Origin of the sequence: Roseofilum sp. Guam (assembly GCF_017746735.1) — a bacterium.
Lineage (GTDB): Bacteria > Cyanobacteriota > Cyanobacteriia > Cyanobacteriales > Desertifilaceae > Roseofilum > Roseofilum reptotaenium.
On the sequence record NZ_JAGHZN010000050.1, the window covers coordinates 1 to 57,671 of the forward strand.

The following is a 57,671-nucleotide window of genomic DNA, read 5'->3' on the forward strand; positions in this document are numbered from 1 at the left end:
AGTCATTGCGGAGGATGGTACTGATGGTTTGGCACTTTCAGCTTACTCCATCCTCCGTTCCTTATCCCGAACTCAGGTTTAGTTAGGACAGACTAGGGGCTGGGGACCCCTTGTTAAGTGCAACTTCATCCAGAAAGAGTAGAAATCCTTGTTGGTGACTTAACGCATCACTAAAGGAGTACTTTTTACTCCATCTGCGACTTCTAAAACCATTTGTCTGGCCCATTGATCAGCCTCTAGGATATCATCTAGAGAAGGATGAGAGGTGTTCTGAGATTGGTGGCGATCGCACACTTGTTCAATCACCTTGGGAATCTCTAAAAAGCCAATGTTCTCATCTAAAAATAAAGCCACTGCTTGCTCGTTGGCCGCATTTAACACCGCAGGCATCGATCCCCCAGCTCTACCCGCAGCATAGGCTAATTGCATACAAGGATATTTATCATGATCTGGGTTTCTAAAAGTTAAACTACCTACTTTAACTAAATCTAAGGTTTCCCAATCTGTATAAATTCGCTCTGGCCAAGAGAGGGCATAGAGAAGAGGTAAGCGCATATCTGGCCATCCCAATTGCGCTAAAACCGAAGTATCCTGAACCTCAATTAAGGAATGAATAATACTTTGGGGATGAATCACAATCTCGATATTATCGTAATCCATACCAAACAAGAAATGGGCTTCAATCACTTCTAGCCCCTTGTTCATCAAGGTTGCCGAATCAATGGTAATCTTGCGCCCCATTGACCAATTGGGATGTTTCAGGGCATCACTGACCTTAGCTTGAGCTAACTTTTCTACAGGCCAATCTCGGAATGCTCCCCCAGAAGCGGTTAAAATAATCTTACGCAAGCCTCCTTCAGGAACACCTTGCAAACATTGGAAAATGGCTGAGTGTTCGGAATCTGCGGGGAGTAATTTCACGCCATGTTCTTCTACCAAGGGTAATACAACTGGCCCGCCAGCAATCAGGGTTTCTTTATTGGCTAAGGCAATATCTTTACCTGCTTTAATCGCTGCTAGGGTAGGTAGAAGTCCAGCACAACCGACAATTCCAGTGACTACACTTTCGGAATCACCATAACCAGCGACTTCAACCACCCCAGTTTCTCCAGCGAGTAAAATAGGTTGGGGATCAATAGAGGCGATCGCGGCCTTTAATTCTGGTAGTTTATCAGGATTGCGAATCGCAACAATTTCTGGGCGAAATTGCTCAATCTGTTGGGCAAGTAAGGTGATATTATTACCGGCTGCCAATCCAACAATGCGGAATTGATCGGGATGTTCGGCGACAATATCAAGGGTTTGAGTACCTATCGAACCAGTAGAACCAAGGAGTGTAATTGCTTTCACGGATTTTACTTAACAGAATCGGGGATCACAAAACCCACTATACCAATGATTAATTAATAATTAATCATTAAAACTTGGATAATAGGTCAAGGTCGATCTGTGCATCTGCACTCCTTGAGTAGAACGCCGCACTGAGCCAAGCTGAAGTGTCAAAGGAAGTGTCCCCCATCTCTTCCTCCCAAACCTATTCCAAACGATGCCCACAACTGGAGCAAAACCGATCTTCTGGCTGTATCGCTGCACCGCATTGAGTACAAAAGCGCCGTTGAGGAGTCGTTGAGGAAGAACCAGAAGAGGAGGTTGATCCCATTTTCATTTCCATATTGCCCATTTTCATTTCCATGGGGGCAAAGCTCATTTCCATATTGCCCATTTTCATGGGTTCCATGGGTTTCATCTGTTCCATCGGTTTCATGGGTTGGAAGGTATTGGGCATAGCGTCAACGGTTTGCAAGGCGATCGCCTGTTGCTGTCCAGAAATATTGGTTGAACTGAGCATACCCATTTGAGTACCTTGAACTTGAATGAGGCGATCGCCTCCAGAGGTTTTTATCTTAACCACCACTCCACTTCCCGTGGCAAATACTTCTGGGGCACTGCTCCAACTACCAGTTTCCCAAGAATTACTCGATTGCTGTTGTTGTCCTGGACTACTGGCGATCGCCGTGACTACAGTTTGCATCCCTGGATTATCCAAGTAGATTCGATGTCCTGCACCCAACTCACACATATAAGTCATCTTTGTTCACCTTGAAGCTTTCTCTTAAGATCTAGTTTAACGTCAGTTTTAGATCCGTTAATTATTTCATGATGAATTGATAGAGCGGAGAAAGAGTTGGTTAGGGCTGTTAGGTTATGGTTTGAGGCACTCTAGCAATAGGCACGAATCGCAATAGAAAATATCCTAACTCTCCTTTTCTCTGCTATATTACCAAGGCGAACCGACCAAGGTAAACCCAGACCAAAAATAAGGATGACTTAGAACTTCATTATCCATATTTTTGAGACTATCCGGCAAAGGAATAGGCTGTTCTAAGCTAGGAACAATTAACTGTCCTTCTTTGATTTTTACCAATCCTTGAATCATTTCCTGTTGACTTTTTTGCAAGGCTTGTGCCTTGATTCCTGAGTGTTTGAGATGGGCATAAAATTCACTCATTAATCCCAAAGTTCCTTCATCACTGACATACCATAAACTGCCCAAGGCTGTTTTCACACCTGCTTGAACAGCTAATCCGGTAAACCCTAATTCTGCATCCGGATTCCCTAATGCCGTGCGACAAGCGCTTAAGACCAAAAGTTCAACCAAGGGATTTTTTAAGTTAAGTTGATCGAGCTGATTAAGTTTGAGTTGACTATCCCACAATTGAATATAGGAATTTTCTGGACTCCCTGGGCGAAATTCACCATGGGTTGCCAAGTGAACAATGCTATACTTTTGTTGCTCGCGACTGTCGATCAAATTATTAAGGGTGAATCCTTGATTAAGAAATTCATTCCCTCTCCAAGTATTGACAATGGTGTTAATCTCTATCGGTACAGCCGGTAAGGGAGCCAGTTCAGTAAATTCGGATGCACCCATAGCTAATACCTGAGTGTCCTCAAACTTAGAAAAATCAGTATTTGTCAAAGTTAGATTAGGCATAATTGCCACACTGTACTGTTCGATTAAGAACTGATTGCCATCATAGAGAGCAGCCATGGGCAGCGATCGCAAGCCTGTGGTTAAAACAAACCCTAAATTTTCGATCTGTTGCCGGTTCAATTCCTCTTCTAGTGGGCGAATAATCCAATCATAGAGTTGCTCAGATGAACTTAAATAACTGGTCGTATATCGTCGGCGGGGATTTGTGATTTCTAAAGTTAACTCCCTAACTTTCTTTAATACTTGTTCCTCTGTTGCTCCTGCAATAATTTTGCGAAAGGGTTTACCTTCAGGCGTTATCATCATCAATTCTAGATATTGAGCTTCTGGCTCAGTCTTCTCGGTAATCTCTGTCTTATTCTGAGCATTAATCACCTCTGGCACATAAAATCCTACATAGACAATTGCACTTCTGACTCCTGTGTGCTGCTCCATACGCTCCAAGATCTCTTGACTCTCTCGAACCGCATGATATTGAACTCCTTGCAAATCTAAATTGAAATAATTAACATACTCATCACTCAATTGTTTTTCTCGTTCCTGAATCACCACATTAAATTCTTGTGGAGACATTAAATTTCCCAGATTGACAACCCTTGCTTCTTCTTTCTTTTCCTCTGATTCTTGATCGGCACTTACATAAGAAATGGGTTTGTTGACACTACCATCTATCTGATTTTGAAGACTCAAAGATGAAATTTCTGATGTTTCTACTGAATGGACAGTAGGCGAATGTAAAACAGGATTTAATTGGGAGATATTAGGATCAAGATTAAGAAAGGTTCCAATTTCTGCTTCTGGAGGGCTAGGGAACTTAGATAGTTCAAAGCCAGCCGTAAAATCAAAGACTTCGCCAATTTCAACTTCAGAATCCTCTAAAGAACTTGTATTTTGAGTCTCTGATTCTATGGATTCTGAAGGGTTAGTCTCTACGGTATTAGAGGGGGTTGGTGTTTGTGATTTTGGCGATAGAGTATCGGCATTAGAATTATCCTCTGATGAACCTTGATCGCTAGATGTGGACGTTGGAGTAGGATTTGGTGTTTGACTCGGTTCCGGTGTTGGTGCAGGTATAGGGCTTGGCTCGGGTGTGGGTATCGGATTGGGAATAGGCAAAGGAAGTGGAATGGGAGAGGGACTCGGACTTGGTGTGGGAGAGGGAGTAGGATTGGGAGTGGGAACTGGACTCGGACTCAGTGTGGGAGAGGGAGTAGGATTGGGAGTGGGAACTGGACTCGGACTCGGTGTGGGAGAGGGAGTAGGATTGGGAGTGGGAATTGGACTCGGATTTGGTGTGGGAGAGGGAGTAGGATTGGGAGTGGGAACTGGACTCGGATTTGGTGTGGGAGAGGGAGTAGGATTGGGAGTGGGAATTGGACTTGGACTCGGTGTGGGAGAGGGAGTAGGAAACGGACTCGGTATTGGTTCAACAATCACGCTGCCAGGTGTGCCGTTTTTGGCACTCGCATCTAAGCTTCCATGGGCGATCGCCCCATTTCCCGATATAATCCTCAGTGTAATATCACCCGCATCCCCATTTTGAGTGCTTGAGTTAACATCTCGTGTTGTAATATTTCCTTGTTGCGTTTCAAAGGTAATATTGCCTGATTTCCCATTTTGTGTCCTCGAAACGGTAAGATCGTTAACGGTAATGTTCCCTTGTTGCGTTTCAAAGATAATATTTCCTGCATCTCCATTGTGGGTACTCGCATCAGTAACACCATCAACAGTAATGTCCCCTTGTTGCGTTTCAAAGATAATATTTCCTGACTTCCCATTTTGTGTGCTCGAAATATTCAGACCACTGGTGGTAATATTCCCACTTTCTGCAATAGTTAGCTGAATCTCTCCACCATTTCCACCTCCCTGACTGACCCTTGAGTTTAGTTCTCCTGTTGTTATATTGCCTTGACTTGTACTCAGTTCAATCGTACCCCCATTACCTATTTTAGTGAATGTATTCACAGTTCCCGTCGTAATATTTCCCCCAGAAGCAGTTAAGGAAATATTTCCCCCTCCTTGATTAGAATGAGCATCTAAATTGCCCGTTGTAATATTTCCTGAAGAAGCAGTTAGAGAAATATTCCCCCCGGGTTGATTATTGCTAGTATTCAAGTTGCCGATGCTAATGCTGGCTCCAGAAATGTTTATCTCTCGACCTGGAGCAGTCAAGGTAGCGGAGGAGTCCATAATAAATGAACCTTGGTTATCTGTATCCGCATCAGCAATAAACGTAATTGATCCCCCTTTGACAAAGTTAAGAGAAACCCCACTGGCGATAGTAATATCGTTGGTCGCTTGTAGTTCTATGTTGCCATTTTGTTGCTCTAAGACCCCAGCATTGATCGTAATATCTTCATTGGGAAGGAGGTCAAACTGAATAACGGGTAATTCTGGTTCAATATCATTCGGTTGGGAAGGATCGTTAGAAATAGTGATATTTTTGGGGTCAAGTAGAAGCGTTCCCTGCTCTCCATTCACAGCGCCCAGATCGACGTTTCCTTGAAAGACGAGGGTATCTCCACCAGAAATTTCGACAAATCCGCCATTTCCCAAAATCGGTCCTCCAGTAGCTTCTACTGTGCCATAAAATTGGGTAACTTCATCGGACCAAATAATGATTTCACCACCGTTTCCCTGATTGGTGCTATTGGACTGAATCAGGGTTTGGCTATCAATAAGGGTATGGGTAGCGTTGGGTTGGTCTCCTTGTCCTTGAAATCCTCCCCCAATGTAGATGGTTCCCCCTTGAGAAGGACTCGAAGCGTTGAGATGCGCGTTGATAAGACCGACGTGGTGACCAAAAATGCTCAGGGTGCTGGGGATACTATTGGGGTTGGAGGTGGAAACATCCAGCGTTCCAGAGGCGATCGCCACTCCTGGTATTTCAGGTACAATCATTCCTGAACCTGTTAAAATCACCTGTCCTTGCTGGTTAATGTGCAGTTCAGAAGCGTGATCGATTCCTGAGGTCGAGAGTAAGGTGGCTAAATTGGGAGCAATGAATGGATTAGGATTAGGATTCAGGGGTAAATCTAAGCTCAACAAATGACCGGGTTGAGAAATTCTTACTCGTTGCGCTCCTGGAATAGCAGTAACGGTAAGGTTTCCTCCAGGAGCCGTAAGAGTTCCGGCATTGAGTGCTGTTCCTCCCATCAGGGTTAAGCTCTCACCCGCTGCAACCTCTAAGTTCCCTAAGTTAACAATTACACCAGGATTGGCAGTCTGAAACTCAAAAGTCGTGGGTTGACCTATCAGTGCGTTATAGTCATTCGATCCCAAGACTTGAAACCAATTGGTCTCTCCATTCAGTCCATCAAATCCAAGGGCGGTGGCGGTGCTGGCATGAAAAGCAGCCGGGACGTTGAGACTGGCGTTGGGGCCAAAGACAATACCTGCGGGGTTAACTAGATAGAGGTTCGGATTTCCCCCACTCACTTGTAGTAATCCATTAATAATGGAAGGATCTCCACCGTTAATACGACCGAGGATATTTTGCAGGTTCGGGTTAGCCAGGAAGTTGGCAATTTGTCCTGGAGAGAGTCCAAATTGAGTAAAGCTATGAAATAGATTGGCTCCGTCTGAAGAGACCTGACCGCCGGTAATTTGGTATTGGTTACCGATCGCCTGTACTTGCGTCCGAGTCCCATCAGGAGCCGCTATAATCGGAGCGGGTTGGGCTGCTCCTTTGACAGACCAGAAAACACTGAGCCAAGGACAGAGGCTAAGGACTAGAAGGGTTGAACCTGAAGATAGGCGGGGTAAAAATGCGGCCATGGTAGTTTTCTAATCTTGGAGGATAAAGGGAAAGTTCAGACAAATGGCGCTAGTAGAGGTTATGCCCTAAAATGGTTTACGATCTTTGCTCGGCGATCGCACTTGCCCATTTTAACTCAGCAATTATGGGATCATGGGTAATTTAAGTAATCACCATTCCCATGTCACCGCATCACCGCATCCTTCCCATCTCTACCATTCCCTAGGTACGATCATCACTACTGTCATTGTTCGCAGAAAAGTGTCAGAATTAATAAAACTTTACGAAAATAGGGTAGAACACGATGATTCCGACCGTCATTGAACAATCTGGACGTGGTGAACGGGCCTTTGATATCTATTCCCGACTGTTACGAGAAAGAATTGTATTTCTCGGACAGGCGATCGATGCAGATGTGGCAAACTTAGTTGTAGCCCAGCTCCTATTTTTGGATGCTGAAGATCCAGAGAAAGATATCTATCTCTACATTAACTCACCGGGAGGATCGGTCACGGCGGGTATGGGGATTTTTGACACCATGAATCAAATTCGGCCGGATGTGTCTACCATTTGTGTAGGCTTGGCTGCTAGTATGGGTGCTTTTCTGCTCAGTGCAGGGATGAAAGGCAAGCGTATGAGCTTACCCCATTCTCGGATTATGATTCACCAACCCCTAGGAGGAGCGCAAGGCCAAGCAACGGATATTGAGATCCAAGCCAAGGAAATTCTCTATCATAAGGAACGGTTGAATGAATTATTAGCCAGTCATACCGGCCAACCTTTGGAGCGCATTCAAGAAGATACAGAACGTGATTTCTTTATGTCCTCCAATGAGGCAATGGAATACGGGTTAATCGATCAAGTGATTAATCGCCGTCCTTCTGCTAGTCAACCCATCAGTGTGGTTAATTAGGGAATAGGGAATTAGGGAATGGGCAATAGGCAATAGCTGATCTGCCTATCTCCCCATTCCTCTGCATCTCATCTCTAAAAGAACTCTTCATTAGATGAAGCGGTTTGTTGCAGGTGCTGGAGAAATTCTTTGATTTGACTACAGGTCAACATCAGACGGGAACCTTGACTATCTGGATATTGGTTTTTCAGATAGTCTTTTCCTTGTTGAGCGCTCCACCCGACTTTTTTCAGTTCGACATCGGTTTGGGCATAGGTTTGTAGATATTCTAGAAATTCTTTCATTTCCTGATCGCCCAGAATCATGCGTTTGTTTTTGCCATAGATACGTTTGAGGTATTCACTCTCTCGCTTACTGCTCCATCCAATATGCTTGAGTTCCATATCGATTTTGAGGCTAATGTCAGTGAAGTCAAATTCTTCTTCTGGTTCGGGTAAGGGTTCGGGTTCAAGTGGAGGAGGTAAGGGTTGATCGGTGTAATCTTCTGTATCCTCTGCTAGGGGAGGAATGGGTGACCAGGTTTCCGGTTCGGGTTCGGGTTCAGGCGCTTTGACTTCAAGTTTTGGAGGAGTGGGTTTTGGGGGAGTGGGTTGGGGTGCTGCAATGGGTTCAACTGGAGTGGGTTCCACGACAGTCGGTTTAACTGGAGTCGGTTCCACTAGAGCTGTTTCCACTGGAGACGGTTCCACTAAAGTCGGTTGTACCGCACCCATTGCGGGAGTGGTTCGAGAGGAAGGAGAATGTAAAAGGGCGATCGCCCGTTCTCTGGCTTGATCTTCTGCTTTTTCGATTTGGCGATCGGCTGATAAACCCGTTGCTAAGACTAAGTTACCGCATTGGATTTGCACCCGGACAATATACTGGCGATCGTGAATATGAAGTAGCTCCGAAATAAGGCTTGCCGTAGGATAAGCAGCCCGAAATTGAGTCCACAAGGATGAAGATAAAATTTGCTCAAGCATAGGTAATCAGTTCTGTGCAAAATTAACGGATTTCTGGTATAATCAAAACAGGAAAAAGCTTGTTTTTTCTATCATTCTTTCTCTTAAATTCGTAAGAATAAGCTGATCGAATCAGCGGCAACACTGTTCACGCTGATTTCAGTTCAACCTTGCTTCCCCTGTTTCCCTGAAATAGGGTTTTTGTTGGTCGTTTAATTCAAATTCGAGACTCCATTAATGCTAGACGTTATCTTAGATTTTTCGCACCACTTTGGGTTAGATACCCTGTTTCTAATCATCATTTTAGTGGCGCTAGAAGCCGTACTTTCAGCCGATAATGCTGTCGCCTTGGCTTCAATTTCTAAGGGATTAGAGAGCCAGAAACATCAACAACAAGCCCTCAACTTTGGCTTGGCTGCTGCATTTATTCTGCGGATTATACTTATTTTAACAGCAACTTGGGTGATTCGCTTCTGGCAATTTGAATTTTTAGGGGCCGTGTATCTGCTCTGGTTAGTTTTTAACTATTTTACTTCAGACGAAGAGGAAACCGATCGCCCTCACCACGGGCCAAAATTCCAGTCTCTGTGGCAAGCTGTTCCGATCATTGCGGTGACTGATTTAGCCTTTTCTTTAGACAGTGTCACAACGGCGATCGCTATTACCGATGAAATTGTGTTAGTTTTGATGGGAGGAATTTTAGGGATTGTAGCTCTACGCTTTCTCGCGAACCTATTTATCCGTTGGTTAGATGAGTTTGAAAATCTTGAAGATGCTGGATATATTACCGTCGCCTTTGTGGGCTTAAGACTCCTAGCTAAGGTCATTACTCCCGATATTGTGCCTCCGGAATGGCTGATGATATCTCTAATTCTACTCACCTTTGTGTGGGGCTTTTGGAAGCCCAATATCTTAAAAGCCAATTAAAAGGCCGTAGGGGGGCATTATTGCCTCCACCTACACAACCTTACTTAGCTATTTTTAGCAAAACTGGCCGCGGAACCAGAAAGAGAGGAAGGCATCTGAGACTCACCAAGAGAGGAAGGCATGTTACCACTATGTTTTTGGAGAAACTCATATCCAATTTCCACCTGTGTCGGAATTGCCACACTAATCCCTTCTTCTTTGAACCGTTCCTGAATCATGATCAAAGTCTCTTCCCAAACAGTCCAGTAATCTGCCTTGGTTGCCCAGCAGGCTGCACTAATGGGAATATGATCCTCTTGATACCAATAGACATACGTCCCAATCGGTTTGTCTTGCAGGACTTTAGGATGGGATTTCATGACCTCAACCAATAGCTCTTTAACACGGGGCAGATCCTCATTCACATTGAGGCGAAGCGTATGCTTAACTTTCCGGACATCCGTATGGGTGAGGTTGTAGATATTGTCGTTCCAAACCGTACTATTGGGAACAGCAACCAGTTCACCATTCCAACTTTTGAACGTTGTGTTCGCCAAGCTAATGGAATCAACTATAGCCCACATCCCAGCAACCTTAACTTCATCTCCCACATCGAAGGGTTTATAGAACATCAGCATCAAACCACTGGCCAAGTTACTCAGGTTGCTTTGTAGCGCGAAGGCAAGGATGAAACTTGCACCCCCAATAAGAGCCAGAAGAGGCCCAAGGCTTACTCCTAGGGCAGTTAAGCCGATCAGAACTCCCATCACTATAGTTCCTCGGCGGAAGGTCTTGACGATAAAGCCCTCAAATAACTCAGAGGCAAATGAAGTCCTCACGAACAATGCATCAAGCGCATTTCCACCAAACCAAGACACTACCCCAGAAACAGAGACAATACCCAAAAAGATTCCTAGACTTCTAGCCCAGCGTAAACCCCCTTCTTCCGACTGCGCCCAAGCTAAGAGCCGAACCATTAATCCTTGAGTATCGGTCACATCAATTTCGATACCACTAACAGCAGCAATATATGTACGATAGGATTCTGTATCTCCACCTCGCCGATCTATGGCATCTAAAATCACCTTAAAGCGGTCTGCTAGAGCCGTTTGCTGATTTTGCAGCTCCGTGACTCCAACAATCAACTCCTGCTTCACATCTTCTTCAGCTTCTGCGGCTTGTTCCAACTGAGTTTCTACTTGGCCGAGTTGTCCAATCCTCTCCTCTGTGTCGGTGATGCCATCACTCTCAGCAGCCGTTTCTCCTTCTCCTAGGGGAGCGTCAGTGACTGGATCGATTTCTTCTGAATCCTCAGTTGCCCCTTCGACTTCCCCTTCGAGTAGAGCAGCCGCCTCTTCAAAATCTTCTTGTACGGCTTCTACATCCTCAGTATTGAGGTCATTTTCTAGGAGAGAACCCAATTCTTCTTGCTCTGGCTCAGTGTCCAAAGTTGATTCAACCGTTTCTCGTAATTCTTCATCCTCCTGAATTTGCTGCTCTGCTTCTGCTGCCGCTTCTACGGATTCCTGAGCTTCTTGTAAAGCTGCTTCAGCCTCTTCCGTTTTCTCAATCACGGCGGTACTACCAGCACCTTCTGTGACTTCCGCTTCCTGGGCTTCTTCTAGAGTTTGTTGGGCTTCCTCAAGTTTTTGTACCGCGTCTTCGGTCTCCTGAATCTTGCGGTTCTTGCGCTTAATGGCAATTTCTTGGTTGGAGATTTCCCGTACTTTGGCTTGTAGTAAACCCTGCCAGGCTTCAGCTTCAATTTGTAATTCAGCTAAGGTTAGAGGCTTGACTAAAAGTCTGAGTTCATCAACAGGAATATCTGGATCTTCGGTGGTTTTGGGTGCGGGGGCAGAAGCCGTTGTAGCTTCTTCTTGGGCAACTGCGGCAGAGCGCATGGGTCTGGGTACAACATCGCCCCAACTGGCAAGGGTGCAAACCATGGCAGCTAACACGAGCTGTCGTAGGCGGCGCTTGGGCTTGGACATAATTATGGATCTCCTTCTCCTTGGTCTTAAAACTAGAATTAAAGACTTAATCAGGCTGTAGGGATAGTGTAAACGACAAATTTTGATTTGTCATACCATTTCTCTATAATGATGTGCTTTAACAATTGTCCCAGAACAAGTTACCTCCTAAGGATTGATTAATGGCAATCTTAGAAGAAATGGTATCAGAATTGATCCGGTTCAGTGATTAAATTTTGATGGCATTTCGTAACCAAATACATTGGGGTCAACTTCTCCGAGGGTGAGATCGGCTAATCCATACTCTTGCCAGCGTTGGTCTACTTTAGCCGCTATGTCTGGATCTGAGTCGAGAACTGCGCCCCATTCATGGGTGGTTTCTGGGTATATTTTCGTGGTTGCATCAACACCCATTCTACCTCCTAAGCCAATTTTTTCACTGGCAAAATCGAGGGTGTCAAAGGGTGTTTCTGGAAGGATAAAAACATCTCGTGAAGGGTCAACTTTAGAGGAAATTGCCCAAACCACTTGCCGAGGATCGCGAATATTAATGTCTTTATCGACAACAATGACGAATTTTGTGTAGGTAAATTGGGGTAGAGCGCTCCAAAAGGCGAGGGCTGCACGTTTAGCTTGGCCGGGATAAGCTTTATCGATGGAAATAATGGCAGCTTTGTAACTTAAGGCTTCCATAGGGAGGAAGAAATCAACAATTTCGGAGACTTGTTGGCGCAGAATGGGGGTGTAAATACGGTTAAGGGCGATCGCCATCATGGCTTCCTCCTTGGGAGGACGACCGCTAAAAGTGGTTAAGTATACTGGTTTTTTCCGATGAGTTATGCATTGGAAACGGATTAGGGGCGAGTCTTCCACACCTCCATAGTAACCCATGTGGTCGCCAAACGGACCATCAGGGAGAACTTCACCCGGGGTAATGGTTCCTTCGAGTACAAATTCTGAGTCTGCGGGAACTTCGAGGTCTACAGTTTTACATTTAGCTAAGGGTACTCCAGAACCTCCGTAGAGTCCGGCAAATAACCATTCCGAGAGATCCACGGGAATGGGGGTTGCGGCAGCCATAATGATCAGGGGGTCAACGCCGAGGGCGATCGCCACCTCTAATTTTTTTCCTTGCTCAGAGGATTTTCGCAGGTGACGTGCCCCGCCCCGTACCGATAACCAATGTACAGTCATTGTTTTAGCAGATTGAAGCTGTAACCGATACACACCAACATTGGGAATTCCGGTTTCACAATCTTTGGTAATTACCAATCCCAAAGTAATAATTTTTCCCGCATCTCCAGGATAGGGACGAATTAGGGGTAGGGTATTTAAGTCTAAGTCTTCTTCTGAGATCACGACCTGTTGACAACTCGGAAAAAAATCGCGTCCTGGCTTGGCTTTCACAACATCAAATAAAACCTTGCCAAAATCAATGGCTTGGGAAATCTTTTTGGGCGGTTTGGGTTGTTGCAACATGCCCAATTTTTTCCCTAGATCTTCTAATTCTAGAGGATTATCCATATTCATCGCCCAACAGATACGCTCAACCGTTCCCATTAAATTAATGGCAATGGGAAAGGGCGATCCTTGAACATTTTCAAACAGTAACCCAGGGCCTCCCGCTTGCAACATTCGGTTGGCAATTTCGGCAATTTCTAAATCCGGATCGACAGATGCTTTAATTCGTCGTAGTTGTCCGCGCTCTTCGAGTAGGTTGATAAATCCGCGTAAGTCTCTGGCCATGGGTTGAGTGAAAGGGTTACTTTTCTATTGTAGGGGAATGGGGGAATAGGAGTGGGAAGATAGGGAGATAGGGAACAGATGTAGCATAATAGGGAAAACTGGCGTTTGTGTACCTGAAGATCGTGGATTGGCAACCCGGAAAAGTTATTGACCGCAAGTACAGGATTGAGAAAGTGTTGGGTAGAGGTGGGTTTGGCATTACTTACAAAGCCAAACACCTGACCCTGGGTTCGTTCTGTGTGATTAAAACGCCAAGGACAGAATTTCGTCAGGATAACAACTATAGAGAGTTTGTATACCGGTTTTACAAAGAGGCGAAAACCCTGGCGAGTCTCAAACCCCATCCTCATATTGTGCGAGTATTTGATTTATTTGAAGAGCCGGATGAGGATGACCCCAGGGTGAAAATTCCTTGTTTAATGATGGAGTTTATTGAAGGAAAGAGTTTATTCAATTTAGTCAAAGATGGAGGGGCACTCCCGGAAAATGAGGCAGTGGGGTATATTCAGCAAATCGGTAGTGCCTTAATGCATATCCACAAAACGGGGTTAGTCCATTTCGATGCAACTCCGATGAATATCATGATTCGACCGGATGGAACGGCGGTATTAATTGATTTTGGCATTGCTGGAGATTGTCCCCCTAGTTCGATTTCTTTGCAAACGGGAAATCCAGCATTTGCCCCTTACGAGCAGTTTCTGGGAGAGCGGAACGTGACAGTAGATATCTATACGTTAGCTGCTGGTTTATATTATGCAGTGATGGGAGAATGTCCGACCCCTTCTACAGAGCGACTGAAAAAGGTTCCTTTGATTGAGCCAAAAAGCTATAAATCGATTAGTCCCAGCTTAAATTATGCTATTGTCTGGGGGATGGCTTTGGAAGCAGGAAAACGTCCCCAGTCAATCCAGAAGTGGTTAGGATTGCCCTGTTTTTCCAGAGATATTCCCGATACAGTCAGAATGAGTGAACTTCCTGAGCCGGAGAACAAGGGATGGGACTGGTCATGGTTACCTTGGGTGAATGGTTCTGTGTCTCCTGTGCCTCAATCGACTGTGCATCAGCTCCCTATATCTGCTCCTAAATCGAAAATTAATAAACCTCTTGCTTCCATTCCTGGATTGAATGTATATCAACCGCAAGAAGATGATTTAAGGTCAGAGCGAGGAGTAGACTATACGCTCTTGCAGAGACTGTTGCAGCAGCAGAGATGGAAAGATGCAGATGATGAAACCTACCGCAGGATGCTGGAAGCGGTGAAACGGGAAAAAGAGAGTTACTTTCGTCTTGAAGACTTGAAAAACTTTCCTTGCATTGACTTGAAAACCATTGACCAATTATGGGTGAAATATAGCAGGGGTCGATTTGGCTTTAGCGTGCAAAAGCGGATCTGGCTGGACTTGGGAGGAACGCTAGACGATTATGATTATGATACGTTTATAAAACTTGGCGATCGCGTTGGCTGGCGTAAAAATGGTTCATTGTTAAATTATAGTGATTACATATTCACGACCAATGCACTGCAAGGTCACCTGCCTGCGAGCGCAGTTTGGGGATTGGCGGTTGGGGAAGTACGGGTGGGATCTGGAGGAGTAGGGGTAGTCCTGTGTATCCTCTTTTCTCTTCTCTAGACTCTAGTCCCTCAACAGATTGTTAGGTTTTTAGACCGGTTCATCACCATTCTTGTTGGCTCTATTTTACTATAAGGGTTGCTTTTAATCGCGGATTAGCTTTGATACCCCTACTTCCCTATTCTCCCATTTTTCAACAACCTTCAAGCGGTTTGATTGGGGATTTTCACTTCTTTACCAATAAGATTTAAAAAGCCTGTACCAAAATGCTGAATTTCTAGAAAATTAGCATTCTGGGGGGCAGGTTTGTAGATGCGGAAGGTTTTCATAATACCTAGGGTGGCGGCACTTTCTAGGGGGCCGATAAAGCGGGTATCTCGGTCGAGAAAATGGGGTTGATTGGCCCAATAATCCATTTGTGCGCCATTGAGGAAGTAGCAACCGGAATGGGGATTGAGAGGACGTTTTAAGATAACCGGACATTCCATCACTTTTCCTGTGAGTTGGGGATGTTCTTCTAGGTTTTGAAAAGGCTGAGTGACGTGAGGTTTTAGATCTCCGTCAATGTAGGCCTTGCGGAATGTAGTGCCGATGGCGCTCTCGTAGCGGTTGGGTTGTAGAAGGTTGCGATCGCCAGTAATCCGATTAAACCAAATTAGTTTAACAAAAAACCAGGGGTCAGATAAGATTAAGTCGTCTTCTAGAAAACAGTAATAATCATAACAGCCAAGGTTGTCGCGCAATACAGCTTGACATTCAAAACCGAGAAGCATCGGTTCACATTGGGTAGCATGGTGATGGTAAGACTCCTGAGGGATAGGTAGTTGTTTGAGTAGATGGTATTCCCCAGTAGTACAAATCACGATATCAATATGATTCGTGTATTGTTGATTGCTCGGTACAACGACCCTTTGAGCAATGTCAATCATGCATTGAAATTGGCTATAGAGTTGATGAATGGCTGACAGACTTGAGGTGAGCGCTTGGATGCGCGGTTGGGGGTCAGGACGTTGGGAAGCGTGCCGTTGAGACCCTTGGGGGTTATAAAAATGGGCAATGGTAAATAGAAGACGCATAAATTAGTCTTTCACAGCAATATCAGTATTTTGTCATTGGGAGGGAAGCCAAACAATAGGTTGACGTTTAGCAAGTCAAATCCTAAGGAGTTTGCATGGAATTAAGGAATAGGGAAGAGGAAAAGTGGTTCACCCATGACCCAGACTTGGCACTGTATGATGTCTGGGGACAACTATTGAACAGAAAAAAAGAGGAAGCAGATGGTTGCTAAACGGATTTTACCCTGTCTGGATGTGAGGGCGGGACGAGTGGTGAAGGGGATTAATTTTGTTAACCTTCAGGATGCTGGCGATCCGGTGGAGTTGGCTTCGGTTTATAATGACGCGGGGGCTGATGAGTTGGTGTTTCTCGATATTACGGCAACTCATGAAGACCGCGATATTATTCTGGATGTGGTTTACCGGACGGCCGAGCAGGTGTTTATTCCCCTGACCGTGGGTGGGGGAATTCAATCCTTAGAAATGATTAAAAATTTGTTAAGGGCCGGGGCGGATAAGGTCAGTATTAACTCGTCGGCAGTCCGAGACCCAGATTTGGTAAATCGGGCCAGCGATCGCTTCGGAAATCAGTGTATTGTTGTTGCTATTGATGCTAAACGACGCAGCGATCCTGAGAATCCAGGATGGGATGTGTATGTGCGCGGGGGACGGGAGAATACAGGGCTTGATGCACTCTCCTGGGCTAAAGATGTGGCAGCTCGTGGGGCTGGAGAAATCTTGCTCACGAGTATGGATGCTGATGGCACTCAAGCCGGTTACGATCTAGAGCTAACCCGTACCATTGCTGAATCTGTGGAAATTCCGGTGATTGCTTCGGGTGGCGCGGGAACCTGCGAACATATCCATGAAGCGTTAACGGAAGGAAAGGCTGAGGCAGCCCTTTTAGCCTCTTTACTCCACTATGGCCAACTCTCTGTCGCTCAAATTAAGGAGCATCTGATTGCCCAGGGTTTGAAAATTAGACAACTAGCGAGGTGATATGTATCACATCTTGTTCAGAAAGTACAGATTTCTAGAAGAATTTAAGAATTGAACCGCGACAGTCCTGCAATAAGTTGTTACAATACAGGAATTGTTACATTTCTTAAACGAGCAATGATCATTATTCTCATAATTGTCATTGCCTTAGTAGCCTGGTCTTTGCATCTAATGGAATCGGCGATTCATACGCGGGAATTCTCTTTGATGTTAGCTGGGGTTCTAGTGGCAGGGGCTGCTGTAGCGATGGTAGCGGTTTATTTTCTTATGGGCCATTACTTCGGCTATTTAAATGAAACAGCTCGGCTGGACAATCAGGCTATCGGAGAACCCCGTGAAGTCCTCAGTTGGCTGGTAGAGTTCGATGAAGCTCAACAAACCCGGGTAGGAGGCACAGAGATTAGTAGCTACCCAAATTTGGGCGATCGCTAAATCATTCCCCGATCATACAGTTGGAGAACCATCCAAAAACTATTATGATTAAGATTAACCAGTTGCTCAGTGCTGGTCTCAATTGCCCACTAGATCCCCAATTATGAGTATGAGCCGACGGAAAAAGCCAAAAATGCTCGTCGTAGATGATGAACCAGATAATTTGGACTTGCTTTATCGAACCTTTCGGCGTGAATTTCAGGTGTCGAAAGCTGAAAGTGGAGCAGACGCGCTCAATGTGTTAGCCACAGAAGGGGAAGTGGCAGTGATTATCTCTGACCAGCGAATGCCCCAAATGAAGGGCACAGAGTTCCTGAGTCAGACAGTCGAACAATACCCGAATACCATGCGGATTATTCTGACTGGGTTTACGGATGTAGAAGACCTGGTAGAAGCGATTAATTCCGGCCAGGTTTATAAATATATTACGAAGCCTTGGGACCCTACAGAATTAAAGGGAGTGGTTGATCGAGCGGCTCAAACCTACGATCTGCTCAAACAGCGCACGGAAGAGTTAGAAGCTTGTGAATCTCAAACCCTACTGCTCTCGACTTTAGTCAAGTTAACTGAAGAGCCTCAAGAGTTAGAGACCGCTTTAGGGGCGATCGCCGAAATGTTTGCCCAAGCCTTTGAAACCCAAGGGTGTATCCTGCAAATTATTAAAGATGGTACATTCGCTTCCCCTGTGGGTCGTTATAGCAGTACCGATGAGCTTCTTGACTTAAGTACAGATGCCTTAACTCAAGAGGCCTTATCTTCGGCTAGTCTTCAATATTCAGAACTTGCTGATGGCCCGATTAAGTCCCATCTGGCTATGCCCATCCACTATCAGCAAAAACTCTTAGCTCTGCTTTCCCTACAATGGACGCAAGCGTATAACCTGAGCGAGGAAGAAAAAAACTCTATTCATACCTCTGCCCAACTGGTAGGTTTGCTCATCGCTGCCATGGATTAGAGGATGGGGGAATGGGGGATAGGGAGACACGGGGACACGGAGACTTCTGAATGATTTCCCTATTACCCACTACCTATTGCCTATTGCCTATTACCTATTGCCTATTACCTATTGCTTTTCAATGACTCATGCCTCAGGTTCAGGATATCTTTAATCGTATTGCTCCAGTTTATGACCAGATGAACGATTGGTTCAGTTTAGGGCAACATCGCATTTGGAAACAAATGACAGTTCAGTGGAGTGGAGCAAAACCCGGCTCGGTGGCGATCGATTTATGCTGTGGAAGTGGGGATCTGACGCGGTTATTAGCTCGACAAGTGGGATCTAGCGGTCAAGTGTATGGGGTAGACTTTTGTCAGAATTTGTTGGCGATCGCCCAAAATCACTATACCTGGACTCCCATCGAGTGGGTGGAAGCGGATGTCCTCGATCTTCCCTTCAGCGATCATACCTTTAATTCTGCCACCATGGGCTATGGACTCCGCAACGTCTCCAGTATTCCCCAAGCCTTGCAAGAACTCCATCGTGTCCTCAAACCCGGTGCAACGGCTGCTATCCTGGACTTCCATCGTCCCAACCAACCCCTACTCGAGCAATTTCAACAGTGGTATCTGAATCAAATTGTCGTTCCTTACGCCCAACAACAAGGACTTACAGAAGAATACGCCTACATTATTCCCAGTCTCCAGCGCTTTCCCATTGGCCCCGAACAAGTTGACCTGGCCTACCAAGCTGGATTTACCCATGCTGTTCATTATTCGATCGCAGGCGGTATGATGGGAGTATTGGTCGCTACCAAATCTGTTGATTCCTAGTCTTAGCCTTGCGTTTTCTAGATCTTTGGATATACATCACTCCTCCCATTGCCGGTGGCATTATTGGCTACTTTACCAATGATTTAGCCATTAAAATGCTCTTTCGTCCCTATCGAGCGATTTATATTGGTAAACGGAAACTCCCCTTTACTCCCGGTTTAATTCCCAGTAACCAAGGACGGTTAGCTCAAAGAGTTGCTGATACGATCATGGGGTCTTTACTCACCCCCAGGGAACTCCAAAATTTAGCCCGTCGCTTATTACAAACTGAGCGCACTCAAGCGGCTATTCTCTGGTTACTCCAGTTAGCCCTAAAGCAGCTAGAGGCCGATAAAGAACAAAAAACAATTAAAATTCTCGCTGGCATCCTCAAAGATTTACTGGGTCAATCTCTACCCCGCTTAATTCGGGTATTAGCTCGGCGAGAAGATTTTCTCGAAGACCAGATTAATCATATCTTCGATCAAGTCTTGTTAGATTTTAGTTTAACGGAAGTTCAGGCGCGATCGCTGTGTGAATGGCTCTTTCATGTCGTCTGTCCCCCGAATACCATTCGCCAAGCTCTAATTGACTTTCTCACTGACTACAATATTCAAATCATTGATGAAGGATTTCGAGAAAAAACCAGCGGCACTTACTGGGTCGTTGCCAACCTCCTAGGGCTAAAAAACGCCTTACATCGTCTCCGCAACTACTGTTTAGATGAACGGGAAGAAGCTAACCAAAAAATCAAAGAACTCATAGATGCTTTAGCGATTCAGCGTAAGATCAAACAATGGTTGCAAAGTCTTTCCCTACAAAATTTACCCGTTCTCACCGTGCGACAACTGCGTAAAAATATCCGGCATAGTGTCAGAATTTATTTACAAGAACGAGGATCGGACTTAATTCAAGGCTTAGGTAACTCTATTAACTGGGAAAATATTGCGACTTTAATCTTAACTCGACTGCAAAATTCGAGTATTATGCAATCGTCCTTAGAAATTGTTAGCCAAGAACTAGCGCTGGTTTTAGACCGCTACTTAGAAAAAGATATGGAATTGATTATTGCCCAAGTTATTCCCATTTTAGATATCGATCAGGTGATTATCGACCGTGTTAATGCTACCTCTCCCGCTAATTTAGAAATGGCAATTAATGGAATTGTCCGCAGTGAATTACAAGCCATTGTGAACTTAGGTGGCATATTAGGGGTGATCGTTGGCTGTTTACAAGTCAGTTTCTTATTGTTAAAATAGAATGGAATTTAGCCAGTCTAATATACATTGAAAATCTCTTAAACCATGGTAGACACTAAACATTTTTTTATTTGTGGTTCAGCCCTTACTGGACAACCCGATCATCAAAATCTTCAAGGTGCAAATTTGATTTGTGCCACCCAAACTTTACCGCTCTATCGCCTCTATTCTGTTGACGATTTGCATCCAGGAATTTATGAGGTTTCTGAAGGTGGAATTTCGATTCCGGGAGAAATTTATGAACTTACGATTGAGCAATATAATAATCTGATGGCCAATGAACCGCCTGGATTATATGAAGGTCAAATAAAACTAGAAGATGGCTCAGAAATTTCTGCTATGCTTTACCCTCAAAAACTGATTGAAAGCTATGGTTGGCCAGATATTTCTAAATATGGTGGATGGGCAGCTTATAAACAGCACCTCTTAGATCCGAGTGCCCCTCATCCTTAATAAGATTTGCTGACTTTTTCCCTAGGAGCAAATTTGCTCCTAGAGTATATCCCCTCAAAAAGAAGTAACGTTTGACGATAGGTATTGCGAGAATAACCTGCAATTAGGTAAAATGAGAGACTTGTGATATAAAATTTTCATTATTAATTGAAATGACAGAACCTTCAAAATCCTCTCTTTCGGGTTTGGGGAAAGTATGGAATCAGCACCGGGAAAATGTGGTGATTATCGCGATCGCAGCGATTATAGCTCTATTGGTGCGGACAGCGATCGCCGAACCCCGCTTTATTCCGTCAGATTCTATGTTTCCTACCTTAGCAGTCGGCGATCGCCTGGTGATTGAAAAGGTTTCCTATCATTTCCATCCCCCTGAAACGGGTGATATTGTTGTTTTTGAACCCCCACCCCAACTCCAAGCTCAAGGATATCGCAAAGATCAAGCCTTTATTAAACGAGTTATTGGTCAACCGGGGCAGACTATCGAAGTTTCTGGAGGTAAAGTGTATCTGAATGATCGACCCATTCAAGAAGATTATATTGCTGAACCGCCAGAATATCACTGGGGGCCAGAACAAGTTCCCGAAGGACGATTGTTTGTTATGGGAGACAACCGCAACGATAGTAATGATTCCCATATTTGGAAGTTCTTACCCCAGGAAAATATTATAGGTCGCGCTGTTGTTCGCTTTTGGCCCCTAGATCGTCTAGACATTATTCGTCATTGATTGATTTAGACGCAATAAATCGTAAATAGGGGAGCAAGGCCGTAATTTGCTCTCCAGATAAACTTAGACGACGTTGAAAATCCACCCAATCTTGATAGTCTCCCTGATGCTCTCTCTGGGTAATCATTGCTTCAGCCAGAGGGCGATCGATGCCAGGAATGTGTACAAGTTCCGCGAAAGAAGCTTGATTCACATTTAACTCCAGGCTGCGATCGTAATAACAAAACTGTAAAATTGGCTCAATTGGACGTAATCGTTTCACGGGTAAAGCTAGGGCTGCAGCAATATCTTCTAAACGGTAGAATTGTACTCCTGTTTGAGTGAGAGTAACGAGCGATCGCGCCTGATGAATCGATAAAAGAGGTAACCGTAACCAATCATCTACCGTGGCTTGATTGACATCAATTTTAACCCCCAATTGAGCTGCTAAAGCGATTTCTTCCAAGGATTGAAACCGATAATAGGGATCGAGAAGCCGAGTCCGGGTAGGATTGGATAATATGGCTCGTAATTGATTTTTCAGTATCCGAATGACCCGATTTAACTCAGCCATAAATTGATACATTTAACCTCTGCATATTTAATATACAGCACTTAGCGATTTTAAACGAAAACCAGCATTACCCATTATCGAGGTTCCAATTACCCATTACCCATTACCAGCGTGCATCGCTAGAATTAACATAGCTCTTATCGCCTATCCAGGAGATTCAATTATGTCATGCATGAGCATAAAAGACCTTGAAAAAGTACAGGCTATTCTCGAGGCATCTGGCCAAGATTACCGTTTAGAACTTGAAGATGGAAAAATTATTGTTATGGGGCCTTCAGATATTGTTTCTAGTGAAATAACCGTTCTATTCTCTAGTTTACTCGCAATTTGGGTTTATCCTCGACGTTTAGGACGAGTTTTTGATTCCTCTGGTGGCTTTATCTTACCCAATAGGGACCTCAAAGCACCGGATGTTTCCTTTGTACGTGCTCCACGACTGAAAACAACCCCTCGTTATTTCGGCGATCTGGTTCCCGATTTAGTCGTTGAAATCAAATCTCAAAGCGATCGCATAAAATCACTCGAAGACAAAGTTAAATTATTCCTCAGTCTCGGTAGTTTGGTTGGTCTCCTGATCGATCCCGATCGGCAAACAGTAACCGTTTATCGCGCGAATGCTGAACCGATTGTTTTACAAGATAAACAAGAGCTAACGATTCCCAAACTTTTACCAGGTTGGTCAATAAAAATTAACGAAATTTGGCCGCCTGTATTTACGGATGAAGAGAGCAGCGATTGCCTGTAGAAATCTGTAATGAATGTAATCTTTCGTTCCCTAGCAAAAATACAGTACTAAGATCAACAGAGTGAACCAACATGAGCCAGACGAAGGACAGTAGCATGGGAAAAGTATTCACCAACCTAACCGTTACCAATCGCGCTGATGAGATTTTAGCAGAAGCTGGGGTAATTGCTGAAGATCAAATCCGGTCAATCACTCTAAAAGACGTATTAGTTGACACTGGTGCGACGACCTTATGCTTGCCAGAAGAGGCGATCGCTCAACTCGGACTCAAACTTCTGCGGGAAGTTGACGTGGCAACTGCTATGGGAATCGGTAAAGCTGGGATTTTCCGGGATGCGACCCTATCAATTGGCGATCGCCAAGGAACCTTTGAGTGTTTAGCATTACCAGGAGGTCGAGACCCTCTTTTAGGTGTTATTCCCTTGGAATTGTTAGGTTTAGAAATAGACTTAAATAATCGTACTTTAAAACCTTTACCGATTACTCCAACAGAAACTTATCTAACTATTTTGTAATATAGCGCAAAGCAATAGGCAGTAGGCAGTAGGCAATACAGCGCTTTGCGCTATAAGCCATACCCATTTTTAATTTTTAATTGATATAGCGATCGCCTGCAAGTTTACCTTACAAGCGATCTCCATACCCTAAAGCATCTAAATAGGACAACTTAAGCCCCCGGATTTTTTGCTAAAGCGAGCATTTTCTCGATAATCTACAGGGCAGTCAATCACGGCAGGAACGTCTTGTTCTAAAGCTTCTTTCAGGATAGGCAACAAGTTTTCCGAAGCGTCTACTCGGTATCCTTTTAATCCCATGCTTTCCGCCAATTTAACGAAGTCAGGGTTAGTAAATTTAATGAATGCAGATTCGCCATATTGGTCTTCCTGCTTCCACTCAATTAAGCCATAACCGCCATCATTAAAGATGATAGTCACAAAGGCTGTTCCCACTCGCAGAGCGGTTTCGAGTTCCTGACAGTTCATCATGAATCCCCCATCACCCGTGACGGCAACGACTTTGCGATCGGGATAAACCAGTTTCGCGGCGATCGCCCCTGGAATGGCAATTCCCATAGCGGCAAAACCGTTAGAAATAATACAGGTATTGGGGCGATCACAGTGATAATGGCGAGCCATCCACATTTTGTGAGCGCCCACATCCGAAATAGCAATATCTTCTGGCTCCATCACTTGCCGCAAATCATAGATGATTTTTTGGGGTTTGACTGGGAACCCTGGATCGTTGGCATATTGTTCGTAATCTTCACGAATTTCCGAGCGCAATTGATGAATATAGGGATCGGGTTTTTCTGACCGCTCGCAGCGCCGCAAAATTTCCAAAAGTGAATCTGAAATATCTCCTACCACTTCCACTTCGGGAATATAGCTGCTATCAATTTCGGCTGGTTTTGCCCCAATATGAATGATAGGAATTTTGTTATTGGGATTCCATTTTTTCGGGGAATATTCAATCAAATCGTAGCCAATGGCAATCACTAAATCGGTACGGTCAAAAGCACAACTGATAAAATCTCGTTGTTTTAATCCGGTTGTCCAGAGGGATAAGGGATGAGTATAGGGAATTGCGCCTTTGCCCATAAAGGTATTAGCCACTGGAATATTCAAATGGGTGGCAAACTCTGTTAGGGCTTCGTGGGCATTAGCTCGAATGGCTCCATTGCCCACTAAAATCATGGGGAATTTGGCTTTAGAAATCACTAAAGCGGCTTCATTGAGGCTATGATAAGCCGAATAAAACTTATCTATTTTATCTCGTTTTAAGGGGTCGCCTTCTGCTGGCATGTCAGCAATATTTTCGGGTAAGTCAATATGAACTGCTCCCGGTTTTTCCGTTTGGGCAATTTTGAAGGCTCGGCGCACAATTTCCCTCGTATTGCTGGGGCGCACAATTTGGGTATTCCACTTGGTTACAGCAGTAAACATGGAGACCAGATCGAGATATTGATGGGATTCAATATGCATCCGGTCTGTCCCCACTTGGCCGGTAATGGCGACTAGGGGAGCGCCATCAAGGTTGGCATCAGCAACCCCGGTCATTAGGTTTGTGGCTCCTGGGCCAAGGGTGGACAGGCAAATGCCAGCTTTACCCGTGAGACGGCCATAAACATCGGCCATGAAGGCTGCGCCTTGTTCGTGGCGGGTGGTAATAAATTGAATGGAGGATTTAGTCAGTGCTTTTAGCACTGCCATATTTTCTTCTCCAGGAAGTCCAAAGATGTATTTAACGCCTTCGTTTTCTAAACAACGGATTAGTAATTCTGCGGTATTCATGGGAATGGGGGATAGAGGGATGGGGAGATGGGGGGATAGGGAGATGGGGGGATAGGGAGTAGGAACAACTGTGTTTTACCTATTGCCTATTGCCTATTCCCTTGCCCTTATTTGATCCAAACGGTTTTGAGGTTGACAAATTCTCGGATGCCTTCGACGCTCAGTTCTCGGCCGTAGCCCGATCTCTTGATGCCACCGAAGGGGAGACGGGGGTCAGATTTGACCATGCCATTGATGAAGACAGCTCCAGCTTCTAGGTCGCGAATGAGACGATCGCGCTCTGGTTCATTATTGGTCCAAGCGCTTGCCCCTAGTCCTAGGGACGTGGAGTTAGCCAGGGTAATGGCTTCGTCAATATCTCTGACTCGGAACAGTAAGGCAACAGGGCCGAAAAATTCTTCGGTATCTGCGGGAGTTCCGGGGGGAATGTTGGCTAAAATGGTGGGCGGGTAGTAGTTCCCAGGGCGATCGCTCAAGGGTTGACCGCCAATAAGAACGTCTGCACCTTGACTGACACAGGCTTGCACGAGCTGATCGAGTTCTGTGAGGATGCTGGGAGTCGCTAAGGGGCCGATATCATTCGCCTCGTCCATGGGGTCACCGATCTTCAATTGACGGTATTGTTCTAACAAGGCATTTTGGAAGCGATCGGCGATCGCCTCAAGCAGGATAAACCGTTTAGCCGCAATGCAAGATTGGCCGTTATTTTGCAGTCTAGCCGTCACAGCCGTAGCGACAGCCGCCTCCAGATCGGCGCTCTCTAAAACAATGAAGGGGTCAGTTCCACCGAGTTCCAGGACAGTTTTTTTAATGTGTTTTCCTGCAATGGAGGCTAAACTCGCTCCAGCCCGTTCTGAGCCGGTTAAGGTCGCGGCTTTTACCCGGTTATCGGCAACAATTTGGGCAACTTTATCTGCTCCAACTAGCAAAGTTTGGAATGCTCCTGGAGGAAACCCCCCTTGGGTAAAAATCTCTTCCAGGGCGATCGCACATTGGGGCACATTGGAGGCATGTTTGAGCAGTCCCACATTACCAGCCATTAGTGCGGGAGCCGCAAAGCGGAACACTTGCCAGAAGGGAAAATTCCAAGGCATCACTGCTAGAATGGCTCCCAAGGGATGGTAAGCGACAAAGCTTTGACTCGCATCGGTTTCGGTATAGGTGGGACTGAGGAAATTTTTGGCGTTCTCGGCATAGTAGCGACAAACCAAGGCACATTTTTTCACTTCGGCGATCGCTTGTTTAATGGGTTTTCCCATTTCTATGGTAACAATTTTGCCAAATCTTTCCGCGTCTGCTTCCACAATATCCGCTGTTTGCTTGAGCCAAGTCGCTCTTTGGGAAAAGGAAGTCTGACGATACTCTAAAAAGGCTTGTTGTGCTAAAGCCAATTTCTGCTCTAGTTCAGCATCTGTGAGCGAGGAAAAGGTTTCGCAAGTTTCTCCCGTTGCTGGGTTAACAGTGGCAATGCCCATGCAGGTTCTCCGTCCAGTGTATCATTGGCGAAAAAAGCCCTTTGCCGGATAGGAGACAGATCTTTCTAGCAAAAGACTTTTACTGATTGTCTTCATTTAAATTTTAGATACAATGGAGGGTTACAAGATTTAAACTCTACAATTTGTAGCACTTGTAGAGTGTGCTTACTGCATGGAAGGTTAAGAAATGTGTCGCCGTTAATATAACTGGGAGGACACACGGGAGATCCCGATGCTGCAGTTGTGGAGTGGACAGAAGGATGGGGTTGAGTCTGGGCCGTTTTAATGGTTAATGGGCTATCACGTCTTCTAAATCTTCGAGTAACCCTTGCTGGGCTTCTCCTTCTACAGAAAAATGTTGGCTCAGTAAGTTGAGAACTTGGGCTTCTTCTGGAGTCACAACTCCATCGAGTTTTGCCATTTTTTGACATTGCATCATTAAAGATAAGGCAAAATCGGGGGTGATTTGGGGCAGTAATTCTTCCAGAGGAGGAGGGTTATGGATATTCTGGCGAATGGCTTCTAAGGAAGTAGGAGCAAGATACATGGGTTCTAATTCGGGAAGCAAAGCTTCCCAGGTTTTATCCGGATTTCCCGCCAGAATCATATGGACTAAAATCTGATCCATAATCGTTTCTTGGGTAATGGCGGCTTCGAGATAGTGCTGGCTTTCTTCTTGTAGGGTTTCTAAGGTTGCTTCCATGACTATTGGACTGGATTTAGCTTCGTAAAACCGACAGGCGGCATAGCCCAAAGCATACAGTAGGGCGGCGTTGGCACTGGCACTAATGACTGCACCGGCTAATGGTACAGATTTGAACACGCCTAACCCAGCTTTAACAGCATATTGTCCACCGAACTTAATGGCTTGAGCGCCCCCTAATGCTAGTCCAAAAACGGCTAAAACTTCTCCTTTACGCTCTGGTGCTTCGGGTTCAAAGCCGTAAGCATAGGCAATCTGATACACCATTTCCGCTTGTAAGGCGGTAGTGGCGGCTAAATCAACAGCTAATAAGGCTAAACTTAAACCGGGAATACTCGTGGCGACTCCCGTTGCACCCACTAATAGGGCTTTGTCAATCATCACTTTGTGACTAATTTGATCGGGGGTGTAATCGGGCAATTGTTGCTGAAGTTGCAGAATTGATTCTTTGGTTTTAACGACATCAACCGTGTCGATCGCTTCTAACATCCAATCCGTTTTCAGGGCTTGGGTGAGGGGTTCAATCCAGGGATTTTCTTCCATGCATTTGAGCAGGTTATTCAGACGATCGGGAGTTTGAAGGACACTATTACCCACATTTTCCGCCATCTCTAGGCTGGTTTTGGCGATCGCCCCTCCAGTTTCCCCAGCCGCATGACTCACCTTTCCCGTCACTTCACCCACAGCTTGAGTTACACTATTTCCGGTTGCCATCGCTTTATTGGCGATCGCCCCGGTTGCTTGGATAATCGCACTGCCAGCACTCTCTCCAGCTTTACCCATTGCTCCAGTCACAGTATTGCCCGCATTTCCGGCTAAGGTACTCACTGCTTGCGTAGCTTTTCCCATGGCTTCCGTTGCACCTGTAGCTGCATCGGCTACTTTTCCAAATAGGGAACCCCAACCGAATCTTTTCTCTGGTTCTGAGACTGGCGAGATCTCCGTTTCTGGTGCAGGAACAATGGCTGTTTCTGGAATAAGCTGAAGGGTTTGCTCCCAGATCGGCCTTGTTTCGCTCGTTTTTTTGCCCACGATAGTGACGGGTTGAATGGAGTTAACCCCCAGTTGCAGAAAAAACTTCTCTAAAATCTCCACTAACTTAGCTTGAGGCGGCCCATTTAAGGATTCTACACTTACCCATAAGCCTTAGGGTTCACTTATTACCAGCGCGGTAAACCCCTTGGGATTGAGATTACGGTTGAGGATTTCGGCGATCGCTCCTACTTTCCCCTGTTGCGCTGCTGCTAAAGGCTCCGTTTCCTCCTCTGTCGGCAACTTTAACACCTGTTGCCATTCTGGAAGTTCTTCCTCCGCCTCCTTCCCATAGACCTTAATTTGGCTCACCGAGCAGATCTCTAGTTTTTTAAAGAATTTGGTCAAAACCTTGACGAAAACAGCTTGAGGCGGGACTGGAGTGCCTTCCAGGACTAAATTCAATGTCTCACCCTTGCAGGTGACTTTTGTATTAATGCCTTTCGGTTGCAATTGCCGATTGAGGATTAAGGCGATCGCATCCGGGTTACCTTGTTTGGCGAGTTCAACCACACGGGTTTGTACAGAGCTACTCATAGGGCAGGCCCTCCCTTTAAGGTGCAGCATATTAAACCCAACGCTCTCAGAACGTAGAATTTAATCATTGATTCTGGATAATTACTCTCAAATTATACACTACTGCCACTCCCATATCCTCATCTTCCCCATTCTCCCCATTTCCCCATCTCCCGATCGCCAGTACAATAAAGAAATAAGCTTGTCAACTTTTTCAAAATCGTTCCCATGAATAGTGCCTTCCTGAACCGTCTACACAGTCCAGAACGTCCCGTCATCGTGTTTGATGGCGCGATGGGAACCAATCTCCAAGTCCAAAACTTAACCGCAGATGACTTTGGAGGCCCAGAATATGAAGGATGTAATGAATATTTAATCAAAACTAAGCCAGAGGCGATCGCCAAAGTTCACCGTGATTTCCTCAGTGCTGGATGTGATGTGATTGAAACCGATACCTTTGGAGCAGCCTCCATTGTCCTCGCTGAATATGATTTAGCCGACCAAGCCTACGAACTCAATAAAGCCGCCGCAGAACTGGCGAAAAGCATCACGGCCGAATTTTCTACCCCAGACAAACCCCGGTTTGTGGCTGGTTCCATGGGGCCGACAACCAAATTACCCACCTTGGGACATATTGATTTTGATACCTTAGAAGCCGCCTTTATCGAACAAGCCGAAGGATTATATGATGGGGATGTAGACCTCTTTATTATTGAAACTTGTCAAGACGTTCTACAAATAAAAGCCGCATTAAATGCCGTAGAAACTGTTTTTGAACGCAAAGGAGAACGCCGCCCAATCATGGTTTCCATCACCATGGAAGTCATGGGAACCATGTTAGTTGGTTCCGAAATTGGCGCAGCTTTAACTATTCTTGAACCCTACAATATTGATATCTTAGGCTTAAACTGCGCCACCGGTCCCGATCGCATGGCCGATCATATTAAATATCTCTGCGAGCATTCCCCTTTCATCGTTTCCTGTATTCCCAACGCCGGACTCCCGGAAAATGTTGGCGGTCATGCCCATTATAAACTCACCCCCATGGAGTTACGCATGGCTCTCAATCGGTTTGTTGAAGATTGGGGTGTGCAAGTGATTGGCGGATGTTGTGGAACTCGTCCCGATCATATTCAACAATTAGCAGAAATTGGCGCTACCCTGAAACCCAAAGAACGCAATCCCGTATTTGAACCCTCAGCCGCTTCCATTTATAGTCCCCAACCCTACGAGCAAGATAATTCCTTCCTCATTGTCGGCGAGAGACTCAACGCCAGTGGCTCCAAAAAATGCCGTACCCTGCTCAATAATGAAGACTGGGATGGCTTGGTTTCTTTAGGTAAAGCCCAAGTCAAAGAAGGGGCCCATATTTTAGATGTAAACGTCGATTATGTGGGTCGAGATGGGGTGCGCGATATGAACGAACTCGCCTCCCGTTTGGTCAACAATAATACCCTGCCGTTAATGTTAGATTCCACGGAGTGGGAAAAAATGGAAGCGGGGTTAAAAGTGGCTGGCGGAAAATGTATCCTCAATTCGACCAACTACGAAGATGGAGAACCCCGATTTTTGAAAGTCTTAGAACTGGCGAAAAAATATGGCGCTGGTGTGGTTGTGGGAACCATTGATGAGGATGGCATGGCGCGAACGGCGGATAAGAAGTTTGAAATCGCAAAACGGGCTTATAATCAAGCCGTTGAGTATGGAATCCCTGCTCACGAAATATTCTTTGACACTCTAGCGCTACCGGTTTCCACCGGGATTGAAGAAGACCGAGAGAACGGAAAAGCAACCATAGAATCCATTCGCCGGATTCGAGCAGAATTACCAGGATGTCATATTTTACTTGGTGTTTCCAATATCTCCTTCGGCTTAAACGCCGCCTCCCGGATTGTCCTCAACTCTATGTTCTTGCATGAAGCCATGCAAGTCGGATTAGATAGCGCTATTGTCAGCGCCAGCAAGATTTTACCCCTGGCGAAAATTGAACCGGAACATCAAGAAGTTTGCCGCAAACTCATCTACGACCAACGGGAATTTGATGGCGACATTTGCACCTACGATCCCCTGGCTGAACTGACCAAAATGTTTGCCGGGAAAAAGGCGAAGCGCGATCGCTCCGTGGATGAAAATCTGCCTATTGAAGAGCGCCTGAAAAACCATATCATCGACGGCGAGCGTATTGGTTTGGAAGATTCCTTGAAAAAGGCTTTAGAACAGTATCCGCCCCTAGAAATTATCAACGTCTTTCTGCTCGATGGCATGAAAGTCGTTGGGGATTTGTTCGGTTCAGGACAGATGCAACTTCCCTTTGTGTTGCAATCAGCAGAAACTATGAAATCGGCGGTAGCTTTTCTGGAACCGCTCATGGAAACATCAGAATCGGGAAATAGTTCCAAAGGAATCTTTGTGATTGCCACGGTGAAAGGGGATGTCCATGATATTGGGAAGAATTTGGTGGATATTATTCTGTCCAATAACGGCTACAAAGTTGTTAACTTGGGCATTAAACAGCCCGTCGATAACATTATTGATGCCTATCGCGAGCATAACGCCGACTGTATTGCCATGAGTGGCTTGCTCGTGAAATCGACGGCGTTTATGAAAGATAATTTGGAGGTGTTTAACGAGCAAGGAATTACGGTTCCTGTGATTTTGGGGGGAGCTGCTCTAACGCCCAAGTTTGTCTATCAAGATTGCCAAAATGCCTATAAAGGTCAAGTGATTTACGGAAAAGATGCCTTTTCTGACTTGACGTTTATGGACAAGTTGATGCCAGCGAAAGCGGAAAATAATTGGGATGATTCCCAAGGCTTTTTGGATGAAGAGGGCAATGGCAATGGCAATCGCTATGCAGTAGAGGAAACGGGAGAAGAAACGGCAGCACCATCAGAACCCTCAGAACCAGAGGTGATTGATACCCGACGTTCGGAAGCCGTGGACATTGATATTCCCCGTCCGACTCCTCCTTTCTGGGGGAATCAGATTTTGCAACCGGAAGATATTCCTTTAGAAGAGGTCTTTTGGTATTTGGATTTGCAAGCCTTGTTTGTGGGACAATGGCAGTTCCGAAAACCGAAGGATAAGTCCCGCGAAGAATACGATGAGTTCTTGCAAGAGAAAGTCTATCCCATCTTAGACGAGTGGAAAGAGAAGATTCTCAACGAAAATATCTTGAAGCCCCAAGCGCTTTATGGCTATTTTCCTGCTCAGTCGGAAGGCAATACGGTGTTTGTCTATGATGCCGAGGAAATGAATGGGGGAATGGCGAAAACGGTGAAATACACTTTTGAGTTTCCCCGGCAAAAACGCTCCCGTCGCTTGTGTATTGCCGATTTCTTTGCACCGAAGGAGAGCGGGGTGATGGATGTGTTCCCGATGCACGCGGTAACGGTGGGAGAAGTGGCGACGGAATATGCGCAGAAGTTGTTTGCCGGCGATCGCTATTCCGATTATCTTTATTTCCATGGTATGGCGGTGCAAACTGCCGAAGCAATGGCAGAATGGTTGCACGCCAAAATTCGCCGCGAATTAGGCTTTGGGGATGAAGAACCGGATAATGTGCGCGATATGTTCAAACAGCGCTATCACGGTTCCCGCTATAGTTTCGGCTATCCTGCTTGTCCGAATATGGAAGACCAGTATAAGCAATTGGAACTGCTGGGGAGCGATCGCATTAATATGTATATGGACGAGAGCGAGCAAATCTATCCCGAACAATCGACAAGCGCCATTATCACCCACCATCCAATTTCTAAATACTTTAGCCCATAAGCACCTTTGACATCTTCCCCTCTCTTGAACACACAGGGAGGGGATTTAAGAAACCGGGTTTCTGCCATAGCTTTTCCTGCTTATCCAACATTTGAAGAAACCGGGTTTGTGCCATAACTTTTCCTGCTTATCCAACATTTGAAGAAACCGGGTTTCTAGTCTCTGGAAAATTGATAAGCTAAAATAGCGATCGATCCATCAATCTAGCTCAACCCATGTCCACTTACCAAGAAATACTTCATCAGGCTCAATCCTTGAGTCGAGATGAACAAGAGCATCTCTTACAAGACCTAGCTCACCTTGTTGAGCAAAGGGCAACTATGTCAGAACAAAACGAGAGTGAAAATTCGCCTTCCCTAAACTTAAAGCGATGGCAGGGTTTTCTGCCGAAACAGGTCGATGCCCTAGAGTTTCAAGTTAAAATCAGGCAAGAATGGGATGATTAATCAATACCTTCTGGATACTAATATTCTGATTTATTACTTTAATAATCAGCTAACACTGCCTAAAACTAGACTAATCGATTCAAAGAAATGATGATATCATCCAATTCTACCCTACCCCCTTTAAACTCTTTACCCGCTTCCCTACCGCTAGAGGGAGCAGTCCGAATTGAGTTACAATCTGGAATTCCTATTTTTCGAGCGTCAGGAAATGTACAATCTCGGATTGAGAGTCTGTTAGATAAACACAAGCTTGAAGGTCTAACTGAGTTAGAGGAACAAGAGTTAGATGCTTATGAAGAAGTGGATGATTATTTGAGCTTTGTGAATCGCACCATTCGCAATCTTGCGTTTTCTTCTAGTCCTCAATCTTAAAAACTTTATCATGTCTCGTCCTTGGATTTCTGAACAGACACAAGCGGAAGTCAGACAACGGGCTAAAGGCTTGTGTGAATACTGTCATGCTTCAGAACAGTGGCAATATGTTCAGTTTACAATCGATCATGTTATTCCCCTTGCTGAAGGTGGTTCTAATGACCTGAATAACTTGGCTCTAGCCTGTTTTCACTGCAACCGTCGGAAGGGTCGCTCTCAAGCTGCGATCGATCCTCAATCGGGGGAAAGTGTTGCATTATATAATCCAAGGTGTAATGGGTGGCGGGAACATTTCCGTTGGTCGGACGATTGTTTACAACTTATTGGTATGACTCCCACGGGACGAGCGACTATTGAAGCATTAGCCTTGAATCGAGAACGAATTTTAGGTATTCGAGCAGCAGATTATGAAATTGGGCGACATCCACCACCAGAAGATATTAGCCCTATTCACCCAAATTAACATGCGATCGCCTGAAATGGATGCATAGACAATACAGCAAAGTCACCAGCAACCATCCACAGACAGAGCAACAAACCGAAGAATTGACGGGAGGAGGGGGTAAGAGATGAACTGGAATTTCAATCTGTTGATTAACTTGGGGTTCGACAAAATTTGTATAGGCATTTTCTAAAGCTTCCCGTTGTTTGACTTTCTCAGTGGCAGAGAGATAAATCTCAAAAGGCAGTTTATTTTCTGGTAGACTCTCCATCTTTTCCTCCGTTAAAAATTAGGTAAAATCAAGGGTTTAGGGTTCTTGGTTTCACCATAGGAAAGAAAAAATAGATATAAAATTAGCAATAAATAGAAACAAATAGAAGGTTTTCTATTTTCCTTTGTGATCTTCGTGTCTTCGTGGTGGAAATGAACCACAGAGACACAAAGGACATAGAGAGAGTAAAATGAAGAGAGAGTTGAGCGAGGCGAGTCTATGAGCGACAAGTCCCAACAGCAGGAGTTTTTAGAAGAGTTGGCTACTGAGTACAAGCTTTATGGAGATACGCGGACGGCGTTTCTGGGTCGTTTCGCGACTGAGAATGCGGATAAGCTTAATAAGAACTTGGGACTGATTTGGCAAAAAAAGCCCGAAAATCCAGAACAGAAAATCCAAGATGAGTTAAAGAAGATTTATCCAGTCTTTCGGGAACATGGCTGTGATATTCCAGAAACGAAGCGAGGTCGATATCCGAAAGGCGAAAGTCCTTGGGAACTGGCTTACCAGTGGTTATGGGAAGTGAAATTTACAGAGTGGAAAGAGGGACAAACTCAGATAGAGCAACCGTCGGAAGTTCTAAACCGTTGCATTTTAGGACTGAGGGGAAACTATCAGGACGCGCAAGACCAACTCAAGGAAATTGCCCAAACTCTGCAAAACCTGCTCAAGGATAAAAGCCTCTCTATTGCCAAAGTTGAGGAAGGAAGTATTCTCCTGATTTTGGAGAGTTCCCAAACCGGGTATGAGCAATTGAAACGGTTGATTGGTGAGAAGATTGGGGATTTTGAGGTGGAATATGCCATTGATGAATGGCAAGATGTCTGTCGTCGGATGTTAATTGACCGGAAAAAGTTAACCAGCAATACGGTTTTAGGTCAGGTTTATGGGAATCGCAACTTAATTGATGAGGATTTATTTGTTGATTTGGCCCTGGTGAAACCGAAACGGAGTCAGAACGAAAAATACGGCCAAGATATTGACCCAGCAAGGGGTTCGGACTTGTTCGCTCGGCAAGAAGAAACAGTAGAGAAACGGTTTGCTTACCGAGAGTTTCTTGATGAAATTATTGGCAAACGCACGGAGAAACAGATTGCCATTATTGGAGAACCGGGGGCAGGGAAAACGACGTTACTTCAGAAATTAGCTTTTTGGTTATTACAACAAACCGATGATTTAGTGATTTGGGTTGACTTGGCAGAATTGGGCAGTCAACCTTTGGGAGAGTATTTAGAGGAAAAATGGCTCAAAGAGGCATTAGGCAAGTCCAGAGAGGAAATTAAAGCCGACTGGGAGCAGAAATTTAAGGGGGGTGCAGTCTGGTTACTGTTGGATGGCTTGGATGAGATGAGCCAGACAGACCAACAGGCTTTGAAATTCCGAGGTTGGGTGACGGATGCTCGGATAATTGTTACCTGTCGCTTGAATTTGTGGCAAGCGAACCCCAGCCAGTTACAGGGATTTCAAACCTATCTCACCCAACCGTTTCAGGACGAACAAGTGCAGGAGTTTATCCGCAGGTGGTTTCCGGGGTTGGTTGAGTCAGGAGAAGCTGTCCAGTTGGCAGAATCTTTGTGGTCAGAATTGCAAGCTGCGGGGAAGGAACGGATTAAGGATTTATGCCGCAATCCCCTGCGGTTAACCTTGTTATGTGCGACTTGGAAGGTGGAGGATGCGCTACCGGAAACGATGGCGGAGTTGTATGCGGGTTTTGTGGAGGCGATGTATGCGTGGAAGAAAAAAGCATTTACTGTCGAAAAAGAGGAAAAAAAACATTTAAATGCAGCTTTGGGAGCATTGGCGAAGGCATCCCTAGAGGCGGAAACCAGCCGATTTCGGTTAACTCATCGGTTGGTGTGTAAATATTTTGGAGAACTCGACGAGGATTCCTTGGTATTACGGTTGGGTTGGTTGAATGAGGTGGGGGTGGCGGCGGAAAATCCCCGCGAAAAGGTTTATGGGTTTTATCATGCGACGTTTCAGGAGTATTTTGCGGCGTTGGTGGTGGAGAATTGGGATTATTTTTTACCGAAGAATCATGTTGACTGTCCGGTGAAGAGGAAGCGGTATCGGATTTTTGAACCCCAGTGGAAGCAGGTGATTTTGTTGTGGTTGGGGCGTGAGGATGTTAGGGATGAGGAGAAGGAGGCATTTGTTCAGAAATTGGTTGAGTTTGATGATGGTTGTGGAGAGTGGAATTTTGAGGAAGTAGATAGAGGATTTTATGAATATCGTGCATACTTTCTAGCGGCTGCTGTAATTAATGAATTTAAGGCTTGTTCTGTGGCTGCTCAGATTGTCAGGCAGGTTGTACAGTGGAGAGCATGTTATCTTTTTGATAAACAGAAATTCCACTTATTTCTCTATCCGATTCAACATGAAGCGACCAAGACTATAACAGAAACAATTCGACAACTTGTTATTGAAGAAACTTTGGCAATTATTCGACATTGCAAAGATCGCAATACACTTTGTTTGGCTGCTATAAGTTTAGGCGATATCGCAGGAGAAAATCAGCACACCCTCGATGCTTTAGTTGAGTGTATCGAAAATCCTAGAGATATAATTAACATTTGGGATGCAGCTAAAAGTCTAGAAAAAATCGCAAAAAGGAATCCACAAGCTATCGATACTTTAATCCAAATCATCGAAAATACTGACAATGAAAATACCGAGAGACGGATGACAGAGATTTTAGAGAAAATTGACCCAGGAAATTCTAGGGTTATTGCTGATTTTGTCAAAGTTCTTAAAGATACTGAAGATGAAGATATTTGCAGACAGTCGGCTGAGAGTTTAGGGAAACTCAACCCTGGAAATCCACAAGCTATTGATGCTTTAATCAAAGCTATCGAAAATACTGACAATGAAAATACTCGTAGGCAGGCGGCTGAGAGTTTAGGCAATATTGATCCAGGAAATTCCAGGGCAATTGCTGGTTTAGTAAAAGTTATAAAAAATGCAAAGTATCAAGAGCTTCGTAGACAAGCGGCGGAGAGTTTAGGTATTCTTGATCCAGGGAATCGACAAGCGATGACTGCTTTAGTCGAAGTTATCGAAAACACTAAAAATGAAAATACCTGTAGGCGAGCTTTGGAGAGCTTAGAAAAAATCGGCCAAAGAAATCATGAAGTTATCGCTTGTTTGCTTGAAATTATCGAAAATACGAAGAATGAATTGATTCAGTTGCAGGCTACTAAGACTTTAGGGACAATCGACTCAGACAATTCTCAAGTAATTAAGAGTTTAGTCAATATTATTGACAACACTAAAGATGAAAATATGTGTTTGGAAGCTACTTATAGTTTACAGGAAATTGATCCAGGAAATTCTAAAGTGATTAAGAGTTTGTCTATATGATTGAAAACACTGAAGATGAAAAGATATGTTTGCGGGCTATTGAGAGTTTCGAGAAAATTAAAGCAAGAAATTTAAAAGTTGTCGCTTGCTTGCTTCAACTTATAGAAAATACTAAGGGTAAATTTATTCAGTGGCAGGCTGCTAAGACTTTAGGAAAAATAGACCCAGGTAATTATCAAGCAATCAAGAGTTTAGTCAAACGTATTAAAAATACTCAGAATGGATTTACCTGTGCAGTCGTAGCTGATAGTTTGGGGGAAATTGGACATGGAAATCCGGAAGCTATTGCTGCTTTGGTCAATATTATCGCAACTACTGAGGATTACAATACCCAGAGCCGAGCAGTTGAGAGTTTAGAAAAAATCCTTGCCACACCTCCACAATATGCAGGAGTTGTCTCGGCCTTAAAAAATAACCTCAGCTATGAAGTGTACCCAAACAAGCTCTACGAACTCATCTGGCACTGTGCCGAAAATCTCCCCTATCCCCAATTTTATCAAGCATGGCACAATCCCCCCACCACCCCCCATCCCGAAGTCACGGAACAAACCCCCCATAGCGGCGAACAAACTTTCGCCTCTCCCTTCACCCGCGAATCCCTGCAACACCTGCCCCTTTATTGCCTCAACGCCGACATTCTCGCCGACGAAACAGATACCAGCGAAATCGCCTCAACCCTCTGCCAACTCATCTGGGACGAAGCCTTCCCTGATGAAGACTATCCCCCAGCCGTCACCACAGCCAGCCAACTGCGCCAACACCTGAAACAACTGAAACTGCGCCAAAATCTCCCCAAACTCGCCATCCTCATCACCGATTGCCCTCCCAGAGATGAACTCATCGCCTTTTGCCGCAAGCTGACCAACATTGTTGCTGTAGCCTGGTTAACTGACGAATCCCTCGAAGCGCCGTTAAAAGGCTTTCCTCCGAATCAACAGAACCTGATATCAGCCATTGAAACCTGGTTAGAGGAGATTTAAGAAACCGGGTTTCTGCCATAACTTTTCCTGCTTATCCAAGATTTGAAGAAACCCGGTTTCTAGTTCGCTAAAAAGTAACAAGCTACAATAGGGAAATAACGTTAATACTTTGAGTTCGATGAATTGACTTTTGAGGTTTTTCATTGGTGATAAATTCCGTTGCTCCAACTGAGACTGCCGCCGCAATATGCAAAGCATCCATCGCCCCTAGTCCAAATTGGCTAGATTCTCGATAGGCTTGTTCAATGATAGTGTTGATATCGTTCGCCCAGTAAGTGACTGCATCAAAAAAAGTTTCATAAAATTTTATCTCGCTAATTTGTTGATGATAAATGGCTTTTGGCAAAACCTCTAATTTCAGAAAAATACTAGAAGCAAATTCTCGCTGGTCATCCTCTAATATTTGTAAAGCGAGTTCAGCCATTTCATTCTCAGCACGAGCCGCATAAATTAACACTCCAGCATCAACAAACGTTCGGATCATAATTAGTCTACATAGCCTCCACGACGTTCGGATTTTTCTTGTTGGATTTCTTCTGAGCTTAACAAGGGTATCCCAGATTCTATAATTTCTTGGCGGATTTTCCTTAATTTTTCTCCAAGCGGGGAACTCGGTTTAGTCGTTTTTTTTGTTTGATAAATCGCATCAATAAAAGCGAGAACTTGTTGCTGTTCTTCAGAGTCTAAACTCTGCCATTTTTCTAATAATTGTTGTGTGGTCATTTGGCTTACTTCCTGATCTTGAGCTATGATTAATTGTAGTATAACTGAAACTCAAACTGCACCAAAATCTCCCCAAACTCGCCATTCTCATCACCCATTGCTCTCCCAGGGATGAACTCATCGCCTTTTGCCGCTTTCCTCACCAATATTGTTGCTATAGCCTGGTTAACTGACGAACCCCTAGAAGCGCCGTTAAAAGGCTTTCCCCCCAATCAAGAGAATCTAATCTCTGCCATTGAAACCTGGTTAGAGGAGATTTAAGCATCTGAGAAACCGGGTTTCTGCGACAATTTTTTCTACAAACCAGAGATTTTGATAGAAACCCGGTTTCTGAACCCCACGCCAAGTCCCAACATCCAAGAAATTTTCTCCCTTTTAGGTTAAAATATCCATAAGTTGATAGACAAAAGGACGTTGAAAATGGTTAATTACTTTGAATTTAAAGCAAAAATAAAACAAGGGATGATAGAAATTCCGCCAGAATATCAACACAATATTCAAGCCGGAAGTGACGTTAAAGTGATTATTGTTTCAGAAGAAAGAGCCAAACCAAGATTAATGGATCGATTGGCAGAAAACCCCATTAGTGTCAAAGGATGGAGTAAACTAACGAGAGATGAAATTCACGAAAGAGAATAATGAGCGAGCAAAAAATATTTATTGATTCTAATATTTGGTTATATCGTTTCTTAGCCGATCAAGATCCAGACCCCGAAGAAGATGCTAGAAAACGCAAAATAGCTGTTTCATTGACTAATCTAAACAATATCGTAGTCAGTACACAGGTTATCAATGAAACTTGTTCTATTTTAAAAAGAAAAGTTAATTTTTCTGAAACACAAATCAGTCAACTCATTGAAGAATTTGAGCAACAATGTCAAGTGATAGATGTAAAAACTTCTATTCTGAAAAGAGCATCTCAATTGAGAACGAACTACCATCTATCTTTTTGGGATGGCTTAATAGTGGCCAGTGCTTTATCTGGTAATGCAAACATTCTTTATTCCGAAGATATGCAAGATGGTTTAATTGTAGATCATCAATTAACTATCATTAATCCTTTCAGTCACTAATGAATTTAAGTAAAAATACTGACCAGATTATACCACATGAGACATAATTGTAGGGGCGTTTCATTATTATTCCAATCAACTATATTACCCATTGCCAGTGCGAATTGCTTATGGAAGAATTACCAAAAATCAAATTTCTGCAACACCCCACGTCTGAGGCTTGGGTGGAACAGGCGATCGCCAATATTCCCACGATCCTCTTAGATCATTCCCATTGTGAGCGCAAAGCAGCCGGAGTCGCGCTCAACCTGATGTTCCGCTATCCCTCCAGTCAGGTGTTGGTGAGGAAGCTAACGGCGATCGCCCGCGAAGAACTCGAACACTTTGAGCAAGTCAATCAATGGTTAGAGCGTCTCAATATTCCTCTGGCTCCCCTTTCTGCACCTCCCTATGGTGCGGGATTAAAAGCCCAAATTCGGCCGTCTGAACCGGAACGAATGCTCGATTCTCTGTTGATTTCTGCCCTCATTGAAGCCCGTTCCCACGAACGTCTCGGACTGTTAGCGAAACATCTTCCCCATCCAGAACTGGCAAAATTTTATCGCTCTTTAATGGCTTCTGAAGCGCGCCATTATGGGATCTACTGGATTTTAGCAACCACCTATTGTGATCGAGAAATTGTCCAATCTCGCCTAGAAAGTCTGGCGCAAGTTGAGAGTGATTTGCTCTCTAACTTACATCCAGAACCCCGGATTCATAGTTGAAATTTATTCTAACCCTAAAATCTCCCGAGCCTTTTCTAACAACTCATCGGGATCAAACGGTTTAGTCATATATAAATTAGCCCCGACTTCTTCCCCTTTTTTCTTGTCAAACTCTTGCCCTTTAGCGGTTAGCATGATGATGTAGACTCCCCTCAAATCCGGTTGTTTTTTAATTTGATAACAGACATCAAACCCGTTCATTTTGGGCATCATCACATCTAGAAAGACTAGATTAGGCTGCTCTTCTTTAATCAAATTTACTGCCGTTTCTCCATCTGCTGCGAATAATAGTTCTACCCCTTCATCTTCCAGCTCTTCTAGGGTTTGTTCTAGCAGGATTCTGATATGATTCTCATCATCCACAATTAACACTTTCTTATCCATTATCAGTATAAAACCTCGAAGATCTCCACCGTTTGTGTTTTACCCTTGACATTCACTAATCCTACCTCCTTAAAATTAAAGTAGTCAACGGTGCGATCGTAAATGCTTCGATCCACTAGGATTTGTCCTCCTTCAGCTATGGACTGCAACCTTGACGCGGTATTGACTTTGTCTCCAATTGCAGTATAATCAACATGCTGACGAGCGCCAATATTGCCGACAACAACCTTACCTGAGCTTATACCGATACCCGTTTTGAAATTTTCTCGAATCCAAGGAACGGGTATAGATTGTAAGCATTGTTGCATGGCGATCGCCGTTTGAATCGCTTTTTTTTCACTCTGTTCTAAAGGAGCGGGTGCGCCAAACATACAAACAATCATATCCCCTACAAACTTATTCACCGTTCCCCCATAGCTAAAAATCACATCGACCATATGGGTAAAATAAATATTTAAATATTCCACCATGGTTTCTGGTTCCAGCATTTCGCAATGAGTAGTAAAATTGCGAATATCGGAAAAGAGCATAACTAAATCTTTTTTACCCGTTTTCAGTAAACTTTCTTCCTTATTATCGATAATAGCTTTGACCAATTGCGGAGACATATACCGCTCTAAATTACTTTTGATGCGTTCCTCTTGCAACTGATAATTATGCAAACGAGCATTTTCCATTGCATTAGCCGTTTGAGAAGTTAAAGCAGTCAACAGTTTTAAGTCTGCGGCTCGATAATCGATGGGTTCAGAATGACCGATCCAAATCACCCCAAAAGCCTCATACCGACTTTTGAGCGGAGAACAAATTAATGCCTGATTCAAACGATCGATTTCAGTTAACCGAGAATCATGTTCTACGTCATTAATGACTTCAGCCACTCCTGTCGATAGGACATAACCCATGATCCCCTCATCAATCGCTAAATTGGACAGTTGTGAAGGATAATCTCCAAATTGAGCTAGAGTCGTAAAGCGTTCATTTTCTGGATCAACTAATAAAACTGCTCCTTGAGTAGACTCAATAATGTCTCGTGCTTCTTTGAGTACTAACTCAGCAATCAACCTCATATCTAAGCAAGCACTCATCTCCTCAGAAATACGATATAAGAGATTGATTTCTTTGTATCGCTCTAGAGTTTCATTAACCAATGCTTTTTGAGAAAGAGTTTGACGCACCAGATAGTTTAATAAACTGGATATCGCAGAACTGCCTTGATCTCCACATACCCAGCCAATCACTTCTCCTTCCGCTTTAACTGCATATTCTTGAGGGAAGAAAGGATGGACAGAACCCATTAACAAATTTCTATTTGCATCGAAAATGCCTACCTTTCCAGGAAACAGATCAACACACTCTTGAATCAAGGTTTGAGTGGTTGATTTATTAATTAATGACTTCAGTTTTATGGCCATTCTGCATAAGGGGATTCTCTAATAACAAAACAATGATTTGATCATTGCCTTTTTGAAAGTTTAAAGTTTTTACTAATCTAGAAGTATTAGATATATTCACATCAGTAATGACCAAATCGGGATGAGCAGCAAACAGAGCGTCCTCCGTATTCATAACTTTCATATGATATCCTTGAGCTTGGAGAATTTCCGTTAAAGTTTGTGCGCTTGAAGATTTTTGATCGAAGACTAAAACTCGTTTAGATGAGTATTGTTGCTTCAGCAGAGTCTGCACTCTCTGTAAAAATTGTTCTGAGCTTATGGGTTTCGTCAGATAATGATCTACACCAATACGATAACCTCTTTCGGAGCGATCGTCAGCAGAAATCATCAGAATGGGAATTTGCATGGTTTCTGGATCATTTTTAAGAATTGCAGCTACATCAAATCCATTCAATTCTGGCATCATCACGTCTAAAACCACTAAATCGGGTTTTTGCTGCTTAATTTGAGCGATCGCCTCCTGTCCATTTGCGGCTTGTCGCACTTCATAGCCTTCCATATCCAAATGTTGAGTCAACAACTCTCGAATATTAGCATCATCATCAACAACCAAAATCACTCGTCGTCTTTGCTGCTGATCATCCTGATAATCTGGAGACACATTCGTTAACTTTTGTACTAACTGAGGCCAACCCATATCCCCTTTGCTTTCTGATATCGGTAACCAAAATGCAAATGTACTTCCCACACCCACTTCACTTTCTACCCAAATATGCCCTCCATGATGCTCAATAATTTCCTGGCAAATGGGCAATCCTAAACCTGTCCCTTTGGGTTTATTAATCAAAGTATCGCCGACTTGCTTAAACTTCTCAAACACTTTGGGTAAATCTTCTTCTTGAATTCCAATCCCTGTATCGATCACTTGCACAACTACGGTTTCACCTCGTTTTTGTGCCTTACAGCTCACCGTCCCTCGATCGGTAAACTTGACGGCATTAGAGATTAAATTAATCACAACTTGCATTAATTTATCTTCGTCTCCGAGAATACTGGGTAGATTCTCCTCAACTTCAACGACTAATTGAATACCATTCTGACTAAATAGGGAGGTTGTCGCGACTGTCGCTCGTTCAATCACCTGGGTAATAGCCACTGGCTGATTCTTCCAATCAACCTTCCCAGCTTCCATTTTGGCGATATCTAAAACATCATTAATTAACGCGGTTAAACGCACACCTTCTGAGACAATAATGTCTAGGTTTGTACTTACTTGAGTTACTGCACGTTCCACTTTCTTCTCGGTAACATCAATCCTAGGTAAGAGGACTTCTTCTAGTTTTTTCTTAATCAGTTTGGCAAATCCTAAAACCGAAGTTAAAGGCGTTCTCAATTCATGAGAAACTGTAGAAATAAACTCGGTTTTCATCCGATCTACTTCTTTGTCTGCCGTAATATCTCTGACTAAGAAAACGCAACCGATAAATTGCTGCCCTAATTGGGGATCATTTTTGAAAACACCGGTGGCGACAATTTTCCCGATTCGGTTTTCCGATAAATCCATTTCTGAGTTGAAGATGTTTTCGGGATTTTTTTTGACTTTTAATCCCAGTTCAGCAAACGTTCCCCCAAAAATATCTTCACTTCTTCGGTTGACCAAACTTCCTTGTTCTAATCCAAATAACTTGAATAATGCTTGGTTACTTTGAGTAATCGTTCCATCTGTATTTGTAACCAATAAACCATCAGCAATATTATCAATAATTGAAGTTAAATTCGCCAGGGTATCTTGTAGAGACTGTGTGGCGGCTGTCACCTGATTTTCTAACTCATTTTTCGATTCTTGCAGTTGATCGATCATCTGATTAAATGCTTGTGCTAACGTTCCAATTTCATCCTCTGTTAACACAGGTGCTTGCGATCGCAGATTTCCAGCACTGACTTGAATGGCTGTTTCTGTAATCCCCAAAATCGGTTGAGTGATCCGACGAGAAATCAAATAAATAATAATCAGTAAAAATAAAGCTGCACTTAACCCAATTTGCAAAATCTCCTTCAACAGTTGATGTGCCGGTGCAAAAGCTTCAGCCTGGCTCATTTCTGCTAATAAAGCTAGATTTTGATTGGCCATCCAGACATAGGCTCCAATCACTGGGGTATCTTTATAATTTCTGTAAAGGCCTACCCCATCAATGCCTTGAGTCGCTTGTTCAATACCCAAGCTATTGACTTCTTTTAATTCTTCTCGATTATCAGAATTTACAGCATCTGCTGGTGTCGGTCCAGTTTCTTGTTGAGAAATAAACACATTTCGGTTTCCTAATCGACCAATTAGATAGGTTTCACCGGTTTCACCTAAGCCTGTTTTTTCCCGAATAATATCATCAATCCCTTGGAGATCGAGATCGACGGCTAAGACTCCCAGACGTTGACCGGATTGATCGAGGATCGGTGTAGCAAAGGTGATGGCTGATTTTCGGGTAATGGGAGAAGTATAAAAAGTAGGGATAACTGTGGTCGATTGATCTTCAGTAAAATAGGTGGTGGTTGTCCCTAAGGGTTGATAGGTTTTCTCTTTGGTTTTATTGGTGGAGAAGGCAACAATACCTCCTGTTGTGAGCAGAGAAATTTCTTGTAAACTGGGCTTAACATGGGAAAATTCTGCTAATTCTTGAGAAATGCTTTCATAGGCAATTAAGGTGTTGAGTGTCTTTAAGGTTAAGGGAGTATCCGGATTTAGGTTTTGAGACGTTTGAAACTCGGCGATCGCCGCTTGTGTTCCACTGCCATACATCCCATCAATGTCTCCTTGATAATAGCCCAACTCTTTCAACTGTTCTTGGGCAATGATGATATCCTTTGGATCTGAATTGGTGGTGAGGGTGGAAGCTTCAGCATCTGAACGGAGTAAATATTGCCCTTCCTTGAGAATAATGGGAGATTTTGCTAATAACAGTACATCTTGATACTGAGTTTGTACCCAATCATCAAGTTGGTATTCTTTGAGGGAAGTGGCAACTTGCAAGCGATTATATACTGAGTCTCTCAAGGAATCCCTCGCTCGAACATAAGCAGCGATCGCGACCAAACTTACCGTCACTAAGGATAAAAGGGAAAAAGAAGTCACCAACTGAGACAGCAGACTTTTTCGGAGAAATTTCAGCATAAGACTTGCCTCAAAGAAACGTAGGATTCAATGTACCTATGTACTAGGAAAGTTACTGCCAATCCTGAAAAATGGTTTTAATGGCCGCGATCGCCCGATCCGTGGCAGCTTGAGCTGACAAATCTTTCGTCACCATCTCAGTAATCACTTTCCCCCAGAGATTCTGGCTTTGTACCTCACTATAGGCCGGATTCAAAGCTTGGGCAAATGGACGAGTCCGATAAAATTGTTTAGACGCTGTTGAAATATGTGGATCGCTAGAATCTTGCCAAAACGGATCTTCCAACAGTTGAGGCATAACCGGGAAAAATCGCCCTTGAGACCCTTTAATATAGAGAGCGAGGTTTTCAGGCTCAATCAAATAAGATAAAAACTTCTTCGCTTCCTCCTTATGCTTGGATGCGCTAAAAATCACAACTTGCTTAACGGAAACGACTGAAGTCATCGGATCGCCATTGGGCTGATTGGGCCAAGGCGTTGTCAAAAGTTCTTCCTGATAAGTCTTTTGATCTTGTCGTTGCGATCCGGGAATAGACAAGGTAGGATTAATCGTCATCAAAGTGGACCGACTCAAAAAAGTCACATTATTATCCGCATTTCCCCAATTTGTGGCTTCTGGAGGAACATATTGTTGTTGATAAAACTGGGCATAAGTCGATAGTGCTTGTGCAATTCCTTCACGCACTCCGGCATTGTCCACTTGTAAATCTCCGGCACTATTAACCAATTCCACATCAAAAGCTGCCAAAAATTGCTCAAACACAAAGAAAGTATCTGAAGCTGAAGCGGACATGGGTAATCCCATACTATAAAAATTACTTCGTCCTTCATTCCGTAAGGGAGCTTGTGCTTGTTCCCAAAAGGCCCAAAATTCATCCCAACCTTCAGGAATTGCTTGTTCTCCTTGACCAATGGAAGAGAGTAACGGTTGCCAATAATGGATATGATTAGTCGTTTGAGTGATCGGTGCTGAATAATAACTTCGCTCTCCGGTGGTTTTATTTAAGTATTTAACTGCATTCAAGACTGCTGGACTATATACAGATGTTGCTTGTTCCATCACATCGGAAACATCCGCCAACTGATTATTCCAAGCGAGTTTGGGAATAAACGTTAAATCTGCATCATGACTATACAGAACATCAGGAGGGGTTCCAGTGGCGATCGCCCGTTCGGCCTCTTGAAGAATATCACCTTCACTATAAAGAGTCAGTTCTACAGGTAAGCCACTATCCTCTTCCCATTTTTGTACCAACCGACGGATAGCTTCCGTTTCCTCTGGATAAAAGCCCTGACTCCACCAAATCCGAACACTATCACCACTACTACTGGTAATGCCTGTCGGAGAGTCTTGACTTTGACCACAGTTAGCCAAAGTCAGACCCAGCAAAAATAGAGATAAATTTGTAAACTGCCGCCGTTTCATAATCTGATATCCAACACTACTGATGCATAGGTAAGAGCGATGCCATAATAGCGTATCATGCTCCTCTAAAAACGGTTGACAATCAGTCTGTACTCCCTATCTCTAATTAATCAAGATTTTTAGCTATTCTTTATACTTCCGATCCGAGAAAAATGATCAAGATGAAGATTGAGCTGTAATCGATAAGCGATAAACTGAGAGGCTTTTTTCCGGATTAATGATATCAAATAAATATTTTTTGGCTGTCTCATCTACTTCCCTGGCTGAAAAAGCCAATCGGAAAAAATAACTTTCGCCAATCAGTTGAGCTGTTACCATACCCAATAAAGCAGCTTCTGACTTATTTATACTAACCTGGATCTGGTGGGAAGAATCACCTAAAATCACTTTTCCCTCTGTTATCCCTAACCCACACATCGAAGAAACCATTGAAGAAACTCTCCGATAGTGATCGAAAGACTTACAGTCTAAGGGGAACTTTTCTAGATCTGCTCCACCATTGTGGGTAGCAAAAAATAAACTATCTAAGTCAAACGCCTTAGGATTTAACATCACATACCCACAGCGCAAATAACCGACAACATTTTTAGGAAAGTCTAACTGATACCCTAGATCGACTTGACCCGCTTTCATCGCAATCCCTACTTGTTTCTGGATCGATCCTAATGGTGTTTCTACCCAACCCGTCACCCAAACTTTTTCCTCATCTGGGTCAAAGTGTATGACTGGATTTACGGGTTCTAAATCATGAATGCATGAATTTCCAGGAGACTCAAAGACTAAATGACCCGAAAAATGATCGTCTACCCAATCAATATCATCATAATATCCATGGTGTAAACTACCACACAACCAGTTCGACGAGACTTCCTTAAACCATAATCGATCGATACATAGCCCGCGATCGCAATTGAGCCTGAGTTTAATCTTTTGGGTTTCCAAGATTAACCACTTATTGTGTCGTTCTACCTTAAGTTCAGAAGGCAAGGGGACATCCAAATCTCCAGACCTCAATCTAGGCGAAACAAAAACCAGGCCTAACTGATGAGCTAGAGTGCTTAAGCGTTGCTCGTAGTCTATAAAGCGCTTTGGTGTAATATGAGTGCGAAAATCACTACCCCATAAGTAACATAACTCTTGCCAAACTGGATTTGTATAACTAACCCGATCCTTGAGAGCATTATAAATTGACCAACATCGACTATTAATCTCTAAATCTGTACCGGTTACTGCCCACCTAGTGATATTATACTTTCGTTGTTTCTTAACTGGGATCGGATCTTCCGACGATTCTAATGATAGATTATGACCCGCTAGAGGTGATGATAATTGCTCTAAGACATCGCTGACACGAATAAATTCAAATTGATTATCCTCTTTCAAACTTTTAAATAAGTCATATATTTTCTGCCATTCATCTGATTTTATTTTTGCCTCTGTTGTGTATCGACCTGGGCGAAAATTAAAGACTTCAACATCATTTCCATACACCATCAAGGTTCGGTTGTTTTCAGAAAGATGATTGACTAAATATTCGTCTAAATACTCATTCCAATCGATTTCTCCATGAATATATTTTTGAAATTTTTGAAAGGCGATTGAATCATTCCAAATAATGGGAATTTTTTCGCCATTCTGGCTACAAGCATATTGGGGGTAATAACGCCATTCAGACTGCCATTCACTATGATATCGATAGGGATTATTCCATTCCATAATAATGGCGCGATATCCCGCTTCCAAATAATGGGGAACCAAACTAGCAGAATAGGCTTGTTCATTAATTAACCCAATTTCTGGACGTATCCCTAAGATCTGTTCATAAACCTGATGTCCCCAATAGAGATTAGCTGTATTTACGCCTGAAGGTACAATCGGACCAATAATTTGTGCATATCCACTTCCCACCCATTCACACTTGCCTTGATTAATTAAATAACGTAATTCATCTACCCATTTGGGATCGACTTGCGATGCTACTTCTAAGGTATAACCTGTCGCTTCAATGGCTACGGGCAAGTCCAGCTCAGAGACTAATTTAAGGATAGGCCAATAGCATTGTTCCATGACGATAGGACGCTGGTCGATCTCGATGGATGAAAAAGCATAATTGAGATGAAAAAGAAGCATTAGAGAGAGGGAATTAGAAGTCTCTCGTGGGTTGGAGTTGAAATCGCTTATAGAGGATACGTTAGATGATTCAGGAAACATTATTTTGGTCTACACAAAAAATGGATGAAGTTCGTTACAAGAGACTCGAACACCCTAAAACTGTTTAGAATTAGATATAATAGTTTTATTATACAGTGAATGCTAGAACAAACCGGATAGTCTTTAACCTTAATGTTATTTTAAGTGTGTAACCTTTAGCACCCAATTAGTATGACTCAAGCTTCCTCGTTTCAATTAGGAATTGTTGGATTAGGTCAAGTGACGGATTATTATTGGCCAGCTTTAGCGAAGGTAGAGGGTTTGAATGTGGTTGGGGTTAGCGATCGCGATCGCCAGAAGGTCGAGGCCTGGAATCATCGTTTTCCCCATTGTCCCGCCTTTACAAATCTTCACGAACTATACAAGCAAGTGAACCCAGATGCTGTAATCATCGCCACCAGTTCCCCCAGTCACTATTCGGTAGCGCAGGAAGCCTTATCTTGGGGAAAACCCATTCTGTTAGAAAAACCGGCTACCGCTTCTAAAACCGAGTGGGAAGCCTTAATCAATCAAGCATCTCAAGCCCAGGTTCCCCTCATTATCGCGTTTCATGCTGCTTTTGGAGCAGAGGTCTTGTGGTTTCTGGAGTATCAACAAGCCTTAGAGAATGTATATGGAAAGATCACTGGATTTTTTGCTCATTTTTACGACCCCTATTGTGTTAGTGGAAAGGTTGAATCGGATTTCTATCATTTGATTTCCAGTTGGATGGATTCTGGAGTCAATGCCTTAAGTGTCATTTGCAAAATTGTTCATTCTTTAGAACTAACCCAATCTCATTTTACCCCAGATGTAACCAACCCCGATCGAGATATTCATAGTCAAGTGGGATTCAGATTTCCGACGGCACAAAACAATCTTGCTGGTCGAGGATGGATTGAAACCCATTGGGGTTTAGGGATAAAAAGCAAAACAACCTACTTACAGTTTGCTCAAACGGGACATGAACTTCTGTTAGACCACGATCGAGAAAGCCTGGTTTTAACAGATCCTCAAGGGGAGGCGAGTATTATTGCGGATTGTGCGACAGAACAAGCACGTATGGTAACCCATTATCAAGGAGTTTTTGAAAACTTTAGGATGCATTTACAACAAGGGACGAATAATTTAGAGTTTGCCCAAGCTGTACATGGCTGGTTATATTCTGCATATGAATCTCCCTACAATATTCAATTGAGTAAATAATTGTTGTAACGCACCAAACCTAAATGCCAAACAACCACACCCAAATCGGCAAAGTGAACAATAAGATAATAGAGCCAAGGGCTAAACTGGTAACCGCTAAATCCTGGTCTAAATGATAGGCTTGAGCAATCACCAAAGTTGCAAATGAGGGAGGCATAGACATTTGTAATACCATCACTAACCGAGGTGGTCCATCAACTCCAAAAAACATTAATCCAGTGCCGACTACTAAGGGAACCAAAAGCATTTTGATTAATAAGCAAGTGGAGGCTTTTTTTAGTTTTCCTAGGGTTTTAAGTTCACTAAGCTTGATGCCAATTAAGACCAAAGAAATTCTGACGACCATCCAAGCGGCATTATATAAAGTCGTTTCGATCGTATCTGGAAGGGGCACATAGCGAAATCCTAAGCCAAATAATAGACTCCAAAATGCAGGATTATTGCGGGTGGCTTTTAAGGTTCTTTGTAAGACAGATTCCTGTTGCTGATCGCTGCTGCCAAAGTAGGAAGCGAGGGCAACCCCAACCACATAAACGGCGATCGCCGATCCGAGCAGATCGTAAAATAGAGCCCAGCCAAAATAGTCTTCTCCCACCAACCCCAAAACGCAAGGAAATCCTAAGTAACCCGTATTGCCGCACATCATCGCCAGCATAAAACTGCCTTGAGTCGGTTGACTCCAACTACTGGTACTAACAACAGCATTTTGAGGCCCTTCCAAAGCAGGATTTAACCCCCGAGCAATGGCTCGCAACCGTTCATCGCTCACCCCCAGATCGATCCAAGTCCAAGCAAATGCAGCTCCCACCGCGATCGCAATCCAAGCTGTTAATGGTGCAATCCAAATCCCCCCGGAAAGATCCGTTTTTCGTAAAAACGCTATAATACTAATGGGCACACCAAACAAAAATAATCCTTTCCCTAAATAAGGACTGATATTCTTGGGTAAAATGGTGCCAATCACATATTTGCCAATACCCCATCCTAATAGCGTCCAGCCAATTAAAGGAATATACAGGTTGAGTAAATTTTCAACTAAGGGAGTCATAATAGCTTAAACTTTCGGTGGACATATCTATCTATACAGCCGTGAGACAACTTTACCGTAACTATTTAATTCGAGACTGGGAAGTTAGCGATCGCCAATCCGTTGCCACCCTAATCACTTCTGTTTTAGCCGAATATGGTCTCAGTTGGGAACCCGAAGGAGCCGATTGCGATGTTCTAGAAGTCGAACGTGCGTATTGGCAAACCGGCGGAGAATTTTGGGTCATTGAAGGAGATCGCCAACTGATAGGCACTGGAGGGTATCACCCCATATCTAAAGGGTACAAAGCTGTAGAAATTCGCAAAATGTATTTATTGCCCTCCGCCCGTGGACAAGGACTTGGCTCTTTCCTCTTAGATACTTTAGAATCAACCATTCAATCCCAAGGGTATCAACAGATTTGGGTAGAAACAGCCTCCGTCCTCCAAGAAGCAATCTCCCTTTATGAGAGGAGGGGATACCAGAGAGCAACCGGAGTCGAAACCCCTCGCTGCGATCGGCTCTACATCAAAACTATCTTGACCTAACTTAACATTTGCCCAGTATGCCATCCAAGACAATAATAAAGCTGTACACATACTCTGAAACATACGTTGCATGACTACAGCCGGACTCACCTCTAACCTCATTAACGGTATCCTCTCCATTAAACCCCTCGCCACCTTAGCCAAACACCAAGCCCGCAAAATGATCATTAAACGCGCCGAAAAAATTGGCGTTCCTTGGCGAGAAGAAGTGAAAACCCTACAAACCATTGATTGGACTCCCCGACTACAAACGATCCAAAACCCCAACATCACCTACCCCGCCTATTACCTCCAACCCTTCCATGCTTACGATCAAGGCGATCTCTGTTGGGAAGCCGCCTTAGAAGCAGAAGTCGCCGCCAAAGCAGTTCATGCCCAACTCTGGAAAGATGCCGGAGCCAAAGGAGATGAACGCTTACGCCAAACCTATCATCAAATCCTACTCGAACAGCTAACCCCCGCGCCCCAAGATATTCTAGATGTGGGCTGTAGCATTGGCATGAGTACTTTTGCCCTGCAAGACACCTATCCTAATGCCACCGTTACCGGACTGGATTTATCTCCCTATTTCTTAGCTGTAGCTGGATATCGAGCTGAACAAAGACAAAGCCAGCAAAAAACGCCCAACTCTTGGATTCATGCCCGTGCAGAAGAAACCGGACTTCCTGACGCTTCCTTCGATCTAGTTTCCCTCTTTCTCATTTGCCATGAATTACCCCAACAAGCTACCCATCAAATTTTCCGAGAAGCTCGGCGAATGTTGCGTCCCCAAGGTCATCTTGCCATTATGGATATGAACCCCCAGTCCAAAGTTTATGAAACCATGCCACCCTATGTGTTTACTCTACTCAAAAGTACAGAACCTTGTATGGATGAATATTTCAATTTAGATATGGCACAAGCCCTAATTGATGCTGGGTTTCAAGCTCCCTCAATTCAACCTAACACCATCCGCCATCGCACCATTATTGCCCAACGAACTGAATAAGAGATTGAGCTTTAGAACCCAGTAATATCGGAGAAATTTGAGGATGTCCAACAGCCATATTCTGGAAGAAAGAGCCATTAAGTTAGGGATGATCGGAACTCTAGGTATGGCAATCCTGGGGTTGGGATTCTCTATTCTCACTCAATCAGAAGCGATTCTTCTAGATGGTTTGTTTTCATTGATTAACTTAATGGTCACCTTTGCGTCTTTGCGCGTTTCCCGTTTAATTCGGCGACCGGATGATCCATCTTATCCCTTTGGATATGCCATTTTTGAACCGATTTTTAACCTGGGCAAGGGATTACTCATGTTGGTGATTTGTATTTTTGCATTGGTGTCCGCCATCAGTGCCATTGTGGACGGAGGATATCCCGTCTCTACGGGTATAGCGCTTTGGTATGCTTTAATTGCAGCAACAGGCTGTATGGCGATCGCTGTTATACAACGAAAACTTGCTCAAAAAAGTGGTTCTCCCTTATTAGAGATTGATGCTCAAAGCTGGTTTATCGATGCCTTACTCAGTGGAGCTGTCGCATTAGCATTCATTATCGTCATCTTTGTGCAAACAACCCCCCTCGCTCCATTCACTCCCTATGCTGACCCGGCATTGGTGATTATCCTGGTTTTAGCCGCAGGGTCTATGCCCATGGGTATCATTAAATCCAATTGGTATCAAGTGCTGGGTAAAGTAGATGAGAGCAACCTACATACTCAACTTATTAACTTGCTTCATCCCATTCTGGCAGCAGAATTGATCAGCAACTATCATCTCCGTCAATGCCGTTTAGGGCGATTAGTTTATGCACAATTCTATTTCGTGATTTCCTCAGATCAGGAACTTAGTTTAATGGAGCAAGATCGTCTTCGCACCATTCTTTATAATGCCTTGAGAGCAGAATTTCCTTATCTCGCTGCCGATTTTATTTTTACCACCGATCCCCTTTGGATCAAACGGGCAATTACACCAGATGATCACCAATCTTAATCTTTAATCCGCTATCTAGCTACCATCATTGATTCCCTGTGACCGAGTGCAAAGCACTGTAAGACCATGAAAAATCTTCCCACAATTGAATCTGAGACAGGCTCAGATTTAAACCAAGGCCAGCAATTATTAACTCGGCTACAACGATTATCAGATGGCATTTTTATGCTGGCGATGATGTTAATGGTTTTGCAATTTGACTTACCTGATTTGAAGAAGAGTACTCCCTACTCCCTAACGCAAAGCAACGATCTATCCTAATCTTATCCCTAGATCCGAGTGCAGTCTCAAGTCTAATTGGGTTTCACTCGCATCAACACTTGTCCGAACTCAATGGGTTGGGCGTTTTCCACCAAAATTTCTACCACCTCTCCAGAAACTTCCGCTTCCAGTTCATTCATCAACTTCATTGCCTCAATAATACAGACTGTATCCCCTACCTGAACTCGAGCGCCCACTTCTGTAAATGGAGCGTCATCAGGAGTCGGAGCGCGATAGAATGTACCCACCATGGGCGATTTAATCTCTTCTAACTTTTGTTCTAGAGGAGGTGGAGACGCTTCACTTGCTGGAGGCGCTGCTGGAGAACTTGGTGTAGGTGGTGCCACTGGAGTTTGGACAACTGGGGGAGATACGGCAATCTGAGAAACACTGGTTACCGTTCCAGTTTCTCCCTTACGAACTGTCAACTCAAAGGCATCACTCTTTAACGTCAACTCCGCCACATCGGTTTGACTTACAGTAATGATTAACTCACGGAGTTCGTCAAAGTTCAAATTCACAGTTTCTTCACCCTTTCTCTAGTGTTTGGAATACAATCGTTTTAACCCGTTTAGTCAATGTCGTTACTTTTCTCGACCTAAGTACTCATCGTTGCGGGTATCAATTTTAATCTTTTCCCCAATGGAGATAAACAAAGGAACCATAACACTTGCACCAGTTTCCACGGTAGCGGGTTTCGTTCCTCCAGTGGCTGTATCTCCCTTCACACCCGGATCGGTTTCCGTGACTTCTAAAACGACAGAATTCGGTAATTCTACTTCTATCACTTTTTCGTCCCAAGTCAGGACATTCACTTCCATACCTTCCTTGAGATATTTAACGCGATCGCCGATTTGGGATTCATTCAGGCGACTCTCTTCATAGGTCTCCATATCCATGAATACAAGCTGATCGGCATCTTTATAAGTATACTGCTTCGTCCGCTTCTCCAGATTGGCTTGAGGAACGGTTTCTCCTGCGCGGAAGGTCCGCTCAACCACACTTCCTGTTTGGGCATTCTTCAGCTTCGTCCGCACAAAGGCAGATCCCTTACCTGGTTTGACGTGCAAGAACTCGATTACCCGCCATACACCGCCATCGAGTTCAATGGTCACGCCCGTTCTAAAATCGTTACTCGAAATCATAAAAACGCTGGGTCGATTTAGATTATGCAATCATTGGCATCCTATTTTAACCCCCGTTGGGCCTTTTGGGGATAGGGAGATGGAGGGATGGGGAGGATGGGGGCGCTCCCTTCGCCTGTACTAAGGGAGCTATTACCCATTACCCTTAAGTGGTGTACTCAGCGTTAATCTTGACGTAATCGTAGCTAAGATCGCATCCCCACGCTTTGGAGGTTCCCGGACCATTGCCGATAGAAACACCGATTTTAACGGTATCGGCTTGCAAATATGCACCTTGGGCAGCTTGTTTCATGTATGCGCTGGCAGCATCGCGGTCGAAGGTGAGGGGTTGGCCGTTCTCCATCATCTTGAAGTCGCCTAACGTAATATTGAGGTTTTCTGCTTCAAAGTGGACTCCAGCACGACCGGCAGCGGCTGCTATTCTTCCCCAGTTGGGGTCGCGGCCAAAAATGGCCGATTTGACAAGGGACGAGCCGACAATGGTTTTGGCTACTTGACTAGCCGCTTCTTCGTTATCTGCACCAGAGACTTCAACTTCGAGTAAACAGGTCGCACCTTCTCCATCACGGGCGATCGCCTTGGCCAAATATTGGCACACTGTCGTTAACATGGCTTCGAGTTTTTCGGCTTCCGGCCCCATGCTGGTAATAGCGGGAGTGCGAGATTGACCATTGGCTAGGGCAATCAAACTATCATTGGTGCTGGTATCGCCATCGACGGTAATTTGATTAAAGCTGCGGTTCGCTGCTCGGCCGAGCATTTCTTGCCACAAATGAGGCGAAACCGTCGCATCACAGGTGACGAAGGCTAACAGGGTGGCCATATTGGGATGGATCATCCCAGAGCCTTTGGCAATACCGCCAACTCGGACAGGGCGATCGCCAAATTGGGCTTCTAGCGCGATCGTTTTCGGCACTAAATCCGTGGTCATAATGGCTTTAGCCGCGGTATCTGAGCCTTCACTTGATAGACTAGAGACCACTTGGGGAATACCAGAGCGCATGGCCTCCATTTTAATTCGCTGACCAATGACACCAGTAGATGCTAGAAGGATCGACTTCGGATCGATATTGAGAGCTGTGCCTAACAGTGATGCACTCTCTAGAGCATCATTCCATCCCGCTTCCCCTGTCGCTGCATTGGCTTGACCAGAGTTACAGAGAATGGCTTTCGCACTCGCTTTTTTCTCCAAACGCTGACGACAGTAGTCTACACAAGCAGCACGGACTTGTACTGTGGTAAAGACTCCTGCGGCGATCGCTTCCACATCCGATACAATCAACGCTAAATCTGGTTGTCCTGAAGGTTTTAAACCTGCTGTAATGCCTGCGGCTTGATATCCCTTCGGTGCAGTGACTCCGCCTTCTATGACTTGCCAATCTGACATACCTGTAAATTCCCCTGCTGTCAATCGGTACGAAAGGCAATTATAGCGCTTTGCGCTGGCAGAAGGGTAATGGGTAATATAGTGCTTCGCGCTAGGGAATAGGGAGACGCGGATCTCCCCCATTCCTTATTCCCTGTTGCCCATTCCCTAAATTCCCAAAAAAAATAAGGAGAGCCATAGGACTCTCCCTACCATCAGGGTGCATCTACTTATCATATTATTACATGATAGGGGTGTGGGGTGAAACCCCCTTTTGTAATTTTTTGATGAAAAAATTGGGGTGTTTTAAGCCCCATTTTCGTGCAAAAAATCCGTGTTTTTTCTGATTCTATTTATTTTGATCCCTAGAAGATGAATGAATTCATGGAATACACTTCAGGGTTATCTGGGATAAAGGAACGGCTTTCCTAGCAAAATAGCGGAATTTAGATTGATATTTCAGCATTACTACGGAGAAAGCTACGGACTGGAGATCTCGGCATTAATATCAAGAAATGATGAAGCTCAAGCATCCAACTGCTTGGCTAAGAGTTGGTTGGTTAACTTGGGATCGGCTCGACCTCCAGTTTTCTTCATCATTTGTCCCACAAAGAAACCTTTGAGCTTGGTTTTACCATTGCGGTACTGCTCCAG

General features: G+C 44.1%; 50 protein-coding genes and 1 pseudogene (1 of these 51 running past the window's edge). 26 read left to right on the plus strand and 25 right to left on the minus strand.

The genetic code is table 11. From position 1 onward, the window contains the following. Positions 1-159 precede the first annotated feature (159 nt). The 3 genes from dxr to J7529_RS18580 all read right to left on the minus strand — a co-directional run bounded on the left by dxr (position 160) and on the right by J7529_RS18580 (position 6,772). The gene (dxr, locus tag J7529_RS18570; RefSeq protein WP_318730209.1) at positions 160-1,350 is read right to left on the minus strand and encodes a 1-deoxy-D-xylulose-5-phosphate reductoisomerase; all 1,191 of its coding nucleotides are present in this window, start codon (positions 1,348-1,350) and stop codon (positions 160-162) included. Positions 1,351-1,534: 184 nt separating this feature from the next. Then, positions 1,535-2,089: a zinc ribbon domain-containing protein gene (locus J7529_RS18575; RefSeq protein WP_318730210.1), complete on the minus strand. Its 555-nt coding sequence runs from the start codon at positions 2,087-2,089 to the stop codon at positions 1,535-1,537. Positions 2,090-2,278: 189 nt separating this feature from the next. Continuing rightward, positions 2,279-6,772 (minus strand): CHAT domain-containing protein, encoded by a 4,494-nt coding sequence (locus J7529_RS18580; RefSeq protein ID WP_318730211.1) that lies wholly within the window; start codon positions 6,770-6,772, stop codon positions 2,279-2,281. A 284-nt stretch (positions 6,773-7,056) separates the two neighbouring features. Between J7529_RS18580 and clpP the strand changes: the two genes are divergently transcribed. Further along, a complete protein-coding gene (gene clpP, locus J7529_RS18585; protein ID WP_271936908.1) occupies positions 7,057-7,665 on the plus strand; it encodes an ATP-dependent Clp endopeptidase proteolytic subunit ClpP in 609 nt (202 codons plus the stop codon). A 74-nt stretch (positions 7,666-7,739) separates the two neighbouring features. On the opposite strand, the gene J7529_RS18590 is transcribed toward clpP, so the two are convergent. Then, on the minus strand, positions 7,740-8,627 hold the full coding sequence (locus J7529_RS18590) for a hypothetical protein (protein ID WP_318730212.1): 888 nt from the start codon (positions 8,625-8,627) through the stop codon (positions 7,740-7,742). Between the two features lie 216 nt (positions 8,628-8,843). Here J7529_RS18590 and J7529_RS18595 point away from each other — a divergent pair, with 216 nt between their 5' ends. Beyond that, the gene (locus J7529_RS18595; protein ID WP_271936905.1) at positions 8,844-9,533 is read left to right on the plus strand and encodes a TerC family protein; all 690 of its coding nucleotides are present in this window, start codon (positions 8,844-8,846) and stop codon (positions 9,531-9,533) included. Between the two features lie 44 nt (positions 9,534-9,577). Here J7529_RS18595 and J7529_RS18600 read toward each other — a convergent pair whose 3' ends face one another. Next, positions 9,578-11,503, minus strand: coding sequence for a mechanosensitive ion channel domain-containing protein (locus J7529_RS18600; RefSeq protein WP_318730213.1), 1,926 nt, complete (start codon positions 11,501-11,503; stop codon positions 9,578-9,580). Between the two features lie 201 nt (positions 11,504-11,704). After that, positions 11,705-13,228: a UbiD family decarboxylase gene (locus J7529_RS18605; protein ID WP_271936902.1), complete on the minus strand. Its 1,524-nt coding sequence runs from the start codon at positions 13,226-13,228 to the stop codon at positions 11,705-11,707. Between the two features lie 122 nt (positions 13,229-13,350). Here J7529_RS18605 and J7529_RS18610 point away from each other — a divergent pair, with 122 nt between their 5' ends. Beyond that, entirely contained in the window at positions 13,351-14,859 is a 1,509-nt protein-coding gene (locus J7529_RS18610) for a serine/threonine-protein kinase (RefSeq protein WP_318730214.1), read from the plus strand. Between the two features lie 143 nt (positions 14,860-15,002). On the opposite strand, the gene J7529_RS18615 is transcribed toward J7529_RS18610, so the two are convergent. Next, positions 15,003-15,875 carry a hypothetical protein gene (locus J7529_RS18615; protein WP_318730215.1) on the minus strand — a complete coding sequence of 291 codons (873 nt, stop codon included), beginning with the start codon at positions 15,873-15,875 and terminating at the stop codon, positions 15,003-15,005. A 201-nt stretch (positions 15,876-16,076) separates the two neighbouring features. Here J7529_RS18615 and hisF point away from each other — a divergent pair, with 201 nt between their 5' ends. From hisF to lepB, 7 genes are all read left to right on the plus strand, one after another. Beyond that, positions 16,077-16,853, plus strand: coding sequence for an imidazole glycerol phosphate synthase subunit HisF (gene hisF / locus J7529_RS18620; protein WP_271936897.1), 777 nt, complete (start codon positions 16,077-16,079; stop codon positions 16,851-16,853). Between the two features lie 117 nt (positions 16,854-16,970). Continuing rightward, complete coding sequence (locus tag J7529_RS18625; RefSeq protein ID WP_271936931.1) at positions 16,971-17,285, plus strand: hypothetical protein; 315 nt, start codon at positions 16,971-16,973, stop codon at positions 17,283-17,285. Between the two features lie 103 nt (positions 17,286-17,388). Beyond that, positions 17,389-18,240 (plus strand): response regulator, encoded by an 852-nt coding sequence (locus tag J7529_RS18630; protein ID WP_318730216.1) that lies wholly within the window; start codon positions 17,389-17,391, stop codon positions 18,238-18,240. 128 nt (positions 18,241-18,368) lie between these two features. Next, the gene (ubiE, locus tag J7529_RS18635) at positions 18,369-19,055 is read left to right on the plus strand and encodes a bifunctional demethylmenaquinone methyltransferase/2-methoxy-6-polyprenyl-1,4-benzoquinol methylase UbiE (RefSeq protein WP_318730217.1); all 687 of its coding nucleotides are present in this window, start codon (positions 18,369-18,371) and stop codon (positions 19,053-19,055) included. 8 nt (positions 19,056-19,063) lie between these two features. Then, positions 19,064-20,293: a DUF445 domain-containing protein gene (locus J7529_RS18640; protein WP_318730218.1), complete on the plus strand. Its 1,230-nt coding sequence runs from the start codon at positions 19,064-19,066 to the stop codon at positions 20,291-20,293. A 45-nt stretch (positions 20,294-20,338) separates the two neighbouring features. After that, positions 20,339-20,746 carry a gamma-glutamylcyclotransferase gene (locus J7529_RS18645; protein WP_271936891.1) on the plus strand — a complete coding sequence of 136 codons (408 nt, stop codon included), beginning with the start codon at positions 20,339-20,341 and terminating at the stop codon, positions 20,744-20,746. A gap of 152 nt (positions 20,747-20,898) precedes the next feature. Then, entirely contained in the window at positions 20,899-21,471 is a 573-nt protein-coding gene (gene lepB, locus J7529_RS18650; protein ID WP_318730219.1) for a signal peptidase I, read from the plus strand. Here lepB and J7529_RS18655 read toward each other — a convergent pair. Beyond that, on the minus strand, positions 21,458-22,024 hold the full coding sequence (locus tag J7529_RS18655) for a ComEA family DNA-binding protein (protein WP_318730220.1): 567 nt from the start codon (positions 22,022-22,024) through the stop codon (positions 21,458-21,460). The genes lepB and J7529_RS18655 overlap by 14 nt on opposite strands. Before the next feature lie 163 nt (positions 22,025-22,187). Between J7529_RS18655 and J7529_RS18660 the strand changes: the two genes are divergently transcribed. Then, the gene (locus J7529_RS18660; protein ID WP_318730221.1) at positions 22,188-22,769 is read left to right on the plus strand and encodes a Uma2 family endonuclease; all 582 of its coding nucleotides are present in this window, start codon (positions 22,188-22,190) and stop codon (positions 22,767-22,769) included. 71 nt (positions 22,770-22,840) lie between these two features. Then, positions 22,841-23,284 (plus strand): retroviral-like aspartic protease family protein, encoded by a 444-nt coding sequence (locus J7529_RS18665; protein ID WP_318730222.1) that lies wholly within the window; start codon positions 22,841-22,843, stop codon positions 23,282-23,284. 138 nt (positions 23,285-23,422) lie between these two features. Here J7529_RS18665 and J7529_RS18670 read toward each other — a convergent pair whose 3' ends face one another. From J7529_RS18670 to J7529_RS18685, 4 genes are all read right to left on the minus strand, one after another. Further along, positions 23,423-25,060 (minus strand): acetolactate synthase large subunit, encoded by a 1,638-nt coding sequence (locus J7529_RS18670; RefSeq protein WP_318730223.1) that lies wholly within the window; start codon positions 25,058-25,060, stop codon positions 23,423-23,425. Between the two features lie 107 nt (positions 25,061-25,167). Continuing rightward, positions 25,168-26,535, minus strand: a complete 1,368-nt coding sequence (locus J7529_RS18675) for an NAD-dependent succinate-semialdehyde dehydrogenase (RefSeq protein WP_318730224.1) — start codon at positions 26,533-26,535, stop codon at positions 25,168-25,170. Between the two features lie 289 nt (positions 26,536-26,824). After that, entirely contained in the window at positions 26,825-28,333 is a 1,509-nt protein-coding gene (locus tag J7529_RS18680) for an EcsC family protein (RefSeq protein ID WP_318730225.1), read from the minus strand. Positions 28,334-28,384: 51 nt separating this feature from the next. Then, positions 28,385-28,807: a hypothetical protein gene (locus J7529_RS18685; RefSeq protein ID WP_318730226.1), complete on the minus strand. Its 423-nt coding sequence runs from the start codon at positions 28,805-28,807 to the stop codon at positions 28,385-28,387. A gap of 207 nt (positions 28,808-29,014) precedes the next feature. Here J7529_RS18685 and metH point away from each other — a divergent pair, with 207 nt between their 5' ends. The 4 genes from metH (at position 29,015) to J7529_RS18705 (ending at position 33,841) form a co-directional block, all read left to right on the plus strand. Next, positions 29,015-32,560 carry a methionine synthase gene (gene metH / locus J7529_RS18690; RefSeq protein WP_318730227.1) on the plus strand — a complete coding sequence of 1,182 codons (3,546 nt, stop codon included), beginning with the start codon at positions 29,015-29,017 and terminating at the stop codon, positions 32,558-32,560. 215 nt (positions 32,561-32,775) lie between these two features. Beyond that, complete coding sequence (locus J7529_RS18695) at positions 32,776-33,006, plus strand: hypothetical protein (RefSeq protein ID WP_318730228.1); 231 nt, start codon at positions 32,776-32,778, stop codon at positions 33,004-33,006. A gap of 87 nt (positions 33,007-33,093) precedes the next feature. Next, entirely contained in the window at positions 33,094-33,378 is a 285-nt protein-coding gene (locus J7529_RS18700) for a hypothetical protein (RefSeq protein ID WP_318730229.1), read from the plus strand. Between the two features lie 10 nt (positions 33,379-33,388). Continuing rightward, positions 33,389-33,841, plus strand: coding sequence for an HNH endonuclease signature motif containing protein (locus J7529_RS18705; protein WP_318730230.1), 453 nt, complete (start codon positions 33,389-33,391; stop codon positions 33,839-33,841). Here the strand turns inward: J7529_RS18705 and J7529_RS18710 are convergent. Next, a complete protein-coding gene (locus J7529_RS18710; RefSeq protein ID WP_318730231.1) occupies positions 33,825-34,091 on the minus strand; it encodes a hypothetical protein in 267 nt (88 codons plus the stop codon). The genes J7529_RS18705 and J7529_RS18710 overlap by 17 nt on opposite strands. A gap of 576 nt (positions 34,092-34,667) precedes the next feature. On the opposite strand from J7529_RS18710, the pseudogene J7529_RS18715 reads away from it, so the two are divergent. Beyond that, positions 34,668-38,431 (plus strand): annotated as a pseudogene (locus tag J7529_RS18715) (HEAT repeat domain-containing protein); the annotation flags it as partial. Positions 38,432-38,513: 82 nt separating this feature from the next. Here J7529_RS18715 and J7529_RS18725 read toward each other — a convergent pair. Both J7529_RS18725 and J7529_RS18730 read right to left on the minus strand, forming a co-directional pair. After that, the gene (locus tag J7529_RS18725; RefSeq protein ID WP_318730234.1) at positions 38,514-38,915 is read right to left on the minus strand and encodes a type II toxin-antitoxin system VapC family toxin; all 402 of its coding nucleotides are present in this window, start codon (positions 38,913-38,915) and stop codon (positions 38,514-38,516) included. 2 nt (positions 38,916-38,917) lie between these two features. Then, on the minus strand, positions 38,918-39,154 hold the full coding sequence (locus tag J7529_RS18730) for a hypothetical protein (RefSeq protein ID WP_318730235.1): 237 nt from the start codon (positions 39,152-39,154) through the stop codon (positions 38,918-38,920). A gap of 111 nt (positions 39,155-39,265) precedes the next feature. Between J7529_RS18730 and J7529_RS18735 the strand changes: the two genes are divergently transcribed. The 4 genes from J7529_RS18735 to J7529_RS18750 all read left to right on the plus strand — a co-directional run bounded on the left by J7529_RS18735 (position 39,266) and on the right by J7529_RS18750 (position 40,931). After that, the gene (locus tag J7529_RS18735) at positions 39,266-39,415 is read left to right on the plus strand and encodes a hypothetical protein (protein WP_318730236.1); all 150 of its coding nucleotides are present in this window, start codon (positions 39,266-39,268) and stop codon (positions 39,413-39,415) included. 159 nt (positions 39,416-39,574) lie between these two features. Next, on the plus strand, positions 39,575-39,793 hold the full coding sequence (locus tag J7529_RS18740) for a hypothetical protein (protein ID WP_318730237.1): 219 nt from the start codon (positions 39,575-39,577) through the stop codon (positions 39,791-39,793). Then, positions 39,793-40,227 carry a PIN domain-containing protein gene (locus tag J7529_RS18745; RefSeq protein ID WP_318730238.1) on the plus strand — a complete coding sequence of 145 codons (435 nt, stop codon included), beginning with the start codon at positions 39,793-39,795 and terminating at the stop codon, positions 40,225-40,227. Before J7529_RS18740 ends, J7529_RS18745 begins: the two co-directional genes overlap by 1 nt. Positions 40,228-40,331: 104 nt before the next feature. Then, complete coding sequence (locus J7529_RS18750) at positions 40,332-40,931, plus strand: tRNA-(ms[2]io[6]A)-hydroxylase (RefSeq protein ID WP_413038921.1); 600 nt, start codon at positions 40,332-40,334, stop codon at positions 40,929-40,931. Between the two features lie 3 nt (positions 40,932-40,934). On the opposite strand, the gene J7529_RS18755 is transcribed toward J7529_RS18750, so the two are convergent. The 5 genes from J7529_RS18755 to J7529_RS18775 all read right to left on the minus strand — a co-directional run bounded on the left by J7529_RS18755 (position 40,935) and on the right by J7529_RS18775 (position 49,431). After that, positions 40,935-41,315 (minus strand): response regulator transcription factor, encoded by a 381-nt coding sequence (locus J7529_RS18755; RefSeq protein WP_271944351.1) that lies wholly within the window; start codon positions 41,313-41,315, stop codon positions 40,935-40,937. Between the two features lie 2 nt (positions 41,316-41,317). After that, complete coding sequence (locus J7529_RS18760) at positions 41,318-42,727, minus strand: adenylate/guanylate cyclase domain-containing protein (RefSeq protein WP_318730240.1); 1,410 nt, start codon at positions 42,725-42,727, stop codon at positions 41,318-41,320. Further along, positions 42,699-45,875 carry an ATP-binding protein gene (locus tag J7529_RS18765; protein WP_318730241.1) on the minus strand — a complete coding sequence of 1,059 codons (3,177 nt, stop codon included), beginning with the start codon at positions 45,873-45,875 and terminating at the stop codon, positions 42,699-42,701. The genes J7529_RS18760 and J7529_RS18765 overlap by 29 nt, the downstream gene beginning before the upstream one ends. A gap of 52 nt (positions 45,876-45,927) precedes the next feature. Then, complete coding sequence (locus tag J7529_RS18770; RefSeq protein ID WP_318730242.1) at positions 45,928-47,301, minus strand: ABC transporter substrate-binding protein; 1,374 nt, start codon at positions 47,299-47,301, stop codon at positions 45,928-45,930. Positions 47,302-47,457: 156 nt separating this feature from the next. Beyond that, entirely contained in the window at positions 47,458-49,431 is a 1,974-nt protein-coding gene (locus J7529_RS18775; RefSeq protein ID WP_318730243.1) for a hypothetical protein, read from the minus strand. A 252-nt stretch (positions 49,432-49,683) separates the two neighbouring features. On the opposite strand from J7529_RS18775, the gene J7529_RS18780 reads away from it, so the two are divergent. Continuing rightward, positions 49,684-50,697, plus strand: a complete 1,014-nt coding sequence (locus tag J7529_RS18780) for a Gfo/Idh/MocA family oxidoreductase (RefSeq protein ID WP_318730244.1) — start codon at positions 49,684-49,686, stop codon at positions 50,695-50,697. A gap of 19 nt (positions 50,698-50,716) precedes the next feature. Here J7529_RS18780 and J7529_RS18785 read toward each other — a convergent pair whose 3' ends face one another. Next, positions 50,717-51,745 (minus strand): AEC family transporter, encoded by a 1,029-nt coding sequence (locus tag J7529_RS18785; protein WP_318730245.1) that lies wholly within the window; start codon positions 51,743-51,745, stop codon positions 50,717-50,719. A 41-nt stretch (positions 51,746-51,786) separates the two neighbouring features. On the opposite strand from J7529_RS18785, the gene J7529_RS18790 reads away from it, so the two are divergent. The 4 genes from J7529_RS18790 (at position 51,787) to J7529_RS18805 (ending at position 54,506) form a co-directional block, all read left to right on the plus strand. After that, positions 51,787-52,272, plus strand: coding sequence for a GNAT family N-acetyltransferase (locus J7529_RS18790; protein ID WP_318730246.1), 486 nt, complete (start codon positions 51,787-51,789; stop codon positions 52,270-52,272). Between the two features lie 70 nt (positions 52,273-52,342). After that, positions 52,343-53,260, plus strand: a complete 918-nt coding sequence (locus tag J7529_RS18795; protein WP_318730247.1) for a class I SAM-dependent methyltransferase — start codon at positions 52,343-52,345, stop codon at positions 53,258-53,260. Positions 53,261-53,303: 43 nt separating this feature from the next. Beyond that, on the plus strand, positions 53,304-54,245 hold the full coding sequence (locus J7529_RS18800) for a cation diffusion facilitator family transporter (RefSeq protein WP_318730248.1): 942 nt from the start codon (positions 53,304-53,306) through the stop codon (positions 54,243-54,245). 66 nt (positions 54,246-54,311) lie between these two features. Next, entirely contained in the window at positions 54,312-54,506 is a 195-nt protein-coding gene (locus tag J7529_RS18805) for a hypothetical protein (RefSeq protein WP_318730249.1), read from the plus strand. A 32-nt stretch (positions 54,507-54,538) separates the two neighbouring features. Here J7529_RS18805 and accB read toward each other — a convergent pair whose 3' ends face one another. The 4 genes from accB to gatB form a co-directional block, all read right to left on the minus strand. Next, a complete protein-coding gene (gene accB, locus J7529_RS18810; protein ID WP_318730250.1) occupies positions 54,539-55,027 on the minus strand; it encodes an acetyl-CoA carboxylase biotin carboxyl carrier protein in 489 nt (162 codons plus the stop codon). 63 nt (positions 55,028-55,090) lie between these two features. Then, on the minus strand, positions 55,091-55,651 hold the full coding sequence (gene efp, locus J7529_RS18815; RefSeq protein ID WP_318730251.1) for an elongation factor P: 561 nt from the start codon (positions 55,649-55,651) through the stop codon (positions 55,091-55,093). A gap of 145 nt (positions 55,652-55,796) precedes the next feature. Next, the gene (argJ, locus tag J7529_RS18820) at positions 55,797-57,038 is read right to left on the minus strand and encodes a bifunctional ornithine acetyltransferase/N-acetylglutamate synthase (protein ID WP_271944146.1); all 1,242 of its coding nucleotides are present in this window, start codon (positions 57,036-57,038) and stop codon (positions 55,797-55,799) included. A 504-nt stretch (positions 57,039-57,542) separates the two neighbouring features. After that, positions 57,543-57,671: the 3' end of an Asp-tRNA(Asn)/Glu-tRNA(Gln) amidotransferase subunit GatB gene (gene gatB / locus J7529_RS18825; protein WP_318730252.1), read on the minus strand. Its footprint extends 1,356 nt past the window's final position; the window shows 129 of its 1,485 coding nt (coding positions 1,357-1,485); its start codon lies off the right edge, out of view; it ends in the stop codon at positions 57,543-57,545.

Excerpts from the sequence above, each read along its gene's own strand:
- J7529_RS18575 (WP_318730210.1), bottom strand. The coding sequence starts at position 2,089 with ATGACTTATATGTGTGAGTTGGGTGCAGGACATCGAATCTACTTGGAT.
- J7529_RS18580 (WP_318730211.1), bottom strand. The coding sequence starts at position 6,772 with ATGGCCGCATTTTTACCCCGCCTATCTTCAGGTTCAACCCTTCTAGTC.
- clpP (WP_271936908.1), top strand. The coding sequence starts at position 7,057 with ATGATTCCGACCGTCATTGAACAATCTGGACGTGGTGAACGGGCCTTT.
- J7529_RS18590 (WP_318730212.1), bottom strand. The coding sequence starts at position 8,627 with ATGCTTGAGCAAATTTTATCTTCATCCTTGTGGACTCAATTTCGGGCT.
- J7529_RS18595 (WP_271936905.1), top strand. The coding sequence starts at position 8,844 with ATGCTAGACGTTATCTTAGATTTTTCGCACCACTTTGGGTTAGATACC.
- J7529_RS18600 (WP_318730213.1), bottom strand. The coding sequence starts at position 11,503 with ATGTCCAAGCCCAAGCGCCGCCTACGACAGCTCGTGTTAGCTGCCATG.
- J7529_RS18605 (WP_271936902.1), bottom strand. The coding sequence starts at position 13,228 with ATGGCCAGAGACTTACGCGGATTTATCAACCTACTCGAAGAGCGCGGA.
- J7529_RS18615 (WP_318730215.1), bottom strand. The coding sequence starts at position 15,875 with ATGCGTCTTCTATTTACCATTGCCCATTTTTATAACCCCCAAGGGTCT.
- hisF (WP_271936897.1), top strand. The coding sequence starts at position 16,077 with ATGGTTGCTAAACGGATTTTACCCTGTCTGGATGTGAGGGCGGGACGA.
- J7529_RS18625 (WP_271936931.1), top strand. The coding sequence starts at position 16,971 with ATGATCATTATTCTCATAATTGTCATTGCCTTAGTAGCCTGGTCTTTG.
- J7529_RS18630 (WP_318730216.1), top strand. The coding sequence starts at position 17,389 with ATGAGTATGAGCCGACGGAAAAAGCCAAAAATGCTCGTCGTAGATGAT.
- ubiE (WP_318730217.1), top strand. The coding sequence starts at position 18,369 with ATGCCTCAGGTTCAGGATATCTTTAATCGTATTGCTCCAGTTTATGAC.
- J7529_RS18645 (WP_271936891.1), top strand. The coding sequence starts at position 20,339 with ATGGTAGACACTAAACATTTTTTTATTTGTGGTTCAGCCCTTACTGGA.
- lepB (WP_318730219.1), top strand. The coding sequence starts at position 20,899 with ATGACAGAACCTTCAAAATCCTCTCTTTCGGGTTTGGGGAAAGTATGG.
- J7529_RS18655 (WP_318730220.1), bottom strand. The coding sequence starts at position 22,024 with ATGGCTGAGTTAAATCGGGTCATTCGGATACTGAAAAATCAATTACGA.
- J7529_RS18660 (WP_318730221.1), top strand. The coding sequence starts at position 22,188 with ATGTCATGCATGAGCATAAAAGACCTTGAAAAAGTACAGGCTATTCTC.
- J7529_RS18665 (WP_318730222.1), top strand. The coding sequence starts at position 22,841 with ATGAGCCAGACGAAGGACAGTAGCATGGGAAAAGTATTCACCAACCTA.
- J7529_RS18670 (WP_318730223.1), bottom strand. The coding sequence starts at position 25,060 with ATGAATACCGCAGAATTACTAATCCGTTGTTTAGAAAACGAAGGCGTT.
- J7529_RS18675 (WP_318730224.1), bottom strand. The coding sequence starts at position 26,535 with ATGGGCATTGCCACTGTTAACCCAGCAACGGGAGAAACTTGCGAAACC.
- J7529_RS18685 (WP_318730226.1), bottom strand. The coding sequence starts at position 28,807 with ATGAGTAGCTCTGTACAAACCCGTGTGGTTGAACTCGCCAAACAAGGT.
- metH (WP_318730227.1), top strand. The coding sequence starts at position 29,015 with ATGAATAGTGCCTTCCTGAACCGTCTACACAGTCCAGAACGTCCCGTC.
- J7529_RS18695 (WP_318730228.1), top strand. The coding sequence starts at position 32,776 with ATGTCCACTTACCAAGAAATACTTCATCAGGCTCAATCCTTGAGTCGA.
- J7529_RS18700 (WP_318730229.1), top strand. The coding sequence starts at position 33,094 with ATGATGATATCATCCAATTCTACCCTACCCCCTTTAAACTCTTTACCC.
- J7529_RS18705 (WP_318730230.1), top strand. The coding sequence starts at position 33,389 with ATGTCTCGTCCTTGGATTTCTGAACAGACACAAGCGGAAGTCAGACAA.
- J7529_RS18710 (WP_318730231.1), bottom strand. The coding sequence starts at position 34,091 with ATGGAGAGTCTACCAGAAAATAAACTGCCTTTTGAGATTTATCTCTCT.
- J7529_RS18725 (WP_318730234.1), bottom strand. The coding sequence starts at position 38,915 with ATGATCCGAACGTTTGTTGATGCTGGAGTGTTAATTTATGCGGCTCGT.
- J7529_RS18730 (WP_318730235.1), bottom strand. The coding sequence starts at position 39,154 with ATGACCACACAACAATTATTAGAAAAATGGCAGAGTTTAGACTCTGAA.
- J7529_RS18735 (WP_318730236.1), top strand. The coding sequence starts at position 39,266 with ATGAACTCATCGCCTTTTGCCGCTTTCCTCACCAATATTGTTGCTATA.
- J7529_RS18740 (WP_318730237.1), top strand. The coding sequence starts at position 39,575 with ATGGTTAATTACTTTGAATTTAAAGCAAAAATAAAACAAGGGATGATA.
- J7529_RS18745 (WP_318730238.1), top strand. The coding sequence starts at position 39,793 with ATGAGCGAGCAAAAAATATTTATTGATTCTAATATTTGGTTATATCGT.
- J7529_RS18755 (WP_271944351.1), bottom strand. The coding sequence starts at position 41,315 with ATGGATAAGAAAGTGTTAATTGTGGATGATGAGAATCATATCAGAATC.
- J7529_RS18760 (WP_318730240.1), bottom strand. The coding sequence starts at position 42,727 with ATGGCCATAAAACTGAAGTCATTAATTAATAAATCAACCACTCAAACC.
- J7529_RS18765 (WP_318730241.1), bottom strand. The coding sequence starts at position 45,875 with ATGCTGAAATTTCTCCGAAAAAGTCTGCTGTCTCAGTTGGTGACTTCT.
- J7529_RS18770 (WP_318730242.1), bottom strand. The coding sequence starts at position 47,301 with ATGAAACGGCGGCAGTTTACAAATTTATCTCTATTTTTGCTGGGTCTG.
- J7529_RS18775 (WP_318730243.1), bottom strand. The coding sequence starts at position 49,431 with ATGCTTCTTTTTCATCTCAATTATGCTTTTTCATCCATCGAGATCGAC.
- J7529_RS18780 (WP_318730244.1), top strand. The coding sequence starts at position 49,684 with ATGACTCAAGCTTCCTCGTTTCAATTAGGAATTGTTGGATTAGGTCAA.
- J7529_RS18785 (WP_318730245.1), bottom strand. The coding sequence starts at position 51,745 with ATGACTCCCTTAGTTGAAAATTTACTCAACCTGTATATTCCTTTAATT.
- J7529_RS18795 (WP_318730247.1), top strand. The coding sequence starts at position 52,343 with ATGACTACAGCCGGACTCACCTCTAACCTCATTAACGGTATCCTCTCC.
- J7529_RS18800 (WP_318730248.1), top strand. The coding sequence starts at position 53,304 with ATGTCCAACAGCCATATTCTGGAAGAAAGAGCCATTAAGTTAGGGATG.
- J7529_RS18805 (WP_318730249.1), top strand. The coding sequence starts at position 54,312 with ATGAAAAATCTTCCCACAATTGAATCTGAGACAGGCTCAGATTTAAAC.
- efp (WP_318730251.1), bottom strand. The coding sequence starts at position 55,651 with ATGATTTCGAGTAACGATTTTAGAACGGGCGTGACCATTGAACTCGAT.
- argJ (WP_271944146.1), bottom strand. The coding sequence starts at position 57,038 with ATGTCAGATTGGCAAGTCATAGAAGGCGGAGTCACTGCACCGAAGGGA.